The sequence below is a fragment of the Streptomyces sp. DT2A-34 genome (assembly GCF_030499515.1).
In the GTDB taxonomy this organism is placed as follows: Bacteria; Actinomycetota; Actinomycetes; order Streptomycetales; family Streptomycetaceae; genus Streptomyces.
This window is the reverse complement of record NZ_JASTWJ010000002.1, coordinates 57,672-115,342: the sequence shown is the minus strand read 5'-3', so window position 1 is coordinate 115,342 and position 57,671 is coordinate 57,672. Positions and strand designations below refer to the sequence as shown.

The window sequence follows — 57,671 nt, the reverse complement described above, 5'->3', positions numbered from 1 at the left end:
GCCGGTTCATAGTAGACGGGGTTGCGGAAGAGGTCTTCGTCGCTGTCGATCTGAAGGTCGTCGTCCATTGATGCTCCCCGCAGCCGCCACGAGTAGGACGCACAACGCTACGGGGAGGGTCTGACAATCGGGGTTGAACTGCGGAAACGGGGCGTATTGAGAAACACGGGGAGAGTCGGAGCGGTCTACTTGAACCAGTAGCGGACGCCGTGATGGTGGGAGCAGGTGCCCTGTGAGTGCCGCGAGTACGACAGGGAAGCGTCCCTGCACTTCGCGGTCTCGTACTTGTCCGCGGGCTTCTTGTGGTGCATCCACCCGCACACCCCGGTGGTGTGGTGGATGCAGTGGTGAGCGGTGTTCCACCCCGGCCGCAGAGCAGGATCAGGCACGGGGGTGGCCAGCATCGGCTCCGGCAGTGTCCACGTCACCGCGCCATGCCTTCCCCACAGGTCATCGGCCGCCCGGTGACTTGCCATGGCCGGACCGGTCTTGGTCAGGCTCGTGGTCGGGCGCGAGGGGAACTCCCGACCATGCTGCCGCTGACGGCGTCCACGGCAGGTCAGACGGCCACCGGGGCAGGCTCGCCCTCCGCCTGGTGCTCCGCTTCGGGTTCGGGTTCCTGGCGCAGATCCAGGAAGCAGCGCAGCCGTACGCCGGGTTCATCAGGCTCGCGGGTCGTACGGTCCGCCGGCGCGATTCCCCAGCGGGCGGCGAGCAACTCCTGGACCGCAAGCGCGGTCTCATCATCGGCGGCCGCGACTTCCACCACGGCCAGACCCGGCCTTGCCACATGCGCGTCATTGATCTGCCTCATGCCTGGCACTACGCGTCAGCGAGCCCGAAGGTTCTGGGACGCGGCGGGCTTCACCCGACCGAGAAGGGTCACGGGGCCCGACCGGCCGGGCTGCCGTCCTTCGCCACGTCTATCGACACCTGGGCCGGGATCCGTCAACGCTGTCTAGCCCGGCCTCTACGCTGCCGTCATGACGCTGAACGCCGACGAGTATGAGCTCCTCCGTCTGATCGCCCAGTCACCAGAGCCCGTGGCTGCCTCCGACTTCTTTCACACCATCCACCCGGCGAACTTCGAACGAAGCGCCACAGAGGAAGACCCTCGGCGTGTGGCATGGCAGGAAAAGCAGTTCGGGCTCTACAAAGCGATGATCGACCTGCACGACGGCGGTCTCATCCGGATTGTCCACCCGGCGAACGGAGAGCGGCCAGACCTGATGGAGGCCACTGAGGCCGGCCACGCTGCCCTGACCTGAGGGCCTTGCCGGGCGGACCCGCCTGGGGCCGCCCGGCAAGGCCCAGCGCCGAGGGAGGAGAGGCAGGCCCGCGCGGTGGCGATGCTGCTGCCGTGGAAGTGCTGCCAGCCCGCCGCTTCAGCACATGGTGAGTTGTTCGTGCTCGGGCAGGTCGAGGTGGACGATCCGGCTCTGGGGCAGGACGGCGGCGAGTTCGCGCGCCTCGTGGGCGCTGCGGACCAAGACCAGCTCCTCCGCGAGCGTGGGGCAGGCGGCGACCAGGCCGGGGCAGGGCCGCACGATTCCGTACAGTGTCCGCCGCTTGTCGGCCACATGAATGGGGACACCGCGGGCGTACTGGGGCCACATCATCGGCTTCTCCGGGAGTTCCACTCGAACACTCGACTCGCGCCAGGCGTACTCGGCGACGGCGGCGAACAGCTCGGTCTGCTGCTGCGGCGACAGCCGACACCACCACGCTCGCGCCGTCGCCAGGTCCTGGCGCTCCTGCTCTTCACGCTCGGCTTGCTCCCGGGCAAGACGCGCCTCGCGTTCCACCCGCTCCCGCTCCCGGCGCGCGTCCTCCTCTTGCCCATCGGCGCTGCGCCTCCTCCAAGCGCACGCGGGCTTCCTCCTCCCGCTGAAGGCGTCGGCGTTCGGCCTCCTCGGCCTTCCGCGCACGTTCCTGCTCCTCCAGCTCCTGGCGCCGCCGCTCCGCAGCCTCTTCCTGCTCCTTCTGCCGCGCCTCCCGTTCCGCCCGCGCGGCCTCCTGCCGTTGCCGCATGGCCTCGTGCTTATCCTGATCGGCGATCGACCTCCGCGATGTCCACCACTGATCACGGCGGAACCGCCGCTGCTCACCGTCGACCACCCGGTACACCCGCCGGTATCGAGGTAGCACCCCGACGGGAACGAGCTGCTCTTCCAGCGCCCAGCGCACGAACCGCTCGAGCGGCTCCTCCTGGAACTCCCACCGCCCGCTCCGGTACACGAACCCGGCAAGCCCGTCGTCCACCACCCACGGTTGATCCCGCTCCTGCGGAGCCCTGACCCGGACGGCCGGCACTGCGCTGATCCACTGCGGCGGCCGCGCGCCCGGGTGCACCCAGCACACCCGGATCCCCTCTTCGGCGTACCGGTCAGTGCGGGTGGCGATGTCGTCCACAGTGATCGGCGACAGCTGCGCCTCCCAGGCCATGCGTCGGCTCCCGTCCGCGGACGAGGCCATGACGTCCGCCCGCCATGACCCGTCCTCGGCTGGCACCTCCAGGGCCGCGAACCACCCGGCGGCCCGGATCGCGCCCGCCATCTCCAGCTTGAGCATGTGGTGCTCCCACGACTCGTTCAGCAGTTCACACGACTCCGGTCGGTTGCGGTCGTGGCAGAAGAACCGGACCCCGTAGCGGGAGACCTTCGGGTGGAGGCCCCAGGAGCAGTCGGGGCAGGTGAGTGGGACGCGGGGGTGGACCTTGTGGACCTGGCCCCACTTCAGGTCGTGTCCGAGACCAGTGAGGGTCGAGTCGAGAAGGCCCAGCTCGGGATGCAGCGCAGTGAAAGGCATGAATCGCATCTCCCGGCGATCCGGCATGCTGACGGCGTATCTGACAGCACACCAGATACCAGGCCCCACTGACAGAGGGCCTCCAGCCTGCGGCGTCGTACCTTCTGAAGCCCCCGCCTTCGCCTCGAAGGAAAAGTCGCGGACGGCCCAGTGCGGCCGCGTCTGGAATCTGAAGCGTGGCCTGGCTCATCATCGTGGGATGGCTGAGCAGATGGACCTTCAGCGGTTGCGGAGCCTTATCGAAGGCGTGTGCATCACGCTGTACCAGCGATATGGGCATGAGGATCTGCCAGCGCTGTGCGAGCGACTGGGCCTGCCCTCACCTCCTCCCAAAGACCAAGCGAGCAAACACGAGCGCTTGACCGCGAGCCTGGGGGCCTGCCCGGACGACCGACTGCCTCATGTGGCTCAGGCAGTTCTCGACAGCGAGCCGCTTCTCGCTCCCGAGCAGATGGAACTGCAGGACGTTGTGTGGCTCGGTGGCGACTACGTGGAGATTCCCGGCCGTACGCGGCGAGAGTTGGCCAAGGAACTCGACCTCTCCGATCACCTCACGTATCCGGACCGATTTCTGACCCTGCTGGGCAACCTGTGGGATCTCGGTGAGGACGAGTTCAACGTGTGGGGGCCCCACCTTGGCACCCTGCGCTCCGACATCCAGCGCCACGTGATCAGGTTTCCAGACGACTGGTCGACCGAGGACCTCTTCGAGCAGCTCAGAGCCTTCGAAGCCCCACATCCTCGATTCGGCCGCTTCCTCGAGGGCCTGGCCGCGCCAGAGGTTCTTCCTGACGAGCAGGCACAGCGCCGCTTCGTCGAACTGGCCAACCGCCATCTGCAGCCGGTCGGCGCACAGCTCCGTCAAGAAGGGGAGACGGACGGATACCCTCAGTTCCACCTGCACCAGCTCGGTCGCGGCACCGCCCGCCGGCCGCGCAACCTCATCTTCGCCACCCAGGGAAAGCCCGACATCCGCTTCACCAGCGCCCTCGACAACGACATCGAGATCGCCGAACAAGCCGACAAGATCCTGGTCTACAACCACCCAGTAGGCAAAAACGGGCTCCTCTGGAGCGACCTGCTGTCCTGGTGGCAGGAAACCCGCAGCATCGAGGACACGGAGACGGCCCGCCACACCCTTTACGACCGCATGCAGGCTTCCCTGCCACGTGAGTCCGCAGGCCAGAAGAATCTTTTCTGGCTCTACCACAACCTCTACAAGGGCCAACTGCACGAGGTACCCGCGCTCCTGCCAGAGATATGGGTGCACTGGGACCCCAAGACCCTCCGCGAGCGCGGAGAGCGTGCCATGCAGAACCTCCGCATGGACTTCCTCATGCTGCTGCCCGGGAACCGCCGCGTGGTGCTGGAAGTCGACGGCATGCAGCACTACACGCGCGACGGTGGAGCCGTACCCGACAGCGCAAGGTACGCCGCCACCATGGCCGGTGACCGCGACCTGAAGTTCCGCGGATACGAGGTGTTCCGGTTCGGCCATGACGAACTGCGCGACCGCGAGCGCGCCCGCCCCGTGCTCACCGACTTCTTCCGAACGCTGCTGGGCCGCACACCTGACAGCTGCCCGTAGCTGCTCCACCCGACACCGCCAGACGACGTGATACGCCGCTGGATCAGTCGAAGTCGGGTTCCCAGTCGTCATCCACCTCTTCTTCGGTGCGCAGGGAGTGAGCTCTCATATCCGCGAGGTCCAGTTCGGGTCCGGTCAGTGTGAGGTCGCAGACCCGACACCCGAAGTAGCGCGGGAAGAACCAGATATCCCCATAGTCCCCGCTCTTGTCGCGCCCGCTGATGAACGCAGGCTTCCCGCAAGCCGGACACGTCGTGGGTACGTGTAGAAGCCAGCGGCTGGGCAGTGGCGCTGCCGCCAGGCTGGCAATCACCGCCGTCCTCTCACTTTCGGACAAGCCGTCGGTTTTGATCGCGAAGTTCTCCTGCGCCCGCTGAATCTTGGCGGAGTAGCGGACTGTCAGCTCGGACGTCGTCTCCTCTACGAGGCTCTTGCACGTCTGGTAGTACTTGTCCCAGAACCAGTCTGGTTCCTTCGCTAGCTCGGGCAACAAGGAATCGATGTACTTCACGCCAGATGCCAGGAGTTCCCGGCACTCGTTGGATGACTTCCCCCACCCCATGTGAGTGACGCCGTTACGCGCCTCCCTCAAGGCCGCAAGTTGCTGTGGTACCTCGCCCATTCCCAACTTCGTGAGCCGCATTACGACCCCCGCGCCACTGACGGTTCTGAGAGCCGCACGCCCTTTCTCCACCTTGTCCTCTCGGCCGCCCAGTAGCAGCAGATCTTCTAGAGAGGGCTTGATGTCGGCCAGCAGTGTGAGGGTGATGGAGGCTAGGCACGCCTTCGCCAGATGTTCGACGGCTACAGCCATGTGATGGACGGCGAAGTCCTGGTCCGCCGGCTCTTGCAGGTAGGCGTCGATAGATGTCCGGGCCCAACGCTGAGCCGAACTCACTAGGTCATCACGGATTTCGTCCTTGTCCATCCCAGAACCGTAGGGCGAAGGAACCAGGAAGATCTCGAATTTCCACCTCTCGTCTTCGCTGAGATGGCCCGATGTCCGGAAGGGCAAGGTTGTGCTCACCGTCGGCTGACCTGCGGTGCCCTTGGGCGGGGCCGGTCGTTGCACGGAGTATGGAGCTGACTGAGGAGCAGGTGGCCACGCTGCGGGATTTTCTTCGCGAAGGTCGTGACCTGCGCGTGGATAGCGACCCGTGTGATCAAGTCCGCTGGCGTACCGCCGCGCTCGTCTACCTTCGCGGGACAGTGCCGCCCGAACACCACCTGTGGCGAGTACACACGAACTGGGACTACTGCCCGATCCCTGTTGAGTTCCCCCGCACCGGCGTGAAGCTGTTCGCTGAACACTGGGGGCCGGTCATGGGCGTGATCGAGGGCCTTCTCGCACTGCACGAGTCCATGCCGAGCGCCGGGGCACGTGTGAAGTGCCGTTGCAGTGCCAGTGAGGGGATGTCGTCACTGAGCCAGTGTCAGGTGTCGGAGATAGGCCCTCTGACCTGCGGTTGAGTGGGTGCTCGTGGTGGCGGCTGCTGACATCAGTCGATGGCGTCAAGTGACGATGGTGCTGGACAAATCGATGGCACTTCCTATGTCGCAGTACTGAGCCCTGAGGCGAAGCGGATGAGGAGTCGCAGCCCTATCGGTAGCTTGCCCGGTCGGCTTCGATGGCTGCGGCGATGGCGTTGTCGGCCACTTCTACTGCAGGGTTGTCTTCCGGCTTTGTGGCCCTGTGCTGCGGGACGCGCTCTTCCTGGCCGGGAGCGGCCCACGCGCTCGGCCGCGAAGCGATGAACTCACCGGACCACCCTACGCGTACAGGGCCTTTCCTCCGTTCACATGGCCGAAGGGACCTGGCACGTTCCCATGGAGACGGTCAGCACGCCATGCTGTGGGCGGGGCGACATCCCGGCGGTCCGGCCGCTGATCAACGCCCTGCTTTCCCAACCGGACACCACCGGGCTGACCTGCCCGATTCAGTTAGCCACTTCGAAGCTCAACTTCCCCTCAGAGATGACCTGTTCATGTGTGCGCTGTAGCGAGTTCGGTCCATCATGCACTGCATGAAGCCGGAGACCGGGCGCCTTGTCCTCGCTGCAGTGGGCACGGCCGCAGCCATCGGGTATGTCCTGCTCCTGTGGCGCGGACCGTGGTGGATCGACGGTGCCCACCTTCGGGAAAGGGACCTTCAGCCGGCCGACGGTGTGGTCATCACCGGCTTCCGGACCATGCTCGTCGCTGTCGGGGCAGGAGCGATCACCGGGCTTGGCCTCTACTACACTCATCGCAACCACCGGCACGCCGAGAAGCTGTACGAACACAGCCAGGAGCAGTTCGCCCACCTGCGTGAGAAGGACCGCGAGCAAGCGGAGCTGACACGCGAGGGACAGGTCACCGAGCGGTACGTCGAAGCGATCAAATTGCTTGGATCCGGCAATCTTCACGAACGGCTCGGCGGCATCTACAGCCTCGAACGAATCATGAACGACAGCGAGAGAGACCATCGGACGGTCGTCGAGGTCCTGTCAGCGTTCGTGCGCACCCCAGCACAAGAGAGAAGCAGGCCGAAGGACGGGGCAGGAGGGGGCGCAGCGGAGGACTCGGCGGAGACGCCATCCACACTTCTCGCCTCTGACGTCACCGCGGCTTTGACGGTCCTTGGACGCCAGCCGGTGCGGCAGAGCCATCTCGTGATGGACCTGCGGGGTGCCCGCCTCACCGGGGCCACCATCCGCGACGTCGACCTACAGGACGCGAATCTGCAGGGCGTCGAACTCACGGGCGCCCGTCTGGAGGGCGTCGTGCTGGCCGGTGCCCATCTCGCATCGGCAGCACTGACGGGTGCCACATTCTGGGAGGGCGACCTGTCCGACGTGATCGCCCCGGACGCCAACTTCACCGCGGTGAACGTCGTGGGCACGAAGTTCACGAACGCAGTCCTGACGAGAGCGATTCTGGTGGGGGCGGACCTCACGCACATTGACCTCAGCCATGCATCGTTGCCCCGTGCGACTCTGACGCGCGCACACCTGAGCAAGGCCGTCTTGAGCCACGCACGTCTTGAGCATGCCGACTTGAGCAAGGCGAACCTGGAGGGCGCCGACCTGACCCGCGCTGACCTTGTCGGCGTGAAACTCCAGGGAGCAGATCTCACGGGGGCCGAACTCGGCGGAGCAGACCTGGCTTACGCCGACCTCACGGACGCCGACCTCACTGCCGCCAACCTGAGTACGGCCAGGGGTCTAAGCGTCCGTCAGCTCATCAAGGCACACATCACCCACGACACAACACTCCCCGAGGAGCTGGCCGATGACCCACAGGTCAAGGATCGGGTCGACGAGTGCGAAGCGGCCGAGGCGGAAACAGGCCCCGAGTAAGTCTCGCGGCCGGTGGCACGGTGCAGCCTGAGCAGTACCTCACGCCAAGATCACTGTCAGTGCCGGGAGTTAAGGTTCTCCACCCCGGCACCGTGCCGGTCCGTGGGGAGTGGGAGCAGTGGGTATGAAGCGGGAACGGGCGACAGTTGCTCGACCGGCTGGAGCAGCGCGTATGGCCCCTGAACCTCGTAAAGGAGATTTACCTGTTCCGCTCTTACATCCGCGGCGCTCTGGAGGCGGGCGACGTGGACGTCGTGGTGCAGCACGCCACCGACGAGCGCTGGAGACAGGACTCGCTCCATGCCATGTTCAGCGGCCGTGACGGCTACGTGGTGATGCGGCAGGCACTGCGCGGCCGGCGGAGCGGTGCCCGTTCCCCTTCCACGGCCGCAACGCCCTTGAGGGCGAAGAGATCGAGCTGCTCCTGCTGTGGCGGCGGGGCGAGCCGGTCGACCTCGCCCGGCAGAGGCTGGCCGCGATCTCGCCCGACCCGGCCGCCGGCCGCGCACCCCGCGACCACGTCCTGCCTTCATCCGAGGCGATCACCGACCTGCTCCCGCGTCCGGTCTGAGTACAGCATGCGCTGGCTCAGGCTGCGGGGAGGATGCTGTCCACTGCGGCGATCCCTGCGGGGCCGGCGATCCAGAGGCGGTGGTGCCCACCGGAAGACCGGTGGGCGAGGCCGGTGACGGGAGCAGCGGTGAGCAGGGTGTGCACGACGTCGCGGGTATGCGGGTCCCATAGCTGTACGCCGGTGCCGCCGCCCGTGGCGAGCAGGGAGCGTCGGCCCGGTGAGGTGAGGGCCGCAAGCGTGTTGACCGGCGCGGGGGCCTCAAGGGTGGCCCACGGAGACGTGCCCTTCCACAGACTGACCTGGTGGCCGCCGGCCACGGCCAGCAGCGGCCCGTGGGACGTGTGGGGGAGTGAGGCCATGATGCGGGCCGAGCCCCGGCCCGGGATGTGGCCCTCGTCCAGGAGTTCTCCGGAGCCCAGGTCCCAGAACAGCAGGGTGCTTCCGGCCCCGGCGACGATGACCTGGCCGTGGCGCGTGCCCCGGTCCCAGACGTACAGACTGCCGGGCGGCCAGGCCTGCCACCGGTGCTCCGCAGGCGTGTGCCACACCAGTTCGCCGCTGGTGGTGAACAGGTGCAGACCCAGGGAAGTGGCCACCACCAGCGCAGGGGAGCGGCCAGGTAGTGCGGCAGTGCACCACACCGACGGTTCCTGCAGGGGCACACTGCCGACAGCCTGCTCCTTGCGCAGGTCCCACACGGTGATCTCTATCTCCGTCGCCACGGCCAGCCAACTGCCGTCTGCCTCTTCCAGGAACGGCTGGAGAGAGCGCACACGCCCGCCGGGCAACTTCGACCACAAGCGCCCGTCGTCGGCGCCCAGCAGCACGGCCCGCCCTGCCCTCACCCCGGCGAGCAAGTCAGGGAAACCTCCCGTGAGCAGGTGCAGGCTCCGCAGCGGACCGGGTACCCGTGCCTGTCCGCTGCGTTGGCCCTCACGAGCCGCCGCGGCGCGGGACGCCGCAGCAAAAGGAGAGGCCAGGCGGATGCCTCCCTCTCCCACCGTCGCCACCGCCGCCCACCCGCCCCCATGCCGCGGCACACCGGCAACAGCGCGGATGCCGTCGTCGGTGACGGTCCCCAGACGGCCGTCACCGGACCGGGACCGGGAGAGATCGTGGATGCGTACGTTGGGGCCGTTTTTCACGCCCAGCACACGATGACCGTCGGGGCCGGTGAGGGCGTACAAGTCCTGTGCCGCCCCGCCCAGGCCGGACAACCGCTGACCGCTGTAGGGGTCCCAGACGTACAGGCCGTACTTGAATCCATGCGGGGTCACCAGCACGTCATGCCCGTCCGGTCCGCGCACCGCGGCCAGGGCACGGCCGGTGAACTGGCGAGGCATCTCCAACGGCCACACATGCGAAGACTGCGGGTCGCACACCGTTACACCGCGCGCCATCGGGTCGGGGTAAGCCAGCAGGTCCGGCCTGTTGCTGCCGTGCACCACCACGAGGTCGACCGCACGCGCGGGCGCCACCTCATGGGGCAGCTCATGCACCTGTTCCTCGGCGGGCCGCCACAGCCAGATGCGACGGCCCGCGAGGACCGCGATGAGCCAGTCCTGATCGCCGTCCTGCAGCACCCGGACTGCCCGCAGACCGGGAACCAGCCTGTTGTCGGGGGCAGGCAGTGAGGCCAGGCAGCGACCCGAGAGGGGATCCCACACCGCTGCGCTCTTTCGCCCTGCGGTGACCAGGAACGTCCGCCCGCCGCGGCCGCCCATCAGCACCAGGTCCCGCACCTGCGGGATACGGATGTGGACCAGCCGCTGACCGGTGGCACTGTCCCACACATCCACGCCCGCACCGGACGCGGCGGTGACCAGCCCCCGCCCGTCAGCGGTGGCGAACGCGCACAGCCCGCGTACGGCTTTGCGTACCGAGGCCAGGACGTTCGTTCTCGACCGCCACTGCGACCAAGCGGTCGTCCACACTGGCTCAAGCGGAGAGAAGTCCGCTGCGGGCAGCGGCAGCATCCCGTGCTCGTCCGCCAGATTGCTCAGCGCCGCACGCTGGAAGGCGATACTGGACAAACGCGAGGCCGCATCGACGCCGGCATCGACATACGGTTCGATCAACGCGGCAGCGACCAGGGTGGGCCGTCCCATATCGCCTACCGGCAGCGGCAGCCGAAGACGGGCCCGCACCGTACCCGACGTCTCCTGCACCAGCAGACTGGCCGGCACATGATCGTCATCCAGAACCGCACCGGCATCGGCGTGCGCCAGCAGATGCCGACGCACATACGGGTGGGCCGGCAGCGGCGCCGTATCCCGGGCCAGTCCCGCCAGCTGGCGGGCGATGCCGCGGTGCGTACGCTGCGCCCCGTCCAGCCCGCCGAGTCGGGCGGCAGGCCCGTCGTCCAGGGGAAGCAGGGATGCGGGCTCGTTCAGCAGGGCTTCGGCCACCCGCTGGTGGACGGGCCGGTAGGTGGCCCGGCCGTCTTCCACCCCGTGGGCCAGGTAACCGGCCAGCCGGCTGGCATGCACGATGCGGATGGCCTCACTGATAGCGGCATCGTCCGGTGACCGGCCACCCAGCACCCCGCGGACGACCGCCGGCCACACCTCCGCCCAGGGCAGGCCGCTGCCCTGGGCGAACGCCGTGGCCCTCAGCACGGCCAGCAGCACATCGCCGCGTACCTGCTGGTCACGTGCCACGTGCTGGATGTCCGCACACAGCAACGCGGCCGTGCCCGACTCCAGCCGCGACTGCCACACCTGGTCACCGAGATCCTGCACCCGCGCAGCGGTCCGCAACTGGGCGGCCGCCAGCCGGGCATCCAGGAACGACGGCCACACAGCCGCCGCGATCAGCCGGGCCGTCGCAGCCGCGGCAGCCGGCTCTGGCCGGTACGGGCTGTGCTCACCGCCCAGCAGCAGCGCCCGGGCGTAGGCGGCGATGTCCTCGATGCTGTCTGGCCGGTCCGTGCGCAGCAGCCGGCACGGCACCGGCTGCTGCACACGGGCGCCATCCAACGCCTCCTGCAGGACGGTCAGCATCCGGTCCGCCCGCTCATCACGCAGCCCGCGCATATCGTCCGTGCCAGCGGGGGAGGAACTGCGCAGCCCCACCAGCAGCCGCACCGCCGCACTTCCATCAGCCCCCCGTTGCCGGGCCAGCGGCACCACGACATCACTGATGCACGCCAGCGGCTCACTCGCCTCGTCCAGGCCGTCGATGACCACCGTCAGCGACCGCCCCAGCATGGCCGACCGCTTGCCCAGCAGCCCCAGCAGCACCTGCAGCGGAGGCCTGTCACCGGAGAGGTCCGTGTGTCCGAGTGCCCGCAGCAGATCCTCGATCAGCCCCAGCGAGGTCTTCGCCCGTGCCAGGACCGCCGCATCCACCGCCCCTGCGCTCGGGCGCATCGGCCCGGGCACGCGCTGCAGGACGTCTTGGAAGTCGGGCAGGGCCAAGAACACCGGATCGCTGAGGGTGACCAACCGCGCCAAGAGGCCCGACTTGCCCGAGCCCGCCGCCCCCGTGACAGCCAGCACGCCCGAACCACCGCGCACGAAGCCGACCAGCTCACGCATCAACACGCCGCGGCCGCTGAAATACCACCCGGCGTCCTCCTCACTGGTCCGCCCGGAGGCGCGGGATGCCCAGTACTGCAGCGTCTCGCGGGACAGCGACACCTCCCGCCGGGCCGCCCCCACCATCGGCTCCACTGGCCGGTACGCAGGGTTGGGCAGACACGCGCTCAACACCGGTTTGCGTGAGCGCGGCCACACCCACACCGGCTCGATCAGCTCCGGATGCTCCGCACCCACCTCGGCCAGCAAACGCTCCCAATCGGCCAGTGAAAGATGCGAGTTGACATACCCCGACGCCTCGTCCGCCGCCTTTTCCAAGCTCAGCGCGATCAGCTTCGTGAACTCCCCCACATACGGCTGCTCGTGCACATCACCGCTGGTGAGCACCGCGAGAGTGGGCAGACTGCGGCGGGAAGCGGCCAAGTCGTTGACCAGCGCGGTGACTTCCGCACCGAGCGCGCCGGCGAAACACGAGTCCACCAGCACCAGAACGTGCTCGGCCTCGCTGTCCAGGACAGCCCCCACCAGATCCCGCGTCGGGAACGCCGTTGCCACCAGACGACGCGGATCGGTCGCGGCGAACGTCAGATAATGATGATTGGCCGCGCTCGTCACCCCGTGCCCGGTGATGTAGACCACAAGCGCCCCGTCGTGCGCGGCTGCGGCCAAATTCTCCTCCAGCAGAAACCGGCGCAGATCCTGGACCTGCTCCAGCTTCACCGGCCGCGAGAGCGTGAACCGGCCCGCATCCGGCAGATGAGGGCCGGCCAGCCAGTCGGTGACCACCGACACCTGAGCGCCCACGGCCCGGGTGAAGCCTTCGTCGCCGTCTCCGTAGTCGTCCACACTGACCACGACAAGCCGCCGCGCCGCCGTCACTGGCCCACTCACCCGCAAACCCTCACCTTGTGTACTGCCAGCGACACAACCGGCGGCGCTGATCCTTCATGAGGCACGGCACCGGCACGGACCTCACTCGGTTGCCGCCTGAACCCCGTCGAGATCTTCCAGCAGGACATCGACCCGCTGCGAAAGGGTGACCAAGCTCAAGTCGGCCCACCTGCCGGGATCCGCTCCGTCAGGCACCGATGCAGTATCTAGGACCCACCAGGTGGTGCCCTGGATACCGGGGGGCGTACGGCCGGCTACCTGGAAGAAGACGTGCTCGGCCAGTCCCGTTGGGCTGTACCACTGCCCGTCGGCATCCCACTGCAAGGGGTTTGCCGTGGTGTTGCGCCAGGTGACCATGGCCCGGCGCGGGTCTTCATTCACCCAGGCCGCGATGCGTTCCTTGACAGCTACCGGAGCGCCGTGGTCGGGGACCATGCGTAGCCGCGTGCCATCTGGCAGCAGAGCGGCATTGACCAGCACATGCACCGCATTCTGGGAGCGCTTGCGCTCCTGCAGCTTCTGGGCGACCTCACTGGACTCGGCCCGGGCCGGCGCCAGGGTGAACTCCTCGACCTCCGGGGTCGGGTAGAGCTTGCTGAAACCAGCTACGAGTTGCTCTCCCACCCGCCACAGGCTCACCTGCAGCAGATCGATGTCCAGGCCCATCTCCGACAGCCACACCACGCTGTGGGTGACCTGCTTGGGAAAGCTCTCTGCGACGATGACCAAGCGGGGACGGCGCAACAGCTCCACGTCCCACTCCTCGCCCGCATGCTCCAGCAGCTGGGTGCGGCACTCCTCGACGCTGAGCTGCGCCCCGCGCCCGGCCAGGAACGCCTGATGAGCCTGTGCCAGCGTCTCCACGCTGAACCGCGACACCAGCGCGGCATAGGTGATCGCCTGCAGATGTACGTCCCGCTTGGCCAGGCTGCGCTTGAGCTCCACGACCACCAGCCGTCCGGAAGCCTCCAGTGCCAGCACGTCCAGGCGGTCCCGGGCAGGTGTGCCCTCGGCGTCGGCCCAGCGGTCATACTCTGCGGTGATCACCAGCACGTCCTCGCCCAGCACCTCGGGATGGGCGATCACCCATTCCTGCAGGTGCTGCGGCTCCAGCAGCTTTTCCTGTACGAGCGTGGTGGGCGGGACCGCGGCCGCTTTTTCTTCGTCGACTGCGAAGAGATGCTCCACCGCTGCTCCGATCTGCCGTACCTGCTGATTCGACGAAGCCTAACCGCATGACCTGGTCTTCATCCGCTGGGGAGAGTGCAGCGGAGGGGGAGCCCGGCCGTTCAACGAGCCCGGGTACGCCGTGAAACTGGCGGGCCGGGCGGACTGAGCCGCCCTGGTGCGGCATGGCGTCACGTCATGGTCTGCACGATGGGGCCAGCTCGCTCTCTAGCATGCCTCAGATACTGTAACTACCATGGTGGTGCGGTGACTTGACTGCTCGCCGCACCACAGCGGCATGGGGAGACGGCCCGGGCCGACGGCCGGTTTCGCGCCCTGTGCAGCCGGGGAGGGCAACCCCGCACCTGTGTGGAACCCGCATCCGTCATCTGCAGGAGCACCGTCAGATCGAATACAAAGTCTCGTCTGAGGCTCTGCGTCGGCACCGCTCTCAGTCCTCAACCACTGTCCATCAGTGGCCGGGCTGAGCCGTGCCTGTCACGTCACGTCCGGCCCATCGGGAAGGGGAGTCAGACGTGGACAGGCTCACGGTGTGGATTCCTGCCGGGTTCGGGTGTGCCAGCCTGATCTTGGTGCTGGGCACGAAACTTGCTGCCGACCTGGAGCATTTTCTTGACGCGTGGCGAGGCCCGGTGAGCCGGATACGGCGATGGCTGCAGCGACGTCACGGCGGAGGGCAGGACTGACCCGGCCGCGGCGCTCACCGCCCATGCATACCAGGGATCACCACCTCAGGCTGCGGCACAACAAAGACCCGTGTCCGTTCGCCGACAACAGCAGCCTGCACCCGGGCTGACCTGTCCGGTGGAGCACCGGGTACGGACGGTGGCCGCCGCCGAGCTCACGAGGAGAACGGCTTCAGCGGCCAGTCCAGGGCGGCGATTCCTGCCGGGCCGCCGATGTGCACATGCTGCTGCCCGCTGGCATTGGTGGATGTGAGGGCGGCGATCGGGGCCGCGGTGAGCAGGGTGTGCGCCAGGCGGCCCGCGAGGGGTTCCCACAGCCGCAGGCCGGTTCCGCTTCCGGCTGCCAGCAGCGCTGATCCGGAAGGCTGGGCAAGTGCGTGGAGCACGGTGGTGGACGGTGTCGCGACACGGTTCATGACCTTCCACCTTTGCGGGTCCCAGAATGTGACTTCACGGGACGTCGCGGCGGCCACGGCGAACCGGCCCTCGGGCAGCGGGACAGCACACAGTGCGGTGATCGCGTGGCGCTGGGGTAGGGGGATCTGCTCCAGGAGTTCGCCGCTGACCACGTCCCACACCAGCAGCCGGGAACGTACGGAACCTGCCACTAGGCAGTGGCCATCGGGAGAGGGGAGCGCCACCAGGGCGTTGGGCCGCGGCATGCGGCCCAACGGCAATCGGGCGGATCCCGATCCTGCATGGAGATCCACCACACGCATTCCGTCACGTCCCACCACCGCCAGCGCGGGCTCGCCGCCCGGGAGTTGCACGAGGCAGCTGGCACTGTCGTGCAGGTCTCTGGCCACGACGGTGGCTGTCTCTTGGCCGATGTGCCACAGGTGCACGCTGGTGGCATCGCCCACCAGCACGGCAGGGCCGTCTGGGAAACCGGGTACCGGCTCCAGGAACGTCACGGGCGAGGAATGCTTGTACCTGCTGATGTCCTGGCCGGTGGCCGGATGCAGGACCTCTACGGTGGAGGCGCTGGCAACGGCCAGGTACTGCGTCCCTTCCACCGGCTCCAGCGCGGCCATCCCACGCGACACGCGCGGGGACCAGGGCGGCGCGAGGGCCCGCTTGGCAGCAGAGGAAGCCTGCCTGTGCGGCGTGTTCCGGTGCAACAGGATGCCTTCGTCACCGGTGGCGGCCAGCTTCCAGGAACCGGACGGGTCGGCCACGCGCGCGAACAGGGACTGGGGCCGGGCCGGGTACCGCCCCACGTGCTGGGGAGTGTTGGTGCTTACATCCCATACGTCGACGGCGCTGTCCGTGACGACGCCGAGGCCATCGGCACCTCCGGGAGCGTTCAGGGCCACCACCCGCTGGCCCTGGCATGGCAAACCGTCAACGCCTGCGCCGGGCTGGAAGGGGTCGACCCACTGGACAGACCCGCCCTGGCGGGGTAGGAACGCGAGCAGATCGCCTCCGGACGGTCCGCGTACTGCAGCCAGGGGCCGCGCTTTGGTGAACGGAAGCTGCACGGGGACGACGTCACCGGTCAGGGGATCGAACAGCACCCATCCCTTCCGCACCCGCTTGCACAAGTGGTAGCCCTGGCCGTCTGGGCCGCGGACCCAGGTCAGCCGTTCCGGGAGCCTGAGGTCGTCGGGCAGCGCGACCCACTCCGTCTCGTCTTCGGAAGGCCGCCACAGCAGCAGGGATCTCCCGCTGGCCACCACCATGACCCAGCGCGCTTCGCCGTCGCGGGCCACGGTGACCATGCGGACACTGAACTTGTCGATGCGCGCCAGCTGACGGCCCGACAGCGGATCGAACACCGATGCGCTGGTGGGGTGGGCCACGACCAAGAAGGGGCGGCCGCTGGTGCCCCGTGCGACGGTGAGGCTGTGGGCCACTGCGGTGTCGATCGAGACGAGCTGCTGGCCGGTCGCACTGTCCCAGACGCCGAGGCCGTGAGGGGTGCTGGCGGCGAGCAGATCACGGCCGTCCAGTGTCCGCAGGGAGCACATCGAGTGGACACGGCCGGCCGGCGAGGCCACCACGTTGCCGCGGGGCCGCCAGTGCGCCCAGTGCGTGGGCAAGGCGGCGTCCGGCGAGGGCGCGGCCAGCGACGTCACGCCCGGAACATTCGCACTGGCGGTGAACTGGGCTTGCGCCGTCAGGTGGAAACGGATGCTGCTGAGCCGGGACGGCACGTCCACTGACTCGTCCAGGTAGGGCTCGATGAGACCGGCTGACGTGACGACCCGGCGCTGTTCTTCGCCGAACGGCAGCGGCAGCCCCAGACGACCGCGCAAGGTTCCCGAGCTTTCATGGGCCGCGAGCTCCACCGGCATGACTGAGTCGTCCAGGCCCCCGCCACGATCCGCGTGTGCCACGGTGTGGCGGCGTACATACGGGTGCGGTGCCAGATGCCCGGACTGCCGCGCCAGCCCGGCCAACGCCTGGGCGATGGCACGGTGAACCAGTTCAGGCGGACGGCTCTCCTGCAGACGCGCGGCCCAGGCCTCCGGCTGCCCGGTGAGCGGGTCCACGACCAGCAGGCCCGGCTCCCGCAGAAGGACCTCACTCACTCGCTGATGGACCGGCCGGTACGTGACACGGGCGTCCTCCTCGCTGGTGGTGAGATAGCCGACCAGACGGCTGTGCCGCACCGTCCGGATAGCCGTGTCGATCACCCCCTGTGCAGGAGCATCGGCCCCCAGGACCGCCGTTGCGGTCGCCGGCCATACTTCAGCCCACGGCAGACCGGACCCCTGACCGAAAGCGCTGGCCCGCAACACCGCCAGCAAGACCCGCAGGTCCACCCTCTGCTCTTCAGCCACTTCCCGCAGATCACTGCTGAGCAGCGCTGTCGTCCCGGCCAACAGCCGCTCGCGCCACCGGAGGTCGTGCAGATCCTGCGCCTGGGAAGCGCCCCTGAGCTGAGCAGCCGCCAGACGTGCATCCAGGAACGACGGTGCTACCGCCTCCGCGATCACTTCGGCTGCTTCGTTGGCCTCCTCCTCGTAGCCCGCGTAGGGGCTCTCCTCCTGGGCCTGCAGTACCGCCCGCACGTAGGCGGCGATGTCCTGCCGCGTCTGCGGACCGTCCGTATGCAGCCGTGTCAGCTCCACATAGGCTTCGCCCACCCCTGCCTGGAGGACCGTGTGCAGGACACCCAGCAACTGATCGGCCGCCGCGTCCTGCAGCCGTCCGTCCGTGACATCCTGCGCCGAACTGCGCATACCCACCACCAGCCGGACCGCCCCCTGGCCGTCCGCCGTGCGCAGCCGGGCCAGAGGCCCGATCACGTCCGACAGGCACGCCGCAGGCTCCAGCGCCTCGTCCAGTCCGTCGACCACGACCGTGACCGGCCCCTGCTTGGCCTCACCGGCGGCCGCGATCCGCTGCAGCAGAGCCTGCAGCGCAGGTTCCCCTCTCGAAACGGCTCCACCGAAAGCGGCCAGCAGATCCTCGATCAGCGCCAAAGACGACTTCCCGCGGGCAAGCACCGCCGCGTCGACGCCACCCACTGCAGGGCGAAGCGGCGCAGGAATCGCCTGCACCACCGCCGCGAACCGTGAGACAGTGGCAAACAGCGGATCGCTCAACGTGACCAAACGGGCCAGCAGCGCCGACTTGCCCGATCCGGCCGCACCGGTCACTACCAACACGCCTTCGCCGGCACGAACGAACTCCACCAGCGCCCTCATCAAATCCCGGCGCCCGCTGAAGTACCAGCCTGGATCCCCGTCGTCCGTGCGGCCCGAGGCACGCGAGAGCCAGTACTGCTCAAGGGCGGACGCCGACAGCGACACCGACTGCCGGGGGGCCTGCACAACCTGTTCCTCGGGCTGGAAATGCGGATTGGGCAGGCACAGGCTCGGCTCGTCACGGCGCGAGTCGGGCCACACCCACAGCGCCCGTATCAGTTCCGGATGGTCGTCACCGACAGTATTGAGAAGCTTCTCCCACTCCTCCAGCGACAGATGAGGCGCCGTAAAGCCGGCCGACTCGTCCCTGGCCCGCTCCAGGGCCAGCTCCATCAGCCGCGTGAACTCACCCAACCGCGGCCGCTGCTCGAAATCACCACTGGTGATCACGGCGAGAGTCCTCAGCTTCCGCCGCTGGGCGGACAACTCCTCCAACAGGACACCCAGTTCGCTCTTCAGGCTCCCGGCGAAGCACGAGTCGACCAGCACCAGAACATGCTCGGCCTCACTGTCCACAACCTGCGTCACCAGCTCGCTGGTGGGAAACGCCGTGGCGAGCAGCCGCCCGGTGTCTGTGCCAGCGAAAGTCAGATAGTGTCGCCGTGACATGCCCCGCAGACCGTGCCCGGTGATGTAGACCACGAGAGCCTCGTCCCAGTCCGCCCTGGCCAGTTCCTGGCGGGCCAGGAACTCGCGCAGATCCTCCGTGCATGTCAGTTCCTTGGGCTGCGCGACCTCGAACTGCCGTTCCGCGCCAAGTGACGGATGAGCAAGCCACCCGGTCACCGTCTCCACCTGAGCCCGGATCCCCGTAGTGAACTCATTGTCCTCAGTCGCATAGTCGTCAACCGCGACAATCACCAACCGCCGCGAACCCGGTGCCGTCTCGCTCAACCCCAGCCCCCTTCGCCGCAGATGCTCCTTGAGTACCTTAACGACCAGCAATTACGATCCCCGCAGTCACCAAGGTCCCGCAGCCGCAGGGCCCGTCCTCGGGGGAGTGGAAGGCCGGCATGCACATCGTTGGAATCCACGGCATCTGGCAGGGAAACACCAACGCCGTGAAACTATCGGCTGACTGGGCCGGTGCCCTGACCAAGGGACTGCGCACCCACCACGGACCCGCCTGCCCCATCCCACCGCTGAGCGTGGCCTACTACGGCAACCTCTTCCGCACCCCCAGCCAGCGGCTAGGAACCGAAGACGGCAGCCCTCTCGTCGACGACACCGATCCCTTCACCGACCAGGAGGAAGCGTTCGTCCTCGACACCCTCGCCCTGTACACCCCGCCGGGCCTAGACCCCGAACAACTCCAGACCGAAACCCTCGGACTGGGCATCCCTTACGTCCCCCGCCCCGTCGCCAGGGCACTTGCCGCCGCCGACCACAAAATCGGCCGCAACATGGGCCGACGCCTGCTGCGCTTCATCCGCCAGGTCTACCGCTACCTCCACCACGACATCGGCGAGCGCATCCGCGCCGAAGTCCGAACCGAACTGCACCGCCCCGAACCCCGCCTGGTCATCGCGCATTCCCTGGGCAGCATCATCGCCTTCGACATGCTCACCCGCGCCGACACCGGACCCGGACCCGACGGCCTGACCACCCTGGTCACCTGCGGATCCCCCCTCGCCTGGCCCACCATTCGTCACTCCCTGGGCCAGGACGGCGCACTGCACCTGCCCGACAGCATCGACTGGATGAACCTCCACGCCGCCGGTGACATCGTCGCCCAGAGCGGACTGGCCCTCCTCGCCCCGGCCGCCCGCGACGAACTGGTCCGCAACGGCATCGGCGAACCGCACGCCGCCCACCGCTACCTCGCCCAACGGCCGCTCGCCGACCTCATCGTGCAGACCAGCACCCCCTAACCCAAGCCCCACGGCAGCGGATGCAGACAGCACCGCTGTCGGCCAGCGCGCTTATTGCGCATGACGCTGGCGCGTCAGGTGCGATCATCCTGCAGTCGGCTGCGGGCAACGACCGCATGAGTGGTGCCTCTAGGCCGTTCCTTCGCCAGCCGCTGGTGCGAGACGGGCCACCGCGCGCTGGCCGAGGGCGTGGATCTCGTCGAGGGCCGGGTCCAGGGCGGTGACGTCCCCCTGGAAGGCCTCCAGTTTTTCGGGGGTGGTGCAGATGCTGATTAGCAAGAGGATCAACTCTTCCCACGCATCAGCCGGAGGACGACGGCTGATGAAATCAGCACAGTCCAGGTAGTGGCGAACGCGGGGGTTGCCAGCACGGACCTGCTCGATGTGCCGCAGAGCGGGATCTTGCAGGCGGGCACGGGAAGCCAGACGCAGCGGAAGGGAGGACTCCACCAAAACGGCGAGCACGTGGCGGACCGTGCAGAGGGTGTCGTAGTCCGTCTCCCTCAGCCGGCGCGCCTTGTCGGCCGTGAGCCCCCCGCCCGGCAGGACCAGCTGGTCGCCGGAGCATTCGGCCTGTGTGGCGATGGCCTCCATTTCGGTGAACGCCTGCGCGGACACGAGCCCATTGCCTGGTGAACCGAACGATTGCCCGAGGGCCTCCATCACGCCGTCCGCGGCGAACTCCTGCACGCCCAGCACCACGGCGGCCGCGAACGTCGCCAGCCCATGTGCGTCCGCCCGGCTGTGCGGATCGGCCGGGCGGACGCGGCCGCCCGCCCGGCGCGTGTTGCGGGCCCGGTGATACCGCCTGGCGTAGTACGTGTGCGCGGCAGCAAGAGCGGCGTCCGCACGCCGATCGGGATCGTCGCCCGCCGCCTCGACAGCTCGCTCGACGACAGCCACCGCGCTGGAGCGATCCTGACCGACGTACCACATCAATGCCCTGCGGACACCACGTTCCGGCAGCGGAACCCAGGTGGCCACGAACGCATCTCCGGACCGCGGATGCACCGTGAACACGCGGAGCACGGCTTTCTCAATCCGCGTCTTCCTGGCCGTGGCCAGAGCAAGGGCCTCGGCGACCACCGCCGTATCCGCAGTGAGCTCCGACACCGACCCGACACCTCTGCCCAGGCCGCGCCGGGGGCCCCACGGCAGAGCCCCGAACTCCCGCCAGCGCCTGATCTTGGCCCAGCTCACGCACAGATCCCGCGCCCCCAGGAGTTCGGAAAGCTCCTGTTCAGCCGCACTCGGTCCCTTCCACGCCACTACCTCACCCTAGTTAGAACCCCGCGATTAAACCGCCCAACTGGCGGCGCCGGGAATGGCCTACTGGATCACGCACTCGCCGTGCGACGACGGCCCGCGAGGGGTGCGACGTTCTCAATTCATGTCACCAGTAGGAGGATTCATGACACGACCTATCCGCTGTACCGGCCGCCGCCTGCTGCACGCCGCAGGCTTCGCGATGCTCCGCGGCGCTGCATACGCAACCGGCAGCACCGTCATGACAGGGGTGCTCCTGTGGCTGATCTCGCGATGAAGCACTCCCACCCCTGCTGCCGCTCCGGTGCGTCCTTCACCGCCTGCAGGAGGCAAGGAGGCCCGAACAGCACACCGGGCCGGCAGCCGGAACACGGGTGCCGGACCATTTCGTTCCTGCTCGGACAGCCGGCGACCGGGCAGATCAACCTGCGCGGCGAACAAGACTGCCCACCCCCTCTGCCCCCATTGCCGCTTGCCGTCCCGGCGGCCTCTCAAAGAGCCCAGTCGGAAGGGGCGCCAGCCGACGCCATCCCGCGAGCCGTGGCTCATGGGCGTTCTCAAGCCCCACATCTTCTTCGATTACCAGGTCCGTCATCTGGCCGGCACCGCCCGCAACACGCCCAGCGTGCACGTCCCCTTCGGGAAGATGAACGAGCCGGAGTGCCAGGCGCCGATGAAGTGCCCCAGTGAGGTCTCGCGCCGGGCAGAGCCGCGGCACACTCACGCCGGTGCGGCCCTGCCCGGCCCGCCTGCGGCGGCGTCACGTCCATTGCGGCAGGGGCGGTTGGCTGCGCAGGATCATGCTGTCCCGGCAGATGGCCGCCGCTGGGTCTACGGGCTGCAGAAGACGGTGAAGGTGCCTTTGGTCAGTGCCCGTACGTAGGAGTGGGCGCCGGCGAGGAGGCGCTGCTGCTCGCTGCTGCAGGCGGCGGCGGATAGGCCGGGCTGGGCGATAACGGTATTGATGTGCGGGCGCAGGTGGGGCGCGCGTTCACGGAGGCGGTACAGCTCGTCGATGCTGCCGATCAGGTACGGGGTCTTGCCGGGGTTGCGGGCGGCGTATTTGCCAGCCCGGCGGTCCAGGGTCCGCAGCAGTGCGTCTGTGCCGTACTCGCGCCATTTCGCGCCGCGGGCCGCCTGCCCGCACACCTCGTACAGATCGTCGACGCGGGCTCCGGGGAAGGGCTCGGAGGAGTATTTGCAGTGCACGAGCGTGATGGTGATCTCGGTGTCGTCCGCGGTGATGCCGACGAGGTCGGCGATTTCGCCGGAGCCGTCATCGTCGACAAGGACGTCGAAGTGCTGCTGGCCGCTGAGGTGGAGGGACATGTAGTGCTGAATGGACTGGGGGAGCCGCTCGGGTCCCATGGACTCGATCTTGATGTCGACGCCGTTCCAGCCCAAGGGCTTCAGCAGGGAGAGGTCGAAGGGCGGCAGGTCGGTGCGGGGTGCGTGTAGCCGGTCGTCGGGTGTCAGCAGGCGGTCGCCGGCGAAGTACAGGTAGGGCTTGTGCTTGTTGATCCACTCGGCGGCGGGCACCGTCGTGTGCTGATGCCGGACGAGGGCGTCGTCGGCGACGGGTGAGTAGACCAGCCCCTGGTCGGTGAAGTCGGCGCTGTAGGCGACCTGCCAGGTGGGGGAGACGAGGGAGAAGCGCAGCGGCCCCTGGTCGGTGAAGTCGTCCACGCGGAAGCCGATGTCGGTCACGGGATGGGACCGGCTGTCGACGGTGAACGGCGGACCTTCTCCCAGGCCGGCACGCCACTGCCACGGCCACTCCAGGCCGAGCAGCGGGAAGGGGGGACGTTCGGTCTGCTCGACGGGGATGATGAAGCCGGCCATCACGTGTTCGAGGTCCACACGGGAGTCGAGGATCTTGGTGCCCTGCGTGTTGCACCACTGCATCCAGGCCAGCAGATTGGGAGCGGTGCGCGGCGACCAGAAGCGGCCCGACAGGGCCGCGCAGACGGAAACTCTGGTGCCGTCGTCCAGGCCCGAGGCGATGATGTGGGTCTGGCTGCGGTTCTTGCGGGCCTCGGCGTTGAGCGCTTCGAAGACGTCACTGCCGACCAGGAGCGAGAAGCGGTTGAAGTGGTCACGCGAGTCCAGCAGACCGATGTTGGTAGCCACCACCCGCTCCAGACCAGCGAAGACCCGGAAGGTGTCGAGCCCCTTGATCGGCTGGCTGTCGCCTCCCAGGACCCGTTTGGCCAGCTCCTTGTAGTCGCCCTTTTTGTGGGAGCCGTAGATGTACAGCAGCCGCCGCGCATCGTCGAAGTACATGACGATCAACTCGTACTGGGTCTGCTCAAGGAACTGCGGGGCACCCCAGTCGACCAGGGTGCGGTGCTCGACGACGAACCAGGCGATGCGGCCGTCGGCGCCGGTGGCCACGGTCTGCCCGAGCACGCGGTCCTCGCCGTAGCAGCTGATCGCGGCCTGCGGATCCCACGCGCCGCTCGGAGCCCGGTGCGCTACCGCGCTCATCTTCGGTTCCAGCACACTGACCGCCATGTCGGCCGGCACATGCGTGAAGGAGGCGTCGAACTCGCTGAGTTCCTCACCCCGCGCAGCGCTCTGCTCGGTGATGTCATGCAGCAGGAGATCCCAGTCCGCGTCCTCCTTCAGCAGGTCGCGCAGCGGTGAGAGGGCCGCCGCCGGATCCCGTGCCACGAACACCGAGGCGGTCCCGATCGGTTTCGGGGCGAGCGTCGAGGTGCGGGTGAACCGGCCGATGAACTGGATCATCGGGCTGAGGCTCTTCCTGACGTCGTGCACCGCCGCCACCTTCAGCTGGGGCATGTCGAAGCCCTCGCCGAGCATGTTCACGCACACCACGATGCGGCAGCTGCGGTCGTGCATCGAGGCCAGCGCCACCTTGCGGTCAGCCGCGGACAGCCCGTCATACAGCGCTACCGCACCCAGATCATCTGCCAACTCCTGGTACAGCGCGCAGATCTCCCGGGCCCGTCTGACGGTGTTCACCCGCGCCATCAGCAGGTGGTCATAGCCCGCGTCCAGGTCGGCACGCAGGCGCTGCACGGCCAGCTCGGCGATCTTCTGGTCGTTGCCCTCCAGGCTCAGGGCCGCCCGGTAGTCGATGGCTGTGAAGTAGTTCTCGGCCTGCGCCTGGCGCAGCGGATAGCGGAAGACGGTCCGGCCGGGAATCTTCCGGCCGTCCTCCCTGAACGGGGTCGCGGTGAACAGCAGTACCCGCCGGTCCTCGAACCGGCGGATCACATTCGTCCAGGTAGAGGCCGGGGCATGGTGCGCCTCGTCGACGATCAGGTGGCTGAACTCGGCCAGCAGGGCCTCACGCGCCTCCGGGACGCAGTAGTGCAACACGCTGGGGGTGGCCACGACGACGTTGCACGCCGAGGCGAACGCCTTTGCCTCCGCCGCGTCGGTGAAGCGGCGCGTCACACGGCCTACGCACGGGCGAAGCGCGGCCGGGGAGACGATCTCCTGCTGTTGCAGGATGCCCAGCGACTCGAACTTGGCCGCGATCTGGTCGCGCAGCGCGACGCTCGGCACCAGCACCAAAAGCCGCTCGGGACGGCACGCGACCAGCACAGTGAGCATGGTCTCCGTCTTGCCGGTGCCGGTCGGCATGACCACCAGGCCCGGCTCGGGCAGATGCGAGTACCAATACCCGATGACCGCGTGCAGAGCACCGGCCTGCGGAGGCCTCAGCCCACCCTCCCGCACGAGATCATGCAGCTGGATCGCATTCGGGTAGGAGTCGAGCACCGCCTGCGGGGTGGAGAGCTGCTGTGGCCCGATCCAGTTCACCGCGCCGCCGAGTGTGTTGGGCACCAGCGCGGCCAGCGCGTCCGCCGCGCCGGCCGCGGCAGGCCAGCGCCCGAAAGAGTTGTGGACGAACTGGGATCCGGATTCCTCGGTCAGCGTCAAAGGGCTGGCAGGAACGAGCAGTTGGCTGACTGTGTTGCCCTGCCACTTTTGGGGCGCCGCCCACACCTGCTCGGTGCGCAAACCCGTCATGTCCGCCCGCTCCTGCCTGCACCCGGCTTCGGCATGCCGCGTGAGGCCGGGCGCGGGGCCAGCGCGGCGGTGTCGCCCCTGTTCGGGCTGCCGGGCCAAGAAAGGCGGAACCGTACACGTGCAGGAGCTGATCCATGATCTGTGCAGGACATCAAGGATGCAGATCAAATACTCGAACTGATCGAAATGTGTCGCTAACTGGTCTGAAATGTGCATGAGGTGCCGGTAGATCGGCGAAATCCGACCCAGGGTGAACCCGCTGAGAGGTAGCTGGGTTCAATGCGGCGCCACGGGCATGATGCCGCCCGTGGAAGATGCGCCTGCCGGCTCGGTGGCATGCCGGTACAGCACCCGGTCGAGTGATGCCGTGGCATCGGGGGAACCCGCCCGGATGCGGCGACGTCGTGTGGGGCATGAAGCCGATCAGGGATGTGCATGTGGCCGAGCCGGGTCTGCTCGTGGTGGACCTCGCGGCTGCCGATGACGACACAGCGTTCGCCATGCAGAACGCGATTGCTCAGAGATGGGCCACCGCGCCGGCCGAGCACACCACACGCCAGCCCGGGGAGCCGGGTGTGCGGCTGCGCTGTTACGTGGACCTGCGCCAAGAACTCGCTGGTCCTGAAAACTCTGCGGGGCGATGACCAGACAGCCGGCAACCATGCCGGCTCATGCACAGGGGAAACCGCCGGCCCTGCGCGGCCGGTCGGACCGTGCGTCCGGCCGGGCTTGTGCGCGAGGCCTCGTCCGGCCGGGACCAAGGACGGATGGCTCCAGGACCCGGCACCGGACTCGGTCCGGCTGTCGGCGCACGCGAGAGCCCGCTGTTCCTGAGTGACGGTGCGTGCCCCGTCGGTTGATGCGGCAACTAGGCTGATGCGTCCGCAGGTGGGGCGTCTGGAGTGCGTGGGGCGGGGGCCGTGCGCGGGGGAGGGGAGAGCGGTGCGCCTTTCAAAGGTCAGGATCGTGAATTTCCGGAATTTCCGGGATCTGGTGATTGATCCTTTCCCGACTCCTGCGGTGATCGTGGGGGAGAACGGGGTCGGCAAGAGCAATCTGCTGTACGCGTTGCGCCTGGTCCTCGACCCGGACCTGTCCAACCGGTGGCGCAGGCTCCAGGCCGACGACATCCATGACGGTGCACCGGCGCTGCACCAAGGAGTTGAGGTCAGGGTCGAAATCGAACTTACCGACTTCGACGATGATGACGACGCCATCGCGACCCTCGACGGCGCGATCATCACCGAGGACGGGCAGCCCCGCATCGCCCGCCTGACCTATCTGTTCCAGCCCAAGCTTGCAGTGGGCGCAGTCTTCGGCGCCCAGCCCAGCCAACCGCTGACTCCCGACGACTACTCCTGGACCATCTACGGCGGCGACGATGCGGGCGTCGACATGCGCCACGCCAAGGACTACGTCCCGCTTTCCGTGCTGCCCGCCCTGCGCGACGCCGAGGGCGACTTCTCCCGCGCCGACCGCAGCCCCCTGGTCCGGCTGCTGCGCGAGCGGCCTCCGGCCCCCGACATCGTCGCCTCCACCCTGGACGCCCTGAAACAAGCCCGCAACCAGCTGGCCCAGGACGCATCCATGCAGCAGGCGGTGGACGAACTAGCCGCCCGCCTGGCCGCCATGACCGGCCCCCAACTGCCGCTGACCCCTTCGCTGGACTTCGCCGGCCGGGAAGACGACCTGATCCGCAGCGTCCAGCTCCTGATCGACCCGAGCAGCAGCCGCGGCATCCAGCACACCTCCACCGGCACCGCCAACGTCGTCTACCTGGCCCTGCTGCTCGAGCGGCTGAAACTGCGCCGCCAGGCCAGCGACGGCGAGGACACACTCCTGGCCGTGGAAGAGCCCGAGGCCCACCTCCACCCCAGCCTGCAGCGCAAGCTGTTCGCCCACCTGCTCCACGAACCCAACCGTCTGCTGCTGACCACCCACAGCCCGCACATCGCCGCCGTCACCCCCCTGTCCAGCATCGTGCTCACCAGCACCCAGGGCGACCACACCGTCGGCTCCGTCGTACCGCCCGGTGTGCTCACCGACGCCGAGACGGCCGACCTCGAGCGCTATATCAACGTCACCCGCGCCGAGATCCTCTTCGCCCGGGGCACCGTCCTGGTCGAGGGCGCAGCCGACGCCTACCTGCTGCCCGCCCTCGCCGAGGCAGCCGGCTTCCACCTGGACGACCACGGCATCGTCGTCTCCAGCGTCGAAGGCACCGACTTCGCCCCCTACGCCACCCTGCTGGGCCCCCAGGCGCTGCGGCGCCCGCACTGGATCCTCACCGACGGCGACGCCACCGACGGCGAGCACCGCCATCACAAGGAACCTGGCCTGTGGAGGGCCCGCGATCTGGCACGCATCGCACACGAGGACGCCCTGCACCAGGAACTCGACCAAGGCATCGACACGATCACAGTCCAGAAGCTGCCCGAGCGCGGCGTACGCGCCGGACGGCAGCAGGTGGTGACCGCCGCGAGCCTGGTAGGCGTCTACGTCGGCGACCACACGCTGGAACCCGACATCGCTCCTTTGCTGCATCCCGAAATGGCCGAGGCCTACTGCGCCTTCCGGCAGCGCGAGAGCAGCCGGTCCGCCTTCCGCGAAGCCCTGGCCCCCTTTGAGGACGGCACCGCAACCGGCCAGCAGCGCGACACCCTGGTGGACAAGATCGAGGCCATCGGCAAGGGACGCTACGCCCAGCGGCTGGCCGCGCACGTCGCCAGCACGACCGGCCTGCACGGCCGCGTCCTGGACCTACTCGGCCGCACGGAAGGTCCCATCACCCGCGACGACCTGCTGACGATCGAAGGCCCGGGAGCCATCCTCGGCCTGCTGGACGATCTCAGCTGCACCTTCCGCGGCCGGCCCCTGTTCCCCGCAGCCTCCACCCCGGGCCACAGCTGATGACGGCCCCCCACCAGCAGACGCCTGCGACCGTGTCGGCTCTGCTGCCGCCCGCCCTGGCCGCCGAACTGGGCGCGCTGCATCCCGACCAACGCGCCGCCGCCACCCACCACGCAAACATCGCAGTGCTCGCCGGACCCGGCGCCGGCAAGACCCGAGCCCTCGTCGCCCGCGTCGGATACCTACTGGCCACCACCAGCCGCCACCGCGGCGTCGCCGCCCTGACCTACACCGAAACAGCCGCCCACGAGACCACCGTGCGCCTGCACCACCTCGGACTGCACCCGGGCCGCCGCCTGTCCAGCACCACCGTGCACGCCTTCTGCCTACACCACATCCTGCGCCCCTACGGCCGCCTGATCGGCGACCCGCTTCCCGACGACCTCACCATCCCCGACACGTCCGCCTGCAGACAGATGTGGGACACCGCCGCCTACGAATCTGGCCTGGACGTCAACCCGAACAACCGGACCACACTGGAGCGCCTGCGCCGTCTGATCGCCGCCGTCGAGCCCATCGCCGACTACCCGCGCCAATACGCGCGCGCCGTCCGCCGCTACGAACAACTGCTCCGCGACCACGACACCCTCGACTTCGAGGCCATGACCATCCGCGCCCTCGACCTGCTGCGCGAAAGCCGCACCGCACGCGAGCAACTCGTGGCGCGCTTCCCGCATTTCGTCGTCGACGAATACCAAGACCTCGGCCCCGTCCTACACGCCCTGGTGCTCACCTTGCTGGACGCCGGCGTGGGCATCACCGCCGTCGGCGATCCCGATCAGGTGCTCTACGCCTACCAGGGCGCCAGCCCCCGCTACCTGACACAGCTCAGCAACCGGCCCGACTTCCGACGACTGCGCCTGCGGGTCAACTACCGCAGCGGCAGCGCCCTCGTAACCGCCGGCCGCGCAGTCCTCGGCGAGGACCGCGGCTACCACGCCGCACCTGGCCGCGACGACGCAGGCACCGTCACTATCCTCCACGCCGACGGCGACGTCGACGCCCACGCGGCCCGCACCGTCGAAGTCCTCAACAACCGCCTGGCAACCGGCACACCGCCAGAAGACATCGCTGTCCTCTACCGCTCCAAAGGCCCCCTGCTCGACGCCCTGACCACCGCGATCCGGGCCGCTCAGATCCCCTTCGACAGCGAAAAGCAGCGCCGCCGTCCCAGCGGCCCCCTCGCCGACCTGATCGCTGCCTGCGCCACACGGCGACTGACCGGGCCTCTTCCCGGCGCCGCGACCACAGACCTCGCAGCACCGCGGCGCAGAACAGCCGGAATCGCCCCTGCCCGAACCCTTCGCGAGCTGGCCGCAACCTGGCACCATCAACTCCAGGTCGCCCACCACAACGACCCGGCCGACACCCAGCGCACCCTGTCACGACGCCTGGCAGCGCTCCTGGACGCCCCCGACCGTGAAACCCCAGCCCACCCAGCGTGGACTTTCCTCGCCGCACTGTGGGACACCCTGGGAGCCACCCACCTCGCCGATCACAGCCCCGACCAACGCGACCGGGACACGGCCCAGGCCCTGGCAGACCCCGGTGACCTCACCATGGCCGAACTCGCCGGAGGACAAATCCCCGGCCACATCGCCCTGACCACCTACCACAGCGCCAAGGGCCGTGAGTTCCACATCGTCATCCTGCCTGGCCTCGTCGAAGGACTGCTCCCACGTCACTACCCCGGCAAGCCCCCCGCCCCCAAAGAAGTCGCCGACGCTCGCAGAGCCTTCTACGTCGCCCTCACCCGCGCCAAGGACGAAGCCATCCTCATCGGAGGCAACCGCTACACCATCCCCGCCAACAAGTGGTACCCCGCACGCCCACGAGACACCATGCGCTCCAGATTCGTCGACGAAGTCGAAGCCCAACTGCCGGATAGGCCCCGCTGACCGGATCTCTTGAGCGCAGGTCCCGTCCTTTAAATAGGACCGGTCTGCCTTTCCTTCTCCGCGTGCGGACAGGGCGGCGTGCTGTGGCCAACTGTGCTGCTCCAAGGGGAAGTTCGCACGCGCAGCCGAGGCGTGGGTGTGCGGAACCGGGCGTCATGCCCCGAGGTCTTCACGACTGCTGAGCTTTGACGTGCAGGGGCTTACCCCACATCGGACCGACTTGCCCGCCATTACACTTTGTCGCTATTTTGTAGCGCACTGTGACGAACGTGTGGGTGCACTCTGCGGCCGGACAGCTCTCCGGCTACCTCTACCAGTGCGACCGGGCCCTAATTGAGCTGGCCCGTACCTGGTTCAAGAACCCCCAGGCCGAGCTGCGCATGGAGTGCCTCGACGACATCGTCATCCGCAACGAGGGCTGGCCCGCCGAGTGCGTGCAGGTCAAACGGCACAAGGGCGAGGGGGAGTTGTCCCCGACGGGAGCCGACCTGTGGCGCACGCTCAACGGCTGGTGCGACGTGATGGCCGCCGTCGGCGAGGGCCCCGTTCCCCTGCTGCGCCTGGTCACCACCCAGCGTGTGGGACCCGACAACCCGCTGGCTGTGCTGCGGCACAGCGGGGCAGAGCGCGATACCACTGGTGTGCAGCGGCTGCTCGAATCCATCGCCGCCGACCCCGACGCGGCTGCCACCACCGCCAGTTGGCGGGCACGGTTCCTGCAGGCCACCCCGGCTCAACGCGCCAGCCTGGTCGGCGCGATCGTGCTGGACGACCAGGCGCCCCAGCCCGCCCGCTCCGACGCCGACCTGCAGGAAGTCCTCGGAATCTGGAAGGACGACGCCGACCACGTCACGGTCATGCTGCAGCAGGTGCGCGGCTGGTGGGCCATGACCACACGGCAGATGCTCGACCCCGCCGACCCGCGCCGCGTGTCCGTCTGCGCCGCTGAACTGCGCGCGGTCGTCGACCACCTGCAAAGCAGCTACGGGCCCGGCCGGCTGCCGCTCAACAGCCGGCTGGAGGAACTGACCGAGGACGAGATCGGCCGGTACGCCGACCGCGTCTTCGTCGCTCAGCTCACCCTCATCGGCGCGGGTCCCGAGACGCAGCACCACCACATCCATGAGTACCACCATGCGGCCCTGCACCGTTCACGCTGGCTGCACCACCACTACGTCACCGAAGACGAACTGGCCGCGTTCGAAACGGACATCAGGCAAGAGCACCGGGCCGTCGCCTCCGGTCTGCGGGACGCCTACCGTCTGGGCCGTTGCGAGGACGACGCTGAGGAAGTCGGCCGGAAGATCCTCACTGGGTCCGAGCAGGCCGTGGTCGGCCTCGCCCTGCGGCAGATCGACAAACGCTGGATCGCCCGCGGCACCCTACACGCCCTGGCCAACCTCGCCCTGACCGACACCCGGCCGGTGGGCTGGCACCCCGACTTCAAAACACTTCTGACCGCCCTCGCAGGTCCTTCAAGGGCTGATGTCCCATGACCACCGCTTCCGTCCCCCGCTCCCTGCTGCCCGAAGCAGCCGCCCTGTTCAACCCGGCTTTCGGCGCCTACCTGATGGCCGCGGCCGCAGGAGCCCACCACCGCGCCGCCGATACGCCGCTGCCCTACCTGAGCAGCTTCCTCGTCCTGCCCCTGGTGCTGCCGCCCGACTCCCGCTCCGCCCTGCCGCGCGACACCCGCACCTCCCTCACCGCCTGGCTGACCCGCAACCCCCAGCTGCGCGCCGCCTATCCCGCCCGCGCAGCCGCCCTGACCGCCTACACCCGCACAAGCCACCGCTTCGCCCTGCGCCAGGGCACCTACAGCGTCGATGCCGCGGGAATCGTTCTCGAGCGCCGCCTGCCGCTCCTGCCGCGTGCTGGCCGGCATGACGAGATGGCGCAGTGCACCGCTGCAGCCGCGCTGGTCGGCCGCTGGCTTGCGGCCACTCCGACGGCAACCGCCTTCACCCTCCTTGGCGTCACGCCGTAACCCACCCCACGATCGAAGCGATCCCCATGCATCTGCTCGCCCTGGCCCTCTACCACCGCGACGGCCGCCCCACCCCCCGCGTCCTGCGCTTCAAGCCTGGAAAACTCAACATCGTTACCGGCTGGTCGAAGACAGGGAAGACCACCCTGGTCGACGTCGTCGACCACTGCCTGGGACGACGCCGCACCCCCTTGCCCCAGGGGCTCATCACCGACACCGTCGGCTGGTTCGCCCTGCTGATCCAGACCGGCACCAGCCGGGTACTCGTCGCCCGCCGCCACCCCCGCACCGGCTCCACCAGCGACGCGATGCTCGTCTTCGGCGACCACCGCCTGGACGTTCCTACCGCCGACCAGCTCCGGGTCAACTCCAACACAGAGTCGATTCGCTCAGAAATCAGTGGCCGCCTTGGCATCGAGGACCACCTCATCGACTCGCCCGACGGCTCCGCCTACAACGTCCATATCGGCCACGCCCTGCCCCTGTGCCTGCAGCGGCAGACCGAGATCGCCGACTCCGGACGCCTCTTCCACCGGCAGACCGACCACGAAATCTTCACCGCCCTCAAAAACAGCCTGCCCTACTTCCTCGGTGCCGCAGGACCCGAACAAGCCGCCCGCAAGCAGCAGCTCCTGACCACCACCCGCCGCCTTACTGCCCTGCGCCGCACCCTCGACCAAGCCCGCCAACACGCCAGCAGCTCCACAACCGTCCGCACGGCACTGGCGCGCCTGGCCCACCAGGCCGGACTCATCGCCGAACTCCCCGCTTCCCTGCAGCCGGCCGAACTCGAAACGCTCCTGCATACCGCACTCGAGGCCCCAAGCCACATCCCCACTCCCCGCGCCGAGCCCGGACTCGCCGACCGCCTGTCCGCCGAACGCCGCACCCTCACCCACGACCTGGGCGAAATCGACGACGCCCTGCGCCTGCTGGATTTGTGGGCGCAGCAAACCGTGGACCTGACCGGCCAGCTCCACACCCAGCGCAGCCGCCTCACCCCGCTGGGCTTGCTGGCCACCCGCGACGACGGCCACGACACCTGCCCGCTGTGCACCCAGGAACTTCCCGAAGCCGACCCGGCCGTCAACGCCCTGTCCCAACTCGCCCGCGACCTCGAACAAGAACTCACCGACCTCGACGCCCTCGCCCCCGCACGAGAACAACGCCGCCGCACACTCACCGCCGAACGAGAACAACTCGTCCGCCGCGTCAGGGAGAACGCTGCCGCCGAACGAGCCCTGCGCGACAACAACCGCGCCCTGCGCCGAGCCCAGGATCAGCGAGAGCAGCAGGCCCTCGTCCGGGGCAGGATCCTGCAGGCCCTGCATGAGCCCGCCGCCGACGACACCGTCGACGTCTCGGCGCTGCGCCGGGAAATCACCCGGCTGGAAGAGCACCGACGAGACCTCCAGCACCATGTTGACCAGGACGATATCGCGGCTGAGACCGAAATCCGGCTGGGCGACGTCGCCCGCAACATGACCGCCTGGGCCCGCGAACTCGGCCTTGAACACGCCGACACGGCCGACGACGTCCGCATCAGCCCGACCACCCTCAACGTGGTCGTCCGCACCTCAGGCAGACGCATCCCCCTGGACCAGATCGGCAGTGCCGACAACTGGATCGGATACCACATCGTCGCCCACCTCGCACTGCACCTCTACTTCGTCGAACACCAGCGCCCGGTGCCGCACTTCATCATGTTCGACCAGCCCAGCCAGGCATTCTTCCCCGAAGAACACGTACACGACGCCGCCACCCTGGAGGACGCCGACTGGCAGGCCGTCCGCGCCTACTACCACCTCATGCACAAGGTCGTCGCCCAGGCCGAAGGCCGCCTTCAAGTCATCGCCACCGACCATGCGCACCTTGCCTCCACCCCATGGTTCCGCCACGCCGTTGTCGCCAACTGGCGCGACGGAGACGCCCTCGTCCCGGCTCACTGGCTTGCACACTGACCCCGGCCCGCGGGCCGAATGACAAGCCGTCAGCGGCCACCAGACAGACGCCTCGGACCCGCCTGTCGCAAACCTGAGCACGGCTCTGCACCCCCGACGAGGGCACGGCGCTGCGGCTCAACCCCGCGGACTTTCCAGGCACCGGACCGGGGCGGAAGCGGACGCGGACAATACCAGCCCTCCCTCGGCATCCGACGTGAGTTGGCAACCTTGCCGAGGCCGATGCACGCGTGGTGTTTCCTCCAGGCAGCCTGAGCACGGCCGTGAGTCGGCATGCCGCACACAGCACGGTGCGGCACAGCCGACCCCGGCCGGCTGCCCGCGTCTTGGACGCCTGACCTGCGAGGAGAAGACACATGAAGTGCCTGCTGATGGCCCTCCGTGACATCGGCGAGCGCGGTCTCCGCGCCGCTTGCAGGCGTACCCGCAGCGCACCGCCACCCCCGTCACCACTCGGGCGGGGGAGCGGAGGCGATCACATGACGCTCCCCGCCAGCCCGGACGAGCCAGCACCCGGCGTACCTGTCTCTGAGAACCGGGCTACAGCGGCTCTCGATGCTCTGGTCGCCAAGCACCCGCCTGGAGATCGAGGAATGGGACTTTACCCATCTCGACAGCGACATCGGTGACCGCATCCTGGCCATCCACGATTCCAGGGACGCCAGAACGATCACCGTCCCCATAAACCAAGATCCCCGCCTGCGGCTTCACGCCGTCCGCCAGATCCTCTTCAACATGGGGGAGCGCCCATGACCACCGTCACGCGCCGTCGGCTCAGCCTCGTTTCCGCCCGAGTGCGCCGCGGTACCGCCCGGCCCGACAAACCCATCGTGCTCCGCCACACCGCGGACGGGGCCACCGTCGAGTACGACCCCGAGCGGGCATCCCTGGATGCGGCCACGATGCTCACCCGCGTGCGCCTGTGCACGGAGGGATACACGCTCGGCGAGATCTTCCTCGAAGACCATGACCCGCAGCTGACTGCCCTGTACCGCGCCTGCTCCCGACTCCACCTGGACGTGGAACACACCAGGGGACCGCGCATCACCGAACCGGTCGTCGTCAACCACGAAGACGACTGGTCCTACCTGGTGCCCCGACATTGGGACCCGGCCGACGCACTGCAGCGGCTGCCTGCCGCATTTGCCGCCGCCCGGCCGGACATCGCGCGCGAACTGGAGCGGCTCGATGAGGCGAAGCACACTGCACAGGGCACGATCGACCAGGCCATTGACCTGACGGCATCCCTCATTCTGCAGACGGGAAATGTGCAAGGCGTCTACGACGACCTTGTCCGCCTGCTCGACCAGGCAGACCTGCCAGCGGGCCAGACCGGTTCCTGAACCGGCCCGGTACGGCAGCCGCTCTCCCGCCCGGAGCCTCATGCGCACGGCTCGACGCCGGGCAGGTCATCCCAGACCGGACAGGCCGTGGCCGAGGCGCCCCGCCCCGAGCAGCCAGTTTGAGCCAACTGCCGTAGACAATACGGAAGTCAGGGCGGCCGTTCGAGGCTGCATTGTCAGACCCGGACGCTACAGTGCCCAGCCCGATGTGCATCCTGCCCGGTGCCCGCCCCGAAGAGCGCCGAACCTCTCCGCTGCGCAGACCGCCTCTTGCGACGAAACGTAAGGAGGCATCGCGGGCCAACGTAAGGAAGCCCCGCAGACTGCGGGCCCGTGCTACCCGCCCCCGTGAACCGGCTCGTTCTACCTGGCCGTGCGCTGCTGCCTGCACTTTCCTCGGCCTGATCCGCCCGGGGCATACCGCACCGCCGGAAGACGGCACTGCTTTCGGCGTCCTTCAGCCGAGAACAAAACGTAAGGCAGAACGCAAGGCAGCCCGTGGGCAGAACGTAAGGCAGCCAGCTCTGCTGCGCTCTACGAGCAGGGAACGCTCGCGCCCTCGCCGGCCTTCCGCTCAGCCGTGCACGCTGCCCGAAATGGGAAAGTAAATCGGCTCCGACGCCGCTTCTCTGGCAATGACTGGAAGTGGCCCTGTTCCCAACTTTTCCTCACTAAGTTGCGGGTTGCCGGCGCTCACACTGCAGCTTCGCCCGATGCCTCACCCCGCGCACCACCCACAAGGACTGGCGCGGGCGCACCGGTGCGGCGCTGCCGCGCGTGACCGGCACAGCGGCCTGTGCCCTTCCAGCACGGCGTCATCCACCTTTTCACCACGGTGACAGCCCCGCCTGTCCGTCACCGTGCACACCGATGAGACGAGATGAGGGAGAAAGACCCATGGGATTCGGGGAGTTGGGTGCCAAGGGTATCGAAGGAGGGCGTGCCCTGGCCGAGAGCCTGGACAGCCGGGTCTTCGACGATGTCGAGTGGAGGCGCAGCGATGAGGAACTCCTCCACCAGGCGCTGGGCTATCTGGTGAAGAAGAAGTCCGCGGCAGCTGCGCTCCACGCCCATGGGATCGCCGCCGATGCCGACACCCTCGCCGCGTGGTGGTCAAAGACCCGCACCCCTGACCCCGAGCAGCAGCAGCTCCTGCAGCAGGCATTCCGCGACCTGCGACGGCGCAACATCGCCCCCTACCTGACCCGCCTGTTCAACGCGGACGGCGGCACCCGGATCGAGATCCACCCCGTCAACCAGGAGGCCGTCGAGGCCCGCCACCGGCGCGACCTGCGCGTCCGGTGGAAGAACATCTGGCGCTGGAACCCGATCATCGCCGCCTGGGCGCGGCAGGACTCCCTGGAGATGGAGCACCTGTGGCAGGACCTCATGAGCGAGATGGAATCCGACCACCGCTCCTACTACTACGTGCAGCACATCGGCATCATCGGCTGACCCCGCCCCGGCCCTGATTCACCTGCCGTATCCACCACATCCTGAAGGGAGCACCCCGGTGCCCTCGGCATCGACCCACGCCTCGTCCGACGAGCAGGACCGCGCACCGCGACGTCGGCGTGAAAAGAAGAAGCTGCTGGCGGCTGGAGTCCGCTCCCTGACGGAGCTGCGCCAGCGCGGTGAGATGACCACCGACGATGTGAAGACCGTCGCCCGCAGCGTGGGCGTCAACGAGCGCACGGTGTGGCGACGTCTGGCGAAGGCCCAGAACTTGGGCACCGCCGACCTCCCCGAGCGACCCCGGTTCACGATCACCGAGGAGCTGCGGGTCAAGCTCGCCTACCACCACGGGAACGTCAAAGCCGTCCATCTGGAGCTGCTCGCCGAAGCCGACGACGAGCAGGACGTGCCGAGCCTGTCCACGCTGTACCGCGCGGTGAGGCTGGATCTCCCGCCGGGCGACCTGGCGGGACTGCGCGAGGGTATCCCCGCCTCTCGGGCACACGACCCCCACCTGCGCCGGCCGCCCACCTGCCGCAACGAGGAGTGGGAAGGCGACCACAAACAGATTCCCGTCCTGGTCTGGGCGGACGGACGCCTCGTCAAACCGTGGGTCACCTGGTTCTGCGACTGCCACACCGGCATGACCATGGGCTGGGCCGTCACACCGCATTACCCCCACCGGGCATCGATCCTGGCCGCCCTGCGCTCCTGCATCCTCACCGACGAGGTACACGGCCCGGCCGGCGGACTGCCCCGGCGGATCCGCATCGACCGCGGCAAGGACTTCCTCTCCCGGGCCGTCACCCAAGCCATGGGCAGCCTCGGTGTCCAAGTGGACGTCCTGCCGCCCTACACCCCCCACCTCAAGGGCAGCATCGAAAACCTCAACCGGGCAGCGACCAGCATGTTCTTCTCCACCCTGCCCCGCTACACCAAGTCCCAGAAACTCGATGCCAAACGGCGGGTGGGGGACAAGGACCCCGCGCTGGCCTTCGAGGCCTTCGTCGACCTGTTCGCGACGTGGGTGCGCACCCGCAACGCCGAACACCGCATGCAGGGCTACGGCGACGTCACCCCACTGGAGAGCTGGCACAGCGACGACACCCCGCTGCACGAGCCGCCGCTGGAGGACCTGCATGTCTTCCTGCTGGAGGAGGAGCGCTCCACCCGCATCATCCACGGCCACGGCATCCGCTGGCAGAACCGCGACTACGTCGGCGCCTGGATGACCGGCCGCACCGGCACCCAGGTCCGTATCCGCTACCAGCCCCACCACCCCCGCACCATCGAGGTCTTCGACGCCCACACCGACCAGCACCTGGGCACCGCGCACCTGGCCGACGAGGCCAGCGAGGAAGAGATCCGCGCCGTCTACGAGGCCCGCGACGAACGGGTACGGCGCCTGCGCCGCGACCTGGCCGAGGCCAAACGCCGCCGACGTCGCCGCTTCCAGGCCGTCACCCAGGCCGAGCCCGCACGCACCGCCGGGACCATGACCCGCGCCCAGGCCGCCGCCGAACTCTCCCTCACCCGATGCTCGCGGGCCAAGGACGACGGCGTACCCGCCGGATACATGCCCCGCCGCGTCACCCCCGGCGCCCGCTGGGCCATGCCCGCACCTGCCAGCACCGAGGAGAAGAGCACCGCCCCATGACCCCCACCCCCTCGGGCGAGGTCCGCACCATCAGCCCGCACGGGCACATCCACTGGCGAGGCCAAACCTACAGCGCCCTCTTTGCGCTCGCCCACATCGGTGCCCGCGTCACCGTCGAACCCGGCCCTCACACCGAGGAGATTGACGTCCACGACCCGGCAGCCGGCCGCCACCTCGGTACCACCCGGGCACTGCCCAGCCCCACCATCCCTGTTCCCGTCCACCCCTCTTCCCCGTAAGGAGCAGACCTCCATGACCGCCACCCCCGCCGACGACAGCTGCCAAGAACCCGACTTCTACCTCGACCTGCCCGACGCCCGAATCGTGGCCACAGAAGCCCTCCTGGAGGCCGGCGAGAACATCGCCGACACCATCGACGCCCGCGCCATGTCCTGCATCTACGGCGACGCCGGACTGGGCAAGACCTTCTCCGTGCGGGCCGCACTGAAGGAAGTCGCCCCCGACCTCGTCCTGCTCCTGCAGTTCAGGGCCCGCCCCACCCCGCGCGACATCCGCATGGAACTCTTCGACGTCCTGCACCTGGAAGGCAAGCCTCCCGCCCACCCCAGCGAGTTCGACCGGCTCCTCAAGCGCGCCCTGGCCCGCCGCCCCTACATCCTGGTCTGCGACGAAGCCCAGCAGTTCAGCCGCGAATGCTTCGAGTTCGTCAGGCACCTGTACGACACCGGCAAGGGAAAGAGCCGCCCTGCCGTCCTCTTCGTCGGCGGCGAGGAATGCTACAAGACCCTCTACAACGAGCCCGCTCTCGCCTCCCGGATCTATATCTGGCAGGAGTTCACCCCCATGGAGCCCGCGGAGGTGGCCAAGAACATCCCCCTGTTCCACCCCGTCTGGGCCAACGTCTCACCCGAGCTGATCAACTTCATCGACCTGGAAGCCGGCGGCGGCACCTTCCGCATGTGGTCCAAGGTCACCCACCATGTGCTCGAGGGCATGAAGCGCCGCGGCCTGAGCGAAGTCGACGAGACCCTCGCGCGCTGGGCCATCCGCCGATCCCGCCCCGCCCGACCCGTCCGCCGCGACGACGACCGGTGAACACCACCGCCCTCTCCCGCCGGGCCACCCGCACCACCCCGGTCGCCACCGCCCACGGAACCGTCCGCTTCGCCCGCCACCACCTCGGCCTCACCGGCGCCCGAACCGTCCACACCTCCCAGATCACCGCCACTGCCACCGCCCTTGAGGCCACCGTCACCGAGCAGGGCATGATGTGCCTGGCCGCCCCCGCAGGGGCAGGCAAGACATTCACCCTGCACACGGTGCTCGACCAGCACCCCGCCTGGCACGCCATCCGTCTCCTGCCCCAGCCCCAGGCCCGCCCAGGCGACCTCCGCCACAGCCTCCACCACGCCCTGGGCCTGCCCGGACAGCCCCCCAAGGACCCCGGCACCAGCGACGACCTCATCCGCCACGCCCTCCACCACCCGCCCCGGCTGCTGGCCATCGACGAAGCCCACCAACTCTCCGCCTCCTGCCTGGAATACCTCCGCTACCTCTACGACGACCCCCACACCCACATCGCCATGGTGCTGGCCGCCGGCAGCCACCGCCTGCGCGCCCTGCGCACCACGGCCATGCTCGCCTCACGCGTGACTCGCTGGCACGACCTCGATCCCCTCGATGCCACCCAGATCACCACCGTCATCCCTGCCTTCCACCCGCACTGGAAGAACACCGACCCCGCCCTGCTCCTGCACCTCGACCAGATGTGGGCCCACGGCAACTTCCGCCGCTGGGCAGCCCTCACTCACCGCACCACCACCCGACCCGCCCGCACCGACCCCGACGCACTCCTGCGCCACCTCACTCCACGCCCGGAGACGTCATGACCCCCCGCCTGCCCCCGCCCGACGCGGCCGGACCCGCCGGGTCAAACAACGCCAGCGAGTGGAGCCCGACGTGGCCGCCCCGCCAGAACACCCCGCTTCCCCTCGTCACCCTCGTCGTCACCATGCGCGACGAACAGGACTACATGCGTCTGGCGTTCGCCGCCCACCAGCCGCGCCACGGACGCATCACCGTCCACCCCACCCCGCTCGCCGGAACCGGCCCCAACCTGGCACACGACCTGATCCGCGCCCTCGGCAAACACCTGCCCCTCCCCGACAAAGACCATGGCCTGCCCGCATGGGCCACCAACACCAACCGCAGCTGGCGCATCATCGCAGCCTGGATCCTCACCCTGGGCATCAGCCACCTGACCATCTGCCGCGCCCACCGGCTCAGCACAGGACAGTGGGAGCAACTACTGGCACTCAGCGCCCGAACCGGCATCCGCCTGACCCTGCTGTGCAACGGCCCCATCCCGCTGACGACCCTCAGCCTGCTGGACACCATCGACCACCGGCTCCTCGACAACCGACAGGCCGCAGCCGCCCACTGGTGCCCCCCACCCCACCCGCGACATCCCGCCGGCTACCCGTGGTGGCAGCACCGCGCACCCTTCCTGCCGCGCGAGGACGACCTCCAGTTCCGCATGCCACCCCAGCCTCTGAAGCCCGCCGCCGTCGTCTTCACTCCCTCGTCCCTGCCTCCCGGCCCCATCCCGGCCCTGCCTCTGCCCGGACCGCACCAAGACGACGTCCACCCCCACGCCGTCCAGATCGCCGACCGCATCCACACCCGCATCGCCCACCCCGTCCACGCCGCCTGCGTCGCAGTGGCAGCGCTGACCGGATACAACAGTCAGCAGATCAAGGCCCTTCACACCCAGCCGAGCAATGGCCTGCCCGAACTGCCCCCCTGGACAACGGTGCTGATGGACGCTGCCCGCCAACTCGCAGCCCTGCGCGGCCACCCTGACGCCCCCAACCCGCTGTCCGTCCCGCCCTGGGAACACGCCGACATCGACCAGGCTCTCCATGCCTGCCGGCTCCGGCCCACCCCACCCACCCGCCGACTCCGCACACCCTCCGCTCACGTCTCGCGGACGAAGACCGTCGACCAGCTGCGCGGCCGCCCAATTGCCTGAAGGACTCTGATGCTCGACCGACTCCACCTAACTCGGGGCAGTCCGTCGACTCCACCGATCCCGGATCGCTTCAAGCCGGTGCCCGGTGCCACGTGCTGGAAGGCGAGTCGACGCGGCGTTGGGCAAGTCACGGTCCGGGGATCGCGAATTCCACCCAGAGCGGGTAGTGGTCGGAGATGTGCCAGGACAGCTCCGTCAGGGTGCGTTCTCCCTTCAGGTCGGGCACGAAGTTGATGTGGCCGCCGACGGTGGCTTCCAGGGTCAGCACGGGGCGGTGTTTCTGTCCCTTGGTGAACCAGGCGATCTGGTCGTAGAAGTGCTCCGCGCCGGGGTCGTCGAAGATCGTGCGTGCCAGTCCGGTCAGTTGGGGTGCGGGGACCAGGCCGGTGGAGGTGAATGCCTCGAACAGCGGGTCTCCGGCGCGGTCGATGTTGAAGTCGCCCAGCGCGATGAGGTTGTGGTCCCAGCCGAACTCCCGCTCCGCCCACGTGGCCAGCCACTTCGCGATGGCCTTCAGTTCCGGGACCCGGCCGGCGGCGCTCTCCCCGAACAGGACGTGCAGGGTGACCAGGGTGAAGGTCTGGCCCTGGGAGAGGAAACTGACGGCGTACGGAGTGCGGGCGAACTGCCGCTCCAGTTCCCCGGCGCTCACGCCCGCGTCCTGCTCGATCGGGACGACCAGCTCGCAGGCCAGGCCGGACGGCTTCACCCGTCGGGTGTCGAACAGGAACGCCAGCCGCTCCCCGTTGCCCTCCTTGCCGAGGGTGACGTCGGTGAGGATGAACGCCCAGTCGTCTCCGAGGACTTTGAGAAGGTAGCGCAGGGCGCGCAGGTTCCCGCGCGTCTCCTGCACCGCGACCACGTCGAAGCGGCGGATCACCGACGCGATCAGGTGGACGTCGGTGAAGTTCCGCTTCGGCGAGGCGCCGTCCGGGGTGGTCCAGGCCTTGGTCAGGTCGGAGAAGGCGCGCAGGTTCCACGTCGAGATCAGGAGGTTGGCGCCGACGCCGTCTTTCTTCGCCGGCACCACCCCGTCGAGGAATGTCTCCCAGCGGGCCACGCGTTCAGCCACCCGTTGCGGCGGCGCCAGAATGTCGGCTTCGGACGGCACGGATCCTCCTCAACACAGGGGGCGTCTTACGAGCCTCCAAGAACGCCCTTGGACGGGACAAGACCCGTTCCAGTGACCTGCCCCATCCAGCCCAACCCCGGCGCTCAACCGTGTCGCCGCGGCGCGACGGCACTGGGTGTGCAACAAGGAGCGTGGGTCCGGGCCGATATGACGAAGAGGGGCACCATTCTGCGCCCCTCCCCAGGGCGTCACTTGCTGGGTGGGACGACGTGCGGATAGCAGTCGTCAAGGCCCTCAACGGTCACGATGGTGATCCGGAACTTGTTCTCCGGGACGTAGTAGTTCCTGGGCTCGTTGGCGATCTTCAGGTACTCGGTGCCGTCTCGGTCAGCTGTCGCACACTCGACACCAACCGCGGTGCGGCGGGGGAGCGTGCCTACCGGTGTCATGCCCGAGGGATCTCTGGGCGTGAGCACATCGGTGTCGCGCGTGAAGGCCACTGTGAGCACAGACGTACGGGTATCCGCCGGAACGTAGAGGGGAAGCCGCGGAGAGGGCTGTGGTACACCCGGGTCGTAGGTTGGCGTCGGAGCTACATGGTGAGCCGACGATGGCGGTGCGGCACGCGGCGTGTCCACCGGGCCGCGGTCCGCTTCCCCACCTCCGGGAGCGCTGAGCAGACTCAAGAGCGAGCCTGCCAGGGCGACGGCCACCGCAAGGCCTCCTCCCAGCCGCCTAGGGCTCCCGGAACACCTGCCACCCGGCCCGCACGCCTTCCACCCCGCCGGCGATCAGGAGGGGGGCCACCGCCCAGAAGACCCCCCGGACCACCCCGGTGGCGCCGGTTAGTATTAGCGCCTTCACCAGCAGCAGGGCGAGCACCAGCACATACCCGCCCCCGAGGCCCCACCAGAGCAGGCGGACCCGGTTCGGTGCCGCCCGTTCCAGCGGCTTCTCGGTCACCAGCTCCGCCCCGCTCGGCAGAGTTCACCGCGGCTGACTGCCTCACAGATCAAGGTATGGGCCGATCGTGGCCGCGGTGGCGGCGGATCGGAGGTAGTTCTTGGCCTGGTGGAAGTCGAAGGGTGCGATGGCGGCCGTGTGATCCAGGGAGAGCCCCTTGAAGTAGCGGCTTAGCTGCGGGGGCACAGCCACAGGGTCGCCGGGATCGGCGACGTTCACCCAGCGGCCGACGCCTGGTGGGCGCTGGCCGTTCAGGTGCGGTGTTGCACCCTGGGGGGTGGGGCACAGCCGGTGGAACACGGCCTGTGGGAGGGCCAGCGGCGAGCCCAGTGTGAGGAACAGTTCCGGTTGCAGTTCGGGATGGGCGTGCAGCGCTTCGTAGGCAACGACCGAGCCGAGTGAGTGCGCGATCACGACCCTCGGCTGTTGCCGCGCGATACGCGCGGCGACCTCTTCGCGCGCTGCGAGACGGTTCGGGCAATCGTGCGCCCGCAGATAGGCGGCTACTTCGCGGAACAGCAGGCGGATGAAGACTCTGAGAGGGCCCTCGGCCAGGTCGAACCGTGTTGCCACCCAGGTGGTGATCTGGCGCAAGGGGATCGTGAGATGCCCCTGCACGACGTCCGCGGGAACGCCGAGTTGCGCGGACCATGCTGTCAGCATCTCCTGCTCCAGCGGATCGTTCAGGCCGTCAAGAGGGTCAGCTCCCTGCTCGGCGACGCCGGGGAGGAGCTTGTCGGCGTAGTACGCGAAGTCGAGGTTGATGTTCTCGGGAGCGACGCCCAGTCCATCCGCTAGGTGACGCGTCCAGGCCGCCCCTCGCACTGCTCTCAGCTCTTCCCTCATGCCGCTGGATACGTCTGCACCGAAACTGTTCCCGACTCCGTGAACGGCGACGACGGTAAGGCCGGACGCGGCGTCGCCGGTGAGGGGCGATTGAGCCTCCATCACTTTCTGCCTCTCTCGATGCTGGGCGAGTCAAGTGCATGATGGACCCGTCCGCCCGTTGCAACGCCTGGCTTTGAGCGATCTCGTATGCGGAAACGAACCCGGCGTCTAGGGTCGGTGGCAGGAACCGGCCGCGACAGGGGGGACTGGGCGCACGGATGGGGGAGACAGCCGGGGCGGCGCCTACTGGGCGCCACGAAGGTGCTCCGAGACGGCGTGTCGTACTGTCCCTCGGAATCCCGCTCACGCGTGACGCCGATGGTCTGTCCCCCAGACTGGGCCTTGACCCACTGGACAGCGCACCTGACCAGGCTCAGTGCGTCGCACAGGTTCTGTCTGAGTTCGGGTACGAGGAGTTTCCGCCCCAGCCGGAGCACACCGACTACGACGAGACGCTTGAGAGCCTGGTGACCGCGTCAGACATAGCGGTCTTGATTGTGCACGTCGTGGGGCACGGCGAACTGGCGGATGGCAGCAGCGAGAAGCTGTACCTCCTCGACCACGACGCGATGCGCCTTCGGCGACCTGTCAGCGGCTGGATCGAGAGGATTGAGGATCACCCCGACGACCACCGCCCCGTCACCTTGTTCGTCCTGGACGTCTGCTACGCCGGCGAGGCCGCTGTCACCGCATGGCACGCACGGATGGACATTGCCGAGCGTCGAGCTTGGGTCCTCGCCGCAACGGGACATCGGGACAAGGCATTCGGCTACCGGCTCAGCCGAGCACTGGTCCAGGTCCTCGAGCGCTACCTCCGCGGCGAGTTACGGATTGATCCATCGGTTCAGTACATCCCGGCGAACGCCCTCTGGAAGGAAGTCGAAGCCGCCGTACGCGAGCTCGTGGCCAAGGAGAGGGGCCTGCCGCAGCAGGTCCTGACGAGTCTGGTCCCCAGCCACGCCGACCTCTCGAACCTGCCGTTCTTTCCCAACCCGCGCTTTGCCGAGACTGCCCCAGAGGAGCGCCTGCCCGCGGCAATCGCCCGCCTGGCCGACCTGGCGGTGGACCCCCTGCACTTCATGCGCCGCGCCGGCGGTGCCCAGCCTGTCCAGCGGGACTGGCGCGAAGGGTACTTCAGCGGACGCAGGGAAGACCTGAGCCAGCTCTCGAGCTGGCTGGACGACGAGCACGCCGCTCCAACCCTGTGCGTCGTCACCGGCAAGCCGGGGGCCGGAAAATCGGCGCTGCTCGGCATGCTGGTCTGCGCCGCACACCCGGGCCTGCGTGAATACACCAAGCCGCTCTGGGGAGGCCTCGCCGACACGGTTCCGGGGACGAACGACCGGCTGCTCGTCATTCACGCTCGTCACATGGCGCTGAACGACATGGTGCGGGCTCTGTCCGAGCAGGTACGCCACGTCCTGGCCTTGCTGCCCGAACCGTCACCGGCCGGGGCGGTTCCCGGCCACGACTCGGCAGGCGCCCTTTTCACGCTGCTGCAGGAAAGCCAACAACACTCGGAACGCCCCATCACGATCATCATTGACGCCCTCGACGAGTCGAACGAGCCCGAATCGATCACCCAGGTGCTGCTCTACCCCCTGGCCCGCAGGTACAAAGGGCTCATCCGGCTGCTGATCGCTACACGAAAGGACACCCGGGTCAGCGTCCTGCTCACCCCACGGAACGGCCACGAGTGCCTCGACCTCGACGCCACTGTTCCGGAGGCACTCCGCGACGACCTGTTCGTCTACGTGAAGCGCCTGCTGGCAGCAGCCGGCCCCTACACCACCGGCCCCATGGGACAGGCCCGCAACGCTCTGGCGCAAGCCATCGCCAGACGACTGGCCGACGACCCCCAGGAGCAAGAGACCGATGTACCGGAGTACCTACGCCTGGGGGAGTTCCTCACCGCCGGCCTCTACGTGAACTTCATGCTGTCCAGCACCGAGCACAGCTCCGCCATCGAAGAAGCAGCGCGACTTGGCCACGCCGTCCCACGTAACCTGCCCGACCTGCTGGAGATGGATCTCCAGCGTCACGGTGACCAGCCTCTCCTGCGGGTCGTGCTGACTGCACTAGCCTTTGCGCAGGGACAGGGCATGCCCGAGCGCGTACTGGCCGACGCCGTGGCCTTCGACCCCACCGGCCAGGGCCAAAAGGTGCCGTTGAAGACCCTGTACCACCTCCTGGACAACGAGGCACGCCTCTACCTCAGCCGCAGTGTCGACGAGGACGGCACCACCCTCTACCGCCTCTTCCACCAGGGCGTGGCCGACTGGTGGCGCGAGTCCGCCAGCCACGAAGACCGCCAACAGCTCTACCGAGGCCTTTTCGCCTCAGTGCCGCGCGACGAGAAAGGACAGGCGCTGTGGCATCTTGCCGCGCCATACCTGCAACGCCACCTGCCGCAGCACGCCGCCGACGCAGGCTACCTGGACCAGGTCTTCGAAGACGCCGACTACCTCGTCTTCGCAGATCCGCCAGTCCTCCTTGAACTGCTGCCGCAGGCAAGGGGCGCCCTGCGACCACAAGCCGAGGCGAACGCAGCAACCTACGAAGGCGCCTTCGCCGAGCGAACCTCCACGCCGCTCGACGCCCGCCGCCAACTCTTGGCAATGAGTGCCGCATTCCGCAAGAACGGACCGCTGCAGACGACGCTCGAGCGCTCCACGGACTGGACGGTTCGCTGGGCGGCTCCTGCCAGCTCGCCTCCGACCGCCCTGGCGACCTACACGGCGCAGGGCCACCCCTACGCCGTCACCGGCAACGACCTGGGCTACATCGAAGTGTGGGACGCACACAGCGGAAAGGCCCTGGACCCCTCCCCGGAAGATCCGGGCGAAGCGCAGATGGCGGCGGAGATTCAGGCCCTCACCTTGGTCGACTCCGGGGGCGTCCCCCAGATTGTCACGGGCGGCTACGGCGGCATGCGGATATGGGACCCACTGACCGGCGCACTGGTCGGCGAAATGCCTGGCCACGTCGGATCCGCAACCTCCATGACGGCTGTACAGCTCGCCAACCGTAGCCGCCTCCTCGTCGGCGGCTACGGCGGCTTCAGCGTGTGGGACCTGGCTTCCGCCACACAGACCGGGGAGTTCGTCGCCCATGGAGCATGGGTCGATGCCCTAGCAGCGACGCATATGCACGGCCGCCCCTACGTCGTCGCGGGTGCCGACAACGGGCGTATCCAGGTATGGGACTTAAGCTCCGGAACCGTGGTCCACGACCTCACCGGCCATGCAGGCTGGGTTAAGGCGGCGGCGGTCATCCATCTTGACGGGCATCCCTACGCCGTCTCGGCCGGAGAAGGGGGCACCGTGTTTCTCTGGGACCTGGTCACCGGACACTGCAGAGGGGAGCTGACCGATCACCAGGGCGATGCCGTCACTGACCTCGCAGTGGTCGACCTGCCCGGGCAACCCCATGCGGTGACCGGCCACGTATCAGGCCGCGCAGTGCTGTGGAACCTGGCCACCGGGAAACGCACCGCAGCGTTCCATCTGCCCTCGGCCGTCACAGCCGTGGCCGCGAGTTCTGACGGCGCGATCCTCGCAGCGTCCGCAGACGGCATAGCGGCCTTCACACTCGACATCCTCACCGGCCAGAATGCAGGCCGCGACATGCTCGGCAACCCGCGAGGCCCTGCACCGTGCCAATGACTGGAGACCTCCAACCCCTCCTGGCGCAGGGAGGCGGCCGGCGCTGTGTCCGGAGCAGCGCACGGCCAAGGCGGCAAGCCCGCGGGAGGCTGCCGACTGGGGAAGGATGGCGGGAGTGGACGATGAGCCCTACGGGCACGCGCACGCATTCAAGCGCCACCACAGGCGGTAGCCAGTGACAGCGGGAAGCGAATCGGTTCTCGAACTGCTGCCGATGGTGTTCGCTGCACCACACGACGCCCTCGCGAGGGCGGAAGAGGTGCTCGACGCCGATCCCTCGCCCTTGGACGCCTCCGTGGCCCACCAGGTGATCGGCATCTGGCAGCGGGACTGGGGCGACATGCGGCTCGCCCTGAGCCATCTGCGGCGTGCCCGCGACCTCGCCGCACGCGCCGACTCACCCGACCGGGAGGCGGACGTCCTGGCGGCGCTCGGTGTGGCGCTGGTGCATGAGGGGCGCACACAGCAGGGGCTGGCCGCGCTGGAGCGCGGGATCGAGCGCGGCAGCGGACACACGCGCGCCCGGGTGCTGTTCCGGCGCGCCTACGCCTACTGGGTCCTGGGCCACCACCCGGAGGCGCTGGAGGACGTGCGCCGGGCGATTCCGGTGCTGCGGCAGGTGGACGACGTCATCTGGACGGCGCGGGCGCTGACGCTGCGCGCGACCGTGCATCTGGCGCTCGGCGCGGTGGACCGGGCGGACGCCGACTTCGCGGCTGCCGAGGCGCTGTGGGACGCCACGGGCCAGGAGCACGACAAGGCGGACGCGGTGGAGAGCCGGGGCCTGGCGGCGTTCAGGGTGGGTGACATCCCTGCAGCGCTCCGCCTGCTCGACGAAGCCGAAGAACGCTACGCCAAGCTCGGCACGCCGACGTTCATGCTGAACATCCGTCGCTGCGAGGTGCTGATGGCGGCCGGGCTGGCTCCGGAGGCGCTGGCCGAGGCGGACGCGGCGATCGCCGTGCTCGACAGCATCGGCGGCCATTCCACCCGCAAGGCCGAGCTGCTGCTCGCCGCCGCACGCGCGGCACGGCTCGCACACGACCCGCACACCGCGGTTGCACGGGCTGACACGGCCGTGCGGCTGTTCGCGGGACAGCGGCGCACCTGGTGGGAGGCGCACGCCCGGCTGGTCCTGATCGACGCCCGCGCGGCTGCCGGCCGCAGTTCGGGGCGGCTCGTGGCCGAAGCGGCGGCGGTCGCCGACCGGCTGGCCTTCCTCGGCGCGCCGGCCGCGCCGGAGGCGTCGCTGCTCGCGGGCCGGATCGCGCTCGGGCTCGGCTGGACAGCGGACGCGGAGCGGCATCTGGGCGTCGCCGCCCGCAGCCGGCACAACGGGCCGCCGCTGGCGCGGATGACGGGCTGGGCGGCGCAGGCACTGCTGGCCCAGGCGGCAGGCTCCGGGCGGGGCGTCCTAGAGGCCTGCCGTCGCGGCATGGACGCTCTCGACGACTACCAGGCGGTACTCGGTGCCTCGGAGCTGCGCGCCACTGCTATCGCGCAAGGCGCGGAACTGGCCAGGCTCGCTCAGCAGGCCAGCCTTGAGTCCGGCAGACCACGCGGGCTGCTGGTCTGGAGCGAGCGCTGGCGGGCAACGGTACTCTCCGCGCCGCCGATCCGCCCACCGGCCGACCCGGAGCTGCAGCGCAACCTGACCTCCTTCCGGGAGATCGCAGCCCGCGCGGAGTCCGCCCGCATGGAGGGCCGTTCCGTACCGGCCCTGGAGCACGAACAGCGGCGCCTGGAGCGGGAGATCCGCTCCCGGACCCGCGAGCTGCGGACTCACGCACTCAGCGGCGGCCAGCGCTTCACCCTCGCCAGGCTGTTGTCCGAACTGGGCGACAAAACACACCTGATGCAATTCCTCGTGCTCGACGGACGGGTCCAGCTACTCCTCTGCGGGCAGGGACGGGTGCGCCGCTTCGAGGCCGGTCTGCTGGCCGAGGCGGAGACCGAGGCCGAGCACGTCCAGGCCGGGCTGCGACGGCTGGCCCACCCGGGCGCGGAGGGACGGCTGCCGGTGGTGGAGGCCGCAGGGCGGCGCCTCGAGGAACTGCTGCTCGGCCCGGCCGCGGCGCAACTAGGCGACGGCCCCGTCGTGGTCGTACCGCCACTCCCGCTGCACCGCGTGCCGTGGGCGCTGCTACCGTCGCTGCGGGAGCGGGTCCTCAGCGTGTCGCCGTCGGCGAGCAACTGGCTGCGCGCGCGGGAGACCGAGCCGCCGCCGGGCGGCCGCCAAGTGCTGGTCCGTGGGCCAGGGCTGGCGACCGGCGGCGCGGAGGTGCCCCACTTGGCCGGCCGAAACGGCGGTGCCGTCGTCCTGGAGCAGGCCGACGCACGCGTGCCGCGCGTGCTGGAGGAACTCGACGGGGCCGCGCTGGCCCACATCGCCGCCCACGGCACCCTCCGCACCGACAGCCCGATGTTCTCCTCGATGCGGATGGCCGACGGGCCGCTCGTCCTCCACGACTTCGAGCGCCTGGACCGCAGCCCGTACCGCATCGTCCTCTCCTGCTCCGACACCGCACGCTTCGCCTCGGCCGGCGCCGAGGAACTGCTCAGCCTGGTCACTGCGCTACTGCCGCTGGGCACGGCCGGGGTGGTGGCGAGTAACGCGCCGGTCAACGACGCCGCGGTAGTGCCCCTGATGCTGGCCCTGCACGAGGGCTTGGCTGCCGGCTCGTCCCTCGCCGAGGCTCTACGAGATGCCCGCGCCATCCTCCCCGCCGACTCGGTCCACCAGGCCACAGGTTGGGCGTTCACGGTGTTCGGTGGGGCCTGACACCGCCTGAGGAACGACCAACCGGGGGGCGAACCCGCCGCGGAGCGCCTTCAGGATTACGGGCCGAGAGGTCCCCCGCGGTGGCCGGGGCGCCAGGTTCGGCTCAAGCTCTACTTGAGCTACCTGTGGCTGCAGAAGGAGGGCACCGCCCGGCAGTTGGCCATCCGGCATAGCGCCTGGGCCACGCTGCTGGACCTGCCCGACCCCGAGAAGGCGGGGGCCCGCCGGATCAGCGACGCATGGCTTTGTTCACGAGTTGCGTCGTCAGTTGTTCACGGGTTTGGGAGGCACCCAGATCCACGGTCGGGTGATGTTCACGAGTTTTGACGGCACTGGGGTCCTTGCCACGGGAGCATCGGGGTGTTCCTGGTGAAAGGCCCTGGTCATGCCGCAGATGTCGAAGGTCGAGCTGTACGCCGCGATCCGGCGCGACCACCGCGGCGGCATGACGATGCGGGAGATCGAGCGCAAGTACAACGTGTCGTGGCGGACGGTCCGCAGGGCCGTGGACTCGGTCTGGCCGGAGCCTCGGAAGAAGCTGCCGCCGCGCCCGACCGCGCTGGACCCGTACAAGGCGGTGATCGACGGGATCCTGCGGGCGGACCTGGATGCGCCGCGCAAGCAGCGGCACACGGTCACGCGGCTCTTCCACCGCCTGGTCGAAGAGCACGGCGCCGACGTGTCCTACCAGATGGTGCGGCGCTATGTCGCGGACCGGAAGCCTCGGATCCTGGTGGAGTCGGGCAAGGCCCCGCTGGAAGCGTTCGTGCCCCAGACCCACCAGCCGGGCATGGAGGCCGAGGTCGACTTCGGCGACGTCAGCGTGCGCCTCGCCGGCGAACTGGTCACCTGCTACCTGTTCTCCTTCCGTCTGTCGTACTCGGGCAAGGCCGTCCACCGCGTCTTCGCCTCCTGCGGCCAGGAAGCCTTCTTCGAAGGGCACGTGCACGCCCTGCGGATGCTGGGCGGTGTCCCACGGAGCAAGGTCCGCTACGACAACCTGAAGGCTGCGGTCGCCCGCGTGCTGGGGCTGAGCCGGGCGAGGGTGGAGACCGACCGGTGGATCGCCTTCAAGTCGCACTTCGGGCTCGAGAGCTTCTACTGCCGGCCCGGCATCGACGGCGCCCACGAGAAGGGCGGGGTCGAGGGGCAGATCGGCTATTTCCGGCGCAACCACTTCACCCCGGTTCCCGAGGTCGCCTCGTTGTCGGAGCTGAACGAGCTGGTCGAGCAGTGGGACCAGCACGACGGCCGGCGCCGGATCGGGTCCCGGCCGCGAACGATCGACGAGTACTTCGAGGTCGAGCGGCCGCTGCTGATGCCCCTGCCCGAGGAACCTTTTGAGACCGGGCGGGTGTTCACGCCTCGCGTCGACCGCTACAGCCAGATCGCGGTCCGCACCAACCGCTACTCGGTGCCGGTGAGGCTGATCGGCAAGCGGGTCAAGGTGATGCTGCACGCCTCTCACCTGGTGGTTTACGACAAGAATGTGGAAGTGGCCCGCCATGAGCGGCTGATCGCCAAGGGCAGCTGCCGCCTGGAACTGGACCACTACCTCGAAGCCCTGATCCGCAAGCCAGGCGCCTTTCCCGGCGCGACCGCACTCGAGCAGGCCCGCTCCGCCGGCAAGTTCACCCCTGTCCATGACGCCTGGTGGGCCGCAGCGGTCAAGGCACACGGCGACACCGAGGGCACCCGGGCCTTGATCGAGGTGCTCCTGATGGCCCGGCACATCCCACACGAGTACCTGGTCGCCGGTCTGGCGACCGCGTTGCGGTCCGGGGCCCTGACCGCGGACGCGGTCGCCCTGGAGGCCCGCAAAGCCGCCCAGACCGAGGATGAACCCAGTCCAGCCATCTCGTCTGCGCTGGCCACCGGGCAGCCGCCGGCGACCGTGACGTTCCTGCACGAGTGGAAGCTGAACCACCTGCCGCCGGACACCAGGCCACTGCCCTCGGTGACGCCCTACGACCAGTTGCTCCGACGTCGCGCCAGCGGCGGTGACCACCGAGAGGGAGAAGCACAGTGACCCAGCCTCGCCAGCGAGGACTGACCGAGCAAGCCGCGACCACCGCCATCGACACCGCCTGCCGTCTGCTGCGGCTGCCGTCGATCCGCAACGAGTTCGCCGACATCGCCGACCGGGCCGCCAAGGACCAGATGACCTACCGCGGCTTCCTCGCCGAGCTGCTGATGGCGGAGTGCGACGACCGGGCCCGCCGACGCTCGGAACGGCGGATCAAGGCGGCCGGGTTCCCGAGGGAGAAGTCACTACGGGCCTTCGACTTCGACGCCAACCCCAACGTCGACGCGGCCACCATCAACACCCTCGCCAGCTGCGAGTGGATCAAGAAGGGACAGCCGCTCTGCCTGATCGGCGACTCCGGCACCGGCAAGTCCCACATGCTCATCGCCCTGGGCACCGAGGCCGCCATGAAGGGCTACCGCGTCCGCTACACGCTCGCCACCAAGCTGGTGAACGAGCTGGTTGAAGCCGCCGACGAGAAGCAGTTGAACAAGACCATCGCCCGCTACGGCCGCGTCGACCTTTTGTGTATCGACGAGCTCGGGTACATGGAACTGGACCGGCACGGCGCCGAGCTGCTGTTCCAGGTTCTGACCGAGCGGGAGGAGAAGAACAGCGTCGCCATCGCCTCAAACGAGTCGTTCGGAGGCTGGACGAAGACCTTCACCGACCCCCGTCTCTGCGCCGCCATCGTCGACCGGCTCACCTTCAACGGCACCATCATCGAGACCGGAACCGACTCCTACCGCCTGGCCAGCACCCGAGCCCGTGCCGAACACGCAGAAGCGGGCTGATCAACCGCTCCACCGCCTGGCCGGCAACCGTTAAAGGTCGGCCAGGCCGACATCATCCGAGCGGAACAGGCCCTCCAACCCGGGGACCAGCGTCCAGATGAGCTGCGATGCGCGTAATCGTCCGGGCATTGTCCTGGAACAGATGCGCCTGCATGCCCGCCGCCTGAGCAGCCTCAACATTTACTGCGAGATCGTCGATGAACAGACAGCTCTCCGGCCGCACCTCCAGGCTGGCACATACGGTCTCGAAGGCACGCGGGTCCGGCTTCTCGATGCCGATCTCGTGCGAGTACACGATTTGCTCGACCAGTTCGTCGAAGTGATACAGCGCGGTCTCCCGTTCCCGGGCACCAACGAAGCTGTTACTTAGGATGCCCAGCCTGCAGCTTCCTCGCAGCCCACGCACGTAAGCGATGAGCTCCTCGTTAGGCGTTCCCAGGTACTCCGCCCAGAGATCAGCCATGAAGGCTTCAACCTGGGGCGCGTCGAGCCCCAAGCGTGCTGCCACCTGCTCGTGAACCTCTCGTTCACTGATACTCCCGACGCTCCCGGCTTGCCACACGTCGCGCATCCGCTCATGCACAGTGCCGAACGGCAACCCCAGCCGCTCTTCCCACCGCTGCACACACCCCGTTTCCGGCGTGATCTCCAGCACGCCACCGATATCGAGAATGACGCAGGTCGCCGTCACTCGAACTCCCCCTCTTCGTCCAGCCCGGCTGGCGAGCGCACACCGCTCGCTCGTGTGATCTACGGAGACACTGTCGCCCTTCCCTCTGGGGCAAGGTCAAGCGATCTTGAAACCTTGTGGCAGCCCTGTTGCGAGCCGCCGACACGACTCGGCTGCATGGGCAGGTGCCTTCAAAACTCGTGACGAACCGCGGAGTCTTCGGCCGGACGACGACGTCAGAACTCGTCAACAAACGCTGTCGCAAGAAGTGATCGAAGCCAGACGCACAGGCCTGGCTGGAGGAGCACCGCTTCATCGACGTGCGGCGCACTGGCCGACTCAGCCTCGTCACCGTCCTGGACGAGAACGGCCGCGGAGAGTCCTGGACCGCCCCGGGCGCGGCCGCGAAGAAGGAGAAGGAGACCAGCGACCTCGGTGTGCTGCTGCACCGCTACATCCAGATCCCGCAAACGTTCTGGACCGCGGTCACGGCTTACGCGGCGGGCAGTGTCACCCGCGCCCAGACGGATTTCCCCCGGGCTTGAGCGTCTGTGGTCCAGCCCCAGGTGTTGCTGAGGGCGTTCACGATGGGCAGGCCGCGGTGGCGTTCGGCCAGGGGCTGAGGAGCGGTGAGTCTGGGGCGGAGTTGGCTGGGATCGCGGACGACGCACAGGAGAGTGTGCGGGCGCAGGGCCAAGGCCAGCCATACCCCGGCTTGCGGATCGTCCGTCGTGTCCGTGTCGGGCCGGCCGTGGCGGACGGCGTTGGCGACGAGCTCGGAGGCGATCTGGACCGCGTCGTCGCAGATGCTGTGCAGATTCCAGCGGCGCACGGTCTGCCGGGTGAACTGCCGTGCAATGTAGCAGCAGTGGATGGAGGCAACAGGGATCCGGCGGGCGGCGAAGGGCGTGCTGCCCAGGCCTGAACGGACGGCGAGGTTGGGCGTGGAGGCCAGGGGCTCGCCGAGAAACAGCAGCTCTGGTCTTCGGTCGTCAGTTACGGCAGACGTGGACTGTGGCTGGAATGTGCCCTCACGCCGTGGCGTCATCGTCCGTCCCCCGGAGTCTGGTGCCGTGCGTTTAAGCACGACATGCCGTCTTGACCGTCACTATTCCGGCCCGCTCCTCGTTCCTGCAAGCGCGGCTCTGCAATTGCAGAGCCGCGATATTCGCACGGACAGTCGAACCGACTGTCAGTCATGGAAGGGCAACCACTGGCTGGCGTCGGGCGCGACTCGGAGGGGCAGGGTGAGGTATGCAGCCGGTGGAAAACGGTGCCAGTGCAGGCGCGATCGAAGGGGCACGCTGGCGTAAGAGCCGTCACAGTGGGGGAAACGGCAACTGCGTGGAACTCGCCCGTCTTTCCAGCGGGGACGTGGCGATGCGCAATTCGAGGTTCCCGGACGGCCCCGTCCTCGTCTATACACGCGAGGAGATCGCGGCCTTCCTCGGCGGCGTCAAGGACGGCGAGTTCGACTTCACCCTCTCGTGACCGAGAGTAGAGATATGGCCACTTGCTGACACGTTCGAAGGTCGGCTGCCATAATCGGGCCACTCAACAGCACAATAGGAGTGCCCGTATGGCAGCCGACCCGAAGGCGCCGTCGATCCTCGGATTTCCCCACCGCCCAGAATGGGGCCCGGCAGCGCATCGCAAAGCCCTTGCCGGGCACCTGCGACGCTGCCGCGACCACGCAGGGATCGGGGCCCGGCAGGCCGCTCGGTGCATCCACGCCTCCGAAGCATCCATCAGCCGCATAGAAACCGGCCGGACAGCCCTGAAACCCGCTGAGGTCGAGCGGCTCCTGGACACCTACGGGATCAGTGATCCGCTCGAGCACGCCAGGATTGCCGACCTGGTCCGGGAAGCAGCCAAACCGGAGGCGTGGCAGCCCTACGCCAATGCAGCCCCTCTCGACCTTCGCCCGCTGCTGGGCATGGAGCCTGCCGCTCGCCGCATCATCTCCTACGAGCCTCAACTGGTGCCGGGCTGGCTGCAGACCGAGGAGTACGCCGAGATTGTGATCCGGGCCGTCCATCCGACAAAGCCGGCGGGGGAAATCGCGGAACGCGTGGCCCTGCGGATGCAGCGCATCGAGATGCTGCGGCGAGCCGTGTCCCCGCCGATCCTGCTGGCCGTGATGGACTCGGAGGTGTTCCGCCGCCGGGTCGGCACACCCGGGGTGATGTACCGGCAGATCAAGCACCTGATCGCGTTGCTGGAGGAACTGCCCTACCGGCTCAACCTCCAGATCGCTCCGCTGACGGTGGGCGCTGCCGGGGCCATCGGGCACCCGATCGTGCATCTGCGATTCTTCACTCCGGAGTACCTGCCCGACATGGTCTACCTCGAGCAATACGAAGGAGCCCTCTACCGGGAGAAGCCCTCGGAGTCCGAGCGCTACCAGGCCATCCTGAACAATCTGTGCGGAGTGGCCAACCCGGCCGAGCAGACACCGGCGCTGCTGGAGCAGGCACTGGCCGCCTGGCGGTGATACGGCATGCGCCTGTGATGAGCGCGCGTCGGTGCGGGCTCAGCGCCTGACGAAGCCCACGCCGCCGTACTCCTCCCACTCCCAACTGAGCTGAGAGGGCACGTCGTCGTGGCCGGGCCGCCACGTGGAGACCTCCACCAGGCCCGGGTCGACCACATCCAAAGGCGTGCAGAAGTCGGCCACGTCCTGCTTCTCCCGCACCCGCCCCCAGTGGCCCTGGGTCTGCTCGTCCATGAAGCGGCTGACGAAGTCACGGACTTGGGCGGAATCGCTGACGAGCTGGCAGACCACCATCATGCTCCCGGCCGGCAGCCGGTCCGCGACCCGGGCGACCAGCTCCGCCGGCCGGTCGCTGTCCGGGATGCAATGCAGTACCGACACGAAGAGCGCCGCCACCGGCTCATTGAGATTAATGAGCCGGCCCACCGGTTCGCTGGCGAAGATTTCATCGGTGTCTCGCATGTCCGCCTGAAGAACGGCTGTGTTCGCATTGCTCGCCAGGAGCACGCCGCCGATGGTGCGGACGATGGGATCGTTGTCGATGTACACCACCCGGCTGGAGGGGTCCACTCGCTGGGCGATCTCGTGGACGTTGTCCTGGGTCGGCAGCCCTGAACCGTGGTCGATGAACTGCCGGATGCCGTATTCGGCGGCGAGTACATGCACCACACGGCGCAGGAACTCCCGGTTGTTCAGCGCGAGTTCCC

At 68.4% G+C, this 57,671-nt stretch carries 44 protein-coding genes and 1 pseudogene (2 of these 45 cut by a window edge); 27 read left to right on the top strand and 18 right to left on the bottom strand.

Annotated features, from left to right (window positions below; all coding sequences use genetic code 11):
• The 3 genes from QQM39_RS45855 to QQM39_RS45845 form a co-directional block, all read right to left on the bottom strand.
• On the bottom strand, window positions 1–68 hold the start of the coding sequence (locus QQM39_RS45855; RefSeq protein ID WP_302004060.1) for a hypothetical protein. It extends 373 nt beyond the left edge of the window; only the first 68 of its 441 coding nucleotides appear in the window; its start codon is at window positions 66–68; its stop codon lies beyond the left edge, outside the window.
• A gap of 117 nt (window positions 69–185) precedes the next feature.
• Entirely contained in the window at window positions 186–428 is a 243-nt protein-coding gene (locus QQM39_RS45850) for a DUF3761 domain-containing protein (protein WP_302004059.1), read from the bottom strand.
• 131 nt (window positions 429–559) lie between these two features.
• Window positions 560–814 (bottom strand): DUF6207 family protein, encoded by a 255-nt coding sequence (locus tag QQM39_RS45845; RefSeq protein ID WP_302004058.1) that lies wholly within the window; start codon window positions 812–814, stop codon window positions 560–562.
• A gap of 169 nt (window positions 815–983) precedes the next feature.
• On the opposite strand from QQM39_RS45845, the gene QQM39_RS45840 reads away from it, so the two are divergent.
• Complete coding sequence (locus QQM39_RS45840) at window positions 984–1,268, top strand: hypothetical protein (protein WP_302004057.1); 285 nt, start codon at window positions 984–986, stop codon at window positions 1,266–1,268.
• Window positions 1,269–1,385: 117 nt separating this feature from the next.
• Here the strand turns inward: QQM39_RS45840 and QQM39_RS45835 are convergent, their stop codons facing one another.
• Together QQM39_RS45835 and QQM39_RS45830 are read right to left on the bottom strand one after the other, a co-directional pair.
• A complete protein-coding gene (locus tag QQM39_RS45835; RefSeq protein ID WP_302004055.1) occupies window positions 1,386–1,805 on the bottom strand; it encodes a hypothetical protein in 420 nt (139 codons plus the stop codon).
• Window positions 1,762–2,808 carry a competence protein CoiA family protein gene (locus tag QQM39_RS45830; RefSeq protein WP_302004054.1) on the bottom strand — a complete coding sequence of 349 codons (1,047 nt, stop codon included), beginning with the start codon at window positions 2,806–2,808 and terminating at the stop codon, window positions 1,762–1,764. The genes QQM39_RS45835 and QQM39_RS45830 overlap by 44 nt, the downstream gene beginning before the upstream one ends.
• A 199-nt stretch (window positions 2,809–3,007) precedes the next feature.
• On the opposite strand from QQM39_RS45830, the gene QQM39_RS45825 reads away from it, so the two are divergent.
• Window positions 3,008–4,396 carry a hypothetical protein gene (locus QQM39_RS45825; protein WP_302004053.1) on the top strand — a complete coding sequence of 463 codons (1,389 nt, stop codon included), beginning with the start codon at window positions 3,008–3,010 and terminating at the stop codon, window positions 4,394–4,396.
• A 43-nt stretch (window positions 4,397–4,439) separates the two neighbouring features.
• On the opposite strand, the gene QQM39_RS45820 is transcribed toward QQM39_RS45825, so the two are convergent.
• Window positions 4,440–5,324 (bottom strand): hypothetical protein, encoded by an 885-nt coding sequence (locus tag QQM39_RS45820; RefSeq protein WP_302004052.1) that lies wholly within the window; start codon window positions 5,322–5,324, stop codon window positions 4,440–4,442.
• A 149-nt stretch (window positions 5,325–5,473) separates the two neighbouring features.
• Between QQM39_RS45820 and QQM39_RS45815 the strand changes: the two genes are divergently transcribed.
• Together QQM39_RS45815 and QQM39_RS45810 are read left to right on the top strand one after the other, a co-directional pair.
• Entirely contained in the window at window positions 5,474–5,866 is a 393-nt protein-coding gene (locus QQM39_RS45815; RefSeq protein WP_302004051.1) for a hypothetical protein, read from the top strand.
• A 554-nt stretch (window positions 5,867–6,420) separates the two neighbouring features.
• Window positions 6,421–7,734 (top strand): pentapeptide repeat-containing protein, encoded by a 1,314-nt coding sequence (locus QQM39_RS45810; protein WP_302004050.1) that lies wholly within the window; start codon window positions 6,421–6,423, stop codon window positions 7,732–7,734.
• 588 nt (window positions 7,735–8,322) lie between these two features.
• Here QQM39_RS45810 and QQM39_RS45805 read toward each other — a convergent pair.
• The 3 genes from QQM39_RS45805 to QQM39_RS45795 form a co-directional block, all read right to left on the bottom strand.
• Window positions 8,323–12,738, bottom strand: a complete 4,416-nt coding sequence (locus tag QQM39_RS45805) for a hypothetical protein (protein WP_302004049.1) — start codon at window positions 12,736–12,738, stop codon at window positions 8,323–8,325.
• A gap of 81 nt (window positions 12,739–12,819) precedes the next feature.
• On the bottom strand, window positions 12,820–13,926 hold the full coding sequence (locus QQM39_RS45800) for a DNA-binding protein (protein ID WP_302004048.1): 1,107 nt from the start codon (window positions 13,924–13,926) through the stop codon (window positions 12,820–12,822).
• A gap of 841 nt (window positions 13,927–14,767) precedes the next feature.
• A complete protein-coding gene (locus QQM39_RS45795; protein ID WP_302004047.1) occupies window positions 14,768–19,162 on the bottom strand; it encodes an AAA family ATPase in 4,395 nt (1,464 codons plus the stop codon).
• A gap of 119 nt (window positions 19,163–19,281) precedes the next feature.
• On the opposite strand from QQM39_RS45795, the gene QQM39_RS45790 reads away from it, so the two are divergent.
• Window positions 19,282–20,139, top strand: a complete 858-nt coding sequence (locus QQM39_RS45790; RefSeq protein ID WP_302004046.1) for a hypothetical protein — start codon at window positions 19,282–19,284, stop codon at window positions 20,137–20,139.
• A gap of 129 nt (window positions 20,140–20,268) precedes the next feature.
• Here the strand turns inward: QQM39_RS45790 and QQM39_RS45785 are convergent, their stop codons facing one another.
• Window positions 20,269–21,252, bottom strand: coding sequence for a hypothetical protein (locus QQM39_RS45785; RefSeq protein WP_302004044.1), 984 nt, complete (start codon window positions 21,250–21,252; stop codon window positions 20,269–20,271).
• A gap of 697 nt (window positions 21,253–21,949) precedes the next feature.
• Here QQM39_RS45785 and QQM39_RS45780 point away from each other — a divergent pair.
• A pseudogene (locus QQM39_RS45780) lies at window positions 21,950–22,063 on the top strand (5'-nucleotidase); the annotation flags it as partial.
• 173 nt (window positions 22,064–22,236) lie between these two features.
• Here QQM39_RS45780 and QQM39_RS45775 read toward each other — a convergent pair.
• Window positions 22,237–25,407: a DEAD/DEAH box helicase gene (locus QQM39_RS45775; protein ID WP_302004043.1), complete on the bottom strand. Its 3,171-nt coding sequence runs from the start codon at window positions 25,405–25,407 to the stop codon at window positions 22,237–22,239.
• Window positions 25,408–25,820: 413 nt separating this feature from the next.
• Between QQM39_RS45775 and QQM39_RS45770 the strand changes: the two genes are divergently transcribed.
• From QQM39_RS45770 to QQM39_RS45705, 14 genes are all read left to right on the top strand, one after another.
• Window positions 25,821–26,051, top strand: a complete 231-nt coding sequence (locus tag QQM39_RS45770) for a DUF6207 family protein (RefSeq protein ID WP_302004042.1) — start codon at window positions 25,821–25,823, stop codon at window positions 26,049–26,051.
• Window positions 26,052–26,283: 232 nt separating this feature from the next.
• Window positions 26,284–28,317, top strand: coding sequence for an ATP-dependent endonuclease (locus QQM39_RS45765; RefSeq protein WP_302004041.1), 2,034 nt, complete (start codon window positions 26,284–26,286; stop codon window positions 28,315–28,317).
• A complete protein-coding gene (locus QQM39_RS45760; protein ID WP_302004040.1) occupies window positions 28,317–30,215 on the top strand; it encodes an ATP-dependent helicase in 1,899 nt (632 codons plus the stop codon). The genes QQM39_RS45765 and QQM39_RS45760 overlap by 1 nt, the downstream gene beginning before the upstream one ends.
• Window positions 30,216–30,484: 269 nt before the next feature.
• Window positions 30,485–31,711, top strand: a complete 1,227-nt coding sequence (locus QQM39_RS45755) for an ABC-three component system protein (RefSeq protein WP_302004039.1) — start codon at window positions 30,485–30,487, stop codon at window positions 31,709–31,711.
• Window positions 31,708–32,202, top strand: a complete 495-nt coding sequence (locus tag QQM39_RS45750; RefSeq protein ID WP_302004038.1) for a three component ABC system middle component — start codon at window positions 31,708–31,710, stop codon at window positions 32,200–32,202. Before QQM39_RS45755 ends, QQM39_RS45750 begins: the two co-directional genes overlap by 4 nt.
• Window positions 32,203–32,228: 26 nt before the next feature.
• Window positions 32,229–34,163: a DUF3732 domain-containing protein gene (locus QQM39_RS45745; protein WP_302004037.1), complete on the top strand. Its 1,935-nt coding sequence runs from the start codon at window positions 32,229–32,231 to the stop codon at window positions 34,161–34,163.
• 555 nt (window positions 34,164–34,718) lie between these two features.
• Complete coding sequence (locus QQM39_RS45740; RefSeq protein WP_302004036.1) at window positions 34,719–34,916, top strand: hypothetical protein; 198 nt, start codon at window positions 34,719–34,721, stop codon at window positions 34,914–34,916.
• Window positions 34,913–35,506, top strand: coding sequence for a hypothetical protein (locus tag QQM39_RS45735; RefSeq protein ID WP_302004035.1), 594 nt, complete (start codon window positions 34,913–34,915; stop codon window positions 35,504–35,506). The genes QQM39_RS45740 and QQM39_RS45735 overlap by 4 nt, the downstream gene beginning before the upstream one ends.
• Before the next feature lie 897 nt (window positions 35,507–36,403).
• Window positions 36,404–36,961 carry a hypothetical protein gene (locus QQM39_RS45730; protein ID WP_302004034.1) on the top strand — a complete coding sequence of 186 codons (558 nt, stop codon included), beginning with the start codon at window positions 36,404–36,406 and terminating at the stop codon, window positions 36,959–36,961.
• Between the two features lie 58 nt (window positions 36,962–37,019).
• Window positions 37,020–38,618, top strand: coding sequence for a transposase family protein (locus tag QQM39_RS45725; protein ID WP_302004033.1), 1,599 nt, complete (start codon window positions 37,020–37,022; stop codon window positions 38,616–38,618).
• A complete protein-coding gene (locus QQM39_RS45720; protein WP_302004032.1) occupies window positions 38,615–38,857 on the top strand; it encodes a Mu transposase C-terminal domain-containing protein in 243 nt (80 codons plus the stop codon). Before QQM39_RS45725 ends, QQM39_RS45720 begins: the two co-directional genes overlap by 4 nt.
• Window positions 38,858–38,870: 13 nt before the next feature.
• Window positions 38,871–39,674, top strand: coding sequence for an ATP-binding protein (locus QQM39_RS45715; protein WP_302004031.1), 804 nt, complete (start codon window positions 38,871–38,873; stop codon window positions 39,672–39,674).
• A complete protein-coding gene (locus QQM39_RS45710; RefSeq protein ID WP_302004030.1) occupies window positions 39,671–40,468 on the top strand; it encodes an ATP-binding protein in 798 nt (265 codons plus the stop codon). The genes QQM39_RS45715 and QQM39_RS45710 overlap by 4 nt, the downstream gene beginning before the upstream one ends.
• The gene (locus QQM39_RS45705) at window positions 40,465–41,610 is read left to right on the top strand and encodes a hypothetical protein (protein WP_302004029.1); all 1,146 of its coding nucleotides are present in this window, start codon (window positions 40,465–40,467) and stop codon (window positions 41,608–41,610) included. Before QQM39_RS45710 ends, QQM39_RS45705 begins: the two co-directional genes overlap by 4 nt.
• Window positions 41,611–41,737: 127 nt before the next feature.
• Here the strand turns inward: QQM39_RS45705 and QQM39_RS45700 are convergent, their stop codons facing one another.
• The 4 genes from QQM39_RS45700 to QQM39_RS45685 all read right to left on the bottom strand — a co-directional run bounded on the left by QQM39_RS45700 (window position 41,738) and on the right by QQM39_RS45685 (window position 44,593).
• Window positions 41,738–42,721 carry an endonuclease/exonuclease/phosphatase family protein gene (locus tag QQM39_RS45700; RefSeq protein WP_302004028.1) on the bottom strand — a complete coding sequence of 328 codons (984 nt, stop codon included), beginning with the start codon at window positions 42,719–42,721 and terminating at the stop codon, window positions 41,738–41,740.
• Window positions 42,722–42,930: 209 nt separating this feature from the next.
• Window positions 42,931–43,191 carry a hypothetical protein gene (locus tag QQM39_RS45695; protein WP_302004027.1) on the bottom strand — a complete coding sequence of 87 codons (261 nt, stop codon included), beginning with the start codon at window positions 43,189–43,191 and terminating at the stop codon, window positions 42,931–42,933.
• 226 nt (window positions 43,192–43,417) lie between these two features.
• Entirely contained in the window at window positions 43,418–43,645 is a 228-nt protein-coding gene (locus QQM39_RS45690) for a hypothetical protein (RefSeq protein WP_302004026.1), read from the bottom strand.
• A 42-nt stretch (window positions 43,646–43,687) separates the two neighbouring features.
• Window positions 43,688–44,593 (bottom strand): serine peptidase, encoded by a 906-nt coding sequence (locus tag QQM39_RS45685; RefSeq protein WP_302004025.1) that lies wholly within the window; start codon window positions 44,591–44,593, stop codon window positions 43,688–43,690.
• Between the two features lie 407 nt (window positions 44,594–45,000).
• Here QQM39_RS45685 and QQM39_RS45680 point away from each other — a divergent pair, with 407 nt between their 5' ends.
• The 4 genes from QQM39_RS45680 (at window position 45,001) to istB (ending at window position 53,800) form a co-directional block, all read left to right on the top strand.
• Window positions 45,001–48,198: a hypothetical protein gene (locus QQM39_RS45680; protein WP_302004024.1), complete on the top strand. Its 3,198-nt coding sequence runs from the start codon at window positions 45,001–45,003 to the stop codon at window positions 48,196–48,198.
• Between the two features lie 214 nt (window positions 48,199–48,412).
• Complete coding sequence (locus QQM39_RS45675) at window positions 48,413–50,980, top strand: CHAT domain-containing protein (protein WP_302004089.1); 2,568 nt, start codon at window positions 48,413–48,415, stop codon at window positions 50,978–50,980.
• A 394-nt stretch (window positions 50,981–51,374) separates the two neighbouring features.
• Window positions 51,375–53,009: an IS21 family transposase gene (gene istA, locus QQM39_RS45670; protein ID WP_302004088.1), complete on the top strand. Its 1,635-nt coding sequence runs from the start codon at window positions 51,375–51,377 to the stop codon at window positions 53,007–53,009.
• The gene (gene istB, locus QQM39_RS45665) at window positions 53,006–53,800 is read left to right on the top strand and encodes an IS21-like element helper ATPase IstB (protein WP_302004022.1); all 795 of its coding nucleotides are present in this window, start codon (window positions 53,006–53,008) and stop codon (window positions 53,798–53,800) included. Before istA ends, istB begins: the two co-directional genes overlap by 4 nt.
• Window positions 53,801–53,852: 52 nt before the next feature.
• Here the strand turns inward: istB and QQM39_RS45660 are convergent, their stop codons facing one another.
• Entirely contained in the window at window positions 53,853–54,491 is a 639-nt protein-coding gene (locus tag QQM39_RS45660; protein WP_302004021.1) for an HAD family phosphatase, read from the bottom strand.
• A gap of 299 nt (window positions 54,492–54,790) precedes the next feature.
• Between QQM39_RS45660 and QQM39_RS45655 the strand changes: the two genes are divergently transcribed.
• Window positions 54,791–55,015, top strand: coding sequence for a hypothetical protein (locus tag QQM39_RS45655; RefSeq protein WP_302004020.1), 225 nt, complete (start codon window positions 54,791–54,793; stop codon window positions 55,013–55,015).
• Here QQM39_RS45655 and QQM39_RS45650 read toward each other — a convergent pair.
• Window positions 54,964–55,518: an ATP-binding protein gene (locus QQM39_RS45650; protein WP_302004019.1), complete on the bottom strand. Its 555-nt coding sequence runs from the start codon at window positions 55,516–55,518 to the stop codon at window positions 54,964–54,966. The two genes, QQM39_RS45655 and QQM39_RS45650, sit on opposite strands and share 52 nt — an antisense overlap.
• 206 nt (window positions 55,519–55,724) lie before the next feature.
• On the opposite strand from QQM39_RS45650, the gene QQM39_RS45645 reads away from it, so the two are divergent.
• Together QQM39_RS45645 and QQM39_RS45640 are read left to right on the top strand one after the other, a co-directional pair.
• The gene (locus QQM39_RS45645; RefSeq protein ID WP_302004018.1) at window positions 55,725–55,961 is read left to right on the top strand and encodes a DUF397 domain-containing protein; all 237 of its coding nucleotides are present in this window, start codon (window positions 55,725–55,727) and stop codon (window positions 55,959–55,961) included.
• Between the two features lie 88 nt (window positions 55,962–56,049).
• Window positions 56,050–56,964 (top strand): helix-turn-helix transcriptional regulator, encoded by a 915-nt coding sequence (locus tag QQM39_RS45640; protein ID WP_302004017.1) that lies wholly within the window; start codon window positions 56,050–56,052, stop codon window positions 56,962–56,964.
• A gap of 39 nt (window positions 56,965–57,003) precedes the next feature.
• Here QQM39_RS45640 and QQM39_RS45635 read toward each other — a convergent pair whose 3' ends face one another.
• On the bottom strand, window positions 57,004–57,671 hold the 3' portion of the coding sequence (locus QQM39_RS45635) for an SAM-dependent methyltransferase (RefSeq protein WP_302004016.1). The gene runs 136 nt beyond the window's last position; only the last 668 of its 804 coding nucleotides appear in the window; its start codon lies off the right edge, out of view; it ends in the stop codon at window positions 57,004–57,006.

Bases quoted from the DNA above. Each gene is read 5' to 3' on its own strand.
- QQM39_RS45830 (WP_302004054.1), bottom strand. From the start codon at position 2,808: ATGCCTTTCACTGCGCTGCATCCCGAGCTGGGCCTTCTCGACTCGACC.
- QQM39_RS45640 (WP_302004017.1), top strand. From the start codon at position 56,050: ATGGCAGCCGACCCGAAGGCGCCGTCGATCCTCGGATTTCCCCACCGC.
- QQM39_RS45740 (WP_302004036.1), top strand. From the start codon at position 34,719: ATGCTCTGGTCGCCAAGCACCCGCCTGGAGATCGAGGAATGGGACTTT.
- QQM39_RS45650 (WP_302004019.1), bottom strand. From the start codon at position 55,518: ATGACGCCACGGCGTGAGGGCACATTCCAGCCACAGTCCACGTCTGCC.
- QQM39_RS45745 (WP_302004037.1), top strand. From the start codon at position 32,229: ATGCATCTGCTCGCCCTGGCCCTCTACCACCGCGACGGCCGCCCCACC.
- QQM39_RS45825 (WP_302004053.1), top strand. From the start codon at position 3,008: ATGGCTGAGCAGATGGACCTTCAGCGGTTGCGGAGCCTTATCGAAGGC.
- QQM39_RS45720 (WP_302004032.1), top strand. From the start codon at position 38,615: ATGACCCCCACCCCCTCGGGCGAGGTCCGCACCATCAGCCCGCACGGG.
- QQM39_RS45770 (WP_302004042.1), top strand. From the start codon at position 25,821: ATGAAGCCGATCAGGGATGTGCATGTGGCCGAGCCGGGTCTGCTCGTG.
- QQM39_RS45730 (WP_302004034.1), top strand. From the start codon at position 36,404: ATGGGATTCGGGGAGTTGGGTGCCAAGGGTATCGAAGGAGGGCGTGCC.
- QQM39_RS45705 (WP_302004029.1), top strand. From the start codon at position 40,465: ATGACCCCCCGCCTGCCCCCGCCCGACGCGGCCGGACCCGCCGGGTCA.
- QQM39_RS45790 (WP_302004046.1), top strand. From the start codon at position 19,282: ATGCACATCGTTGGAATCCACGGCATCTGGCAGGGAAACACCAACGCC.
- QQM39_RS45715 (WP_302004031.1), top strand. From the start codon at position 38,871: ATGACCGCCACCCCCGCCGACGACAGCTGCCAAGAACCCGACTTCTAC.
- QQM39_RS45820 (WP_302004052.1), bottom strand. From the start codon at position 5,324: ATGGACAAGGACGAAATCCGTGATGACCTAGTGAGTTCGGCTCAGCGT.
- QQM39_RS45845 (WP_302004058.1), bottom strand. From the start codon at position 814: ATGAGGCAGATCAATGACGCGCATGTGGCAAGGCCGGGTCTGGCCGTG.
- QQM39_RS45810 (WP_302004050.1), top strand. From the start codon at position 6,421: ATGAAGCCGGAGACCGGGCGCCTTGTCCTCGCTGCAGTGGGCACGGCC.
- QQM39_RS45735 (WP_302004035.1), top strand. From the start codon at position 34,913: ATGACCACCGTCACGCGCCGTCGGCTCAGCCTCGTTTCCGCCCGAGTG.
- QQM39_RS45840 (WP_302004057.1), top strand. From the start codon at position 984: ATGACGCTGAACGCCGACGAGTATGAGCTCCTCCGTCTGATCGCCCAG.
- QQM39_RS45765 (WP_302004041.1), top strand. From the start codon at position 26,284: ATGCGTCCGCAGGTGGGGCGTCTGGAGTGCGTGGGGCGGGGGCCGTGC.
- QQM39_RS45685 (WP_302004025.1), bottom strand. From the start codon at position 44,593: ATGGAGGCTCAATCGCCCCTCACCGGCGACGCCGCGTCCGGCCTTACC.
- QQM39_RS45675 (WP_302004089.1), top strand. From the start codon at position 48,413: ATGGTGTTCGCTGCACCACACGACGCCCTCGCGAGGGCGGAAGAGGTG.
- QQM39_RS45775 (WP_302004043.1), bottom strand. From the start codon at position 25,407: ATGACGGGTTTGCGCACCGAGCAGGTGTGGGCGGCGCCCCAAAAGTGG.
- QQM39_RS45815 (WP_302004051.1), top strand. From the start codon at position 5,474: ATGGAGCTGACTGAGGAGCAGGTGGCCACGCTGCGGGATTTTCTTCGC.
- QQM39_RS45645 (WP_302004018.1), top strand. From the start codon at position 55,725: ATGCAGCCGGTGGAAAACGGTGCCAGTGCAGGCGCGATCGAAGGGGCA.
- QQM39_RS45760 (WP_302004040.1), top strand. From the start codon at position 28,317: ATGACGGCCCCCCACCAGCAGACGCCTGCGACCGTGTCGGCTCTGCTG.
- QQM39_RS45750 (WP_302004038.1), top strand. From the start codon at position 31,708: ATGACCACCGCTTCCGTCCCCCGCTCCCTGCTGCCCGAAGCAGCCGCC.
- istA (WP_302004088.1), top strand. From the start codon at position 51,375: ATGTCGAAGGTCGAGCTGTACGCCGCGATCCGGCGCGACCACCGCGGC.